This is a genomic window from Tistrella sp. (assembly GCF_002684955.1).
GTDB classification, from domain to species: domain Bacteria; phylum Pseudomonadota; class Alphaproteobacteria; order Tistrellales; family Tistrellaceae; genus Tistrella; species Tistrella mobilis.
Genome location: NZ_NYWI01000061.1, coordinates 1 through 56,892 on the forward strand (window position 1 = coordinate 1; position 56,892 = coordinate 56,892).

Consider the following 56,892-nt stretch of genomic DNA (forward strand, 5'->3'; position numbering starts at 1 on the left):
AAACAGACTCCCTCTCCCGCACGCCCCCGTGCGGGAGCAAGCCGCCATTGCGGCGGCGGCCAAGGGCGCGGCAGCGCCCGCCCGGCGAGGGCCAAACAGACTCCCTCTCCCGCACGCCCCCGTGCGGGAGCAAGCCGCCATTGCGGCGGCGGCCAAGGGCGCGGCAGCGCCCGCCCGGCGAGGGGCAAAAACCGACTCCCTCTCCCTCCTCCCCCTACGTATACAGCAACCGCCCCGGCCGCATGCTGTCGGCCAGCGCCCGGGCGACGGTGTCTTCTTCACCCGGATGGAGGCCGGCGATGCCGACGCGCACGCCGGGGCCGCTGCGCAGGCGGAAGATTTCTCCGGCCTGGATGGACCAGCCGCGGGCGAGCATGCCCTGGACGACCTCGGCCTCGCGCTGGACCGGCACCCAGACATGCAGGCCCGAGCGGCCGAGGGCGATGACGCCGTGATCGGCCAGCCGTGCGGCCAGGGCCTCGCGCCGGGCGCCGTAGGAACGGGCGGCCCGTTCGATCACCTGGTCGGTACCGGGGGCCGTCCACAGCCTGAGCACCAGGCGCTGGATGATATGGCTGACCCAGCGCGGGCCCAGCGCCTGCTGGTCCTGCATGCGGGCGATGGTCATCGGGTCGCCGGCGACGATGGCAAGGCGCAGATCCGGGCCCAGGAATTTCGACACCGAGCGGATCACCGTCCAGGGGCGGGCGGCCATGCGGGCGGGGGCGAGGGTCTGGGCCGGCACGCCCGAGACGGCGCTCGCGTGATCATCCTCGATCACCAGCACCTCGGGATGGCGGTCGAGCAGGGCGCGCAGCCGGGCGGCCCGTTCGGCGCCGAGACAGGCGCCGGTCGGGTTCTGGGCGCGGGGGGTGGTTACCACCGCGCGCACCCCGGCGGCGAGGGCGGCATCCAGCGCTTCGGGCAGCACGCCGTCTTCGTCCAGGGCCATCGGCACGGGCCTGAGGCCCAGGGAACGCACCAGCAGCAGGGCCGAGACATAGCCCGGATCCTCGATCGCGATCGGGTCTCCCGGCCGCAGATGGGCGCGCAATGCCCGTTCCAGCCCGTCCATGGCGCCCGATACGATGGCGATGCGGCCGGCCTGCAGACCATCGGCGCGGAACACCCGCAGGGCATGGGCGACCAGTTCGGGATCGTCCTCCACCATCTCGTAGCCACCGGGCGGCAGGTCGAGCCGGGCGAGGAAAGGGGCGAGATCGGGCAGCAGCGACGCATCGACATTGCCCGAGGCGAGGTCGCGGACATCGGCCGGTATCTCGCTGCGGTAAATCTCGACCGAGGGCGGCGCGGCCACGCGGGACCCCTGGCGGCCGTTTCCGGTGACGAGACCGGCTTCACGCAGACGGGCGTAGGCGGCGGTCACGGTGTTGCGATTGACGCCCAGCCGTTCGGCCACGTCGCGCACCGAGGGCAGCTGCTCGCCGGGGGAGACCTGGCCGCTGCGGATCGCCCGCTCGACGCTGGCGGCGATCTCTGCCGCCGATCTGCCGGTGACGAAATGCATCGGGTGAGGGACTCCGGTGAGTGGGGCATGGGTCCGGATCGGACCGAGTGTCTCGGACATTTATGGCGTCATCCGCTTTCGGGGGCAATCGGCGAGCCGGTCCGGCCCCCGCGACAGAGAGCACGGGAGAGGGCCGGCAGGTGTGGCGTGTCGCGGCAGGCGGAACCAGGCTGCCCGGGTCGTGCATTTCGGGCGAACGTCGTGGTTGCAGTGCGGCGAGGAAGAGGCTAGATATATCGGCACATGCCAAATGAGATATTGGCATGTGTCATTAATCGGAGGCAACGATGCTGAAGACCGCCGTCGCCATTCGCCACCTCGCCTTCGAGGATCTGGGCTGCTTCGGGCCGGTCCTGGAACGCGCCGGCTACAAGGTCCACTACTACGATGCCGGTGTGGACGAGCTCTGGACCCTGGATCCCCTGACCACCGGGCTGATCGTGGTGCTCGGCGGGCCGATCGGTGCCTATGAGGAGGAGAAATATCCGTTCCTCACCGAAGAGCTGCAGCTGATCGAGCGGCGCCTGGCCAGCGGCAAGCCGATCTTCGGCGTTTGCCTGGGGGCGCAGCTGATGGCGCGGGTGCTGGGGGCGAAGGTCTATCCGGGCCCGGCCAAGGAAATCGGCTTTTCGGAGCTGACGCTGACCGAAGCCGGCCGCCGGTCCTGCCTGAACGTGTTCGAAGGCGGGCCGGTGCTGCACTGGCACGGGGATCGCTTCGACCTGCCCGAGGGGGCGGAGGCGCTCGCCTCCACGGAAATCTGCCCGGTGCAGGCCTTCTCTTACGGCGCCAACGCCTTCGGCGCCCAGTTCCACCCGGAAGCGGGCGGCGAGGGCTTCGAGCGCTGGCTGATCGGCCACACCATCGAGCTTGGCGCTGCCGGCGTCGACGTGCCGCGGCTGCGCGCCGATAACGAGCACTGGGGCCCGATCCTGAAGCCGCGCGCCGAAGCCTGCCTCGAGACCTGGCTGCGCAATCTCGACGGGTAGTCTGTTAGCCCCTCGCCGGGCGGGCGAGTCGGTTAGCCCCTCGCCGGGCGGCCACTACCGTGGCCTTGGCCGCCGCCTCAATGGCGGCTTGCTCCCGCACGGGGCCGTGCGGGAGCGGGAGTCTGTTAGTCCCTCGCCGGGCGGGCGCTGCCACGCCCTTGGCCGCCGCCGCAATGGCGGCTTGCACCAGCCACTCCGGGTGGCTGGTGCGGGGCGCGTTGACTGACTGTGCCTTCTTCATGTTTCCGTCCCTTCCCCCCACCGCTGCCTTCGGAAATCGCCACCATGCTGAAGACTGCGCCTGTTTCCGTCCCCGATCGCGATGCGCCGCTTGCCGCGATCGATCCCGATCTCGCCCGCGCCATCCGTGCCGAGGAACGCCGTCAGCAGAGCCAGATCGAGCTGATCGCCTCGGAAAACCTGGTCAGCCGCGCGGTTCGCGAGGCCCAGGGGTCGGTGCTGACCAACAAATATGCCGAGGGCTATCCCGGCCGGCGCTATTACGGCGGCTGCGATCCGGTCGACCGTGCCGAGACGCTGGCGATCGATCGGGTTCGCCGGCTGTTCGGCGCCGCCTATGCCAATGTCCAGCCGCATTCCGGCGCCAATGCCAATCTGGCGGTGCTGTTTGCCCTGCTGGAGCCGGGCGATACGGTGATGGGGCTGGATCTCGCCTGCGGCGGGCATCTGACCCATGGCTCGCCGGTCAGCCTGTCCGGGCGCTGGTTCAAGGCGGTCACCTACAAGGTGCGCGCCGATGACGAGACCATCGACTGGGACCAGATGGCGGCGGAAGCCCGGCGGACCCGGCCGCGGCTGATCTTCGTGGGCGGCTCGGCCTATCCCCGGACGATCGATTTCGCCCGTGCCCGCGCGATCGCCGACGAGGTCGGCGCCTGGCTGATGGCCGATATCGCCCATTATGCCGGGCTGATCGCCTGCGGCCTCTATCCCGATCCGGTGCCGCATGCCCATGTGGTGACCTCCACCACCCACAAGACCCTGCGTGGCCCGCGCGGCGGTATCATCCTGACCAACGACCCGGATATCGCGCGGCGCATCGACAAGGCGGTGTTCCCCGGCGTCCAGGGCGGGCCGCTGATGCATGTCATCGCCGCCAAGGCCGTCGCCTTCCACGAGGCCCTGCAGCCGGATTATCGCGCCTATATCCACGACGTCGTCGGCAATGCCGCAGCGCTTGCCCGCACGCTGGATGCAGGCGGCCTGCGGCTGGTGACCGGCGGCACCGATTGCCATCTGGTGCTGGTCGATCTCAGGCCCTTCGCGCTGACCGGTAAAGCCGCGGTCGAGGCGATGGAAGAAGTGGGGCTGACCGCCAACAAGAACGCCGTGCCCTTCGACACCGCCACGCCCATGGTGACCTCGGGCATTCGTCTGGGCAGCCCGGCCTGCACCACCCGCGGCTTCGGGCCGGCCGAGTTCGAAACCGTCGGCCGGCTGATCCTGCAGGTTCTGGGGGCGCTGCGCGACAATGGCGGGCTGGATGCCGCGACCGCAGCCGCGGTCCGCGCCGAAGTCGACGCCCTCTGCGCCCGTTTCCCGCTGCCGGCGGCCTGATACCGTCTGTTCAGGACCCGTCTGTCGTCCACTCCCACGTTGCGGGGGATCGAGCCTCACCCGTGACGCCACTGGAGCCGCCCGGCGACAACCGGGCGGCTTTTTTCATGACAGTTATGTGAAATCGCAACCATGACGTGTTGCACTAAGCCAGATCACCTGACCTATGCAGCTGAGTTGAAAAGAAAACGATCCCAATCAGACATGAAAATTTCTCAGGATTCTTTCACTAATGGTTGTGTTTGGGCTGGACAGAGTAAAGGCAGATCGCTAGTTTATGGCACAGGCCGTTACAAATAATGACATAGGCCAAAAAAAGAGACGCGGGCCGCCATGGACCTGCGCCAGCACCAAGGAGAGCGGCCCGCCGCGCGACCCCGCCGGACGAGACGCCGTCGTTCGAAGATCGACCGAGAGAGATGGATGCCGCCACCCGCTTTGAGCCACGGGTGCGCGGACCAGTGACCCTGTCCCTTCGCACATGTTTTCGGAGAGCCCTGTCATGACGACGATGAGCGCCCCCGCCATCGCCACCGGCGGCACTGACGCCGCGCATCAGCACGAACAGTCGGAAGTCAAGGCGCTGCTGCAGCGCATCGGCGACGGCTGGATCAAGCGCGCCAAGGTGCGCCGCGATGCGGTCGATCTTGCCTTCGATCCGGCCCGGCCGGATTTCCTGGAAGAGCTGCTGCCCTTCCACGCCCACCCGCTCTACCAGCGGCTGGCGCCCGAGCTGAAGTCGAAGATCCTGTCTGCCGGCTGGATCATCTATAACGAGAAGACCGTCGCCATCGAAAGCGCGATCGTCTCGCCCTCGTGCTACGACGCGCTGGACGGCCGCATCCCCGGTCTGACCGACGAAACCAGCCGCCAGATCGTCTGCGAAACCCTGGTCGACGAGGCCTATCACCTGCTGCTGGTGGCCAATGCCAACCGGCTGACCCGCACCCGGCGCGGGCTCGAGGATCTGAAGATCCCGAGCTTCAACCTGGTCACGATGATGAACCGCGAGAAGTCTCTGCAGTCGGAAGACTGGCAGAAGATCCTGGTGCATCTTGCGACCTCGGTCGTGTCCGAGATCTTCGTCAGCGACTATCTGCATCAGCTGTCGGATTGCGCCGAGATTCAGCCGATGAACATGGCGACCGTGGCCGCCCATCGGCATGACGAGCTGGCGCATTCGAAGATCTTCACCCTGATGACCAAGACCTTCTACCCGGCACTGAGCCCGCGGGAGCAGGCCTTCTTCGCCAGCGTGCTGCCCAAGCCGATCGAATGGTTCGCCGATCTCGAACTCGACATCTGGTCGTCGGTGCTGGAGCAGCTGCGCGTGCCGGGTGCCGCCACCATCATCGCCGACTGCCGGCCGCTGAATGCCGCGGCTCGCGAGCGGCTGGACTATACCGGCATCGTCGGCCTGTCGCACGAGGTGGGCATTCTCTCGACCGATGCCGGCCGCAACAGCTTTGCGGCCCAGGGCATCGCGATTTGACGTCGGGTGCTGCCCATCCCCTCCGACACAATTCGGGAATTTCTTCCGTGCCCATGACCGCCAAGATCGAGGCCGAAGCCGGCGCCACCGCCGGCAAGGCCTGGAAGTGCCTGCTCTGCACCTATGTCTACGACGAGGCGACCGGCTCGCCGGCCCATGGCATTCCGCCCGGCACCCGCCTCGAAGACCTGGATGAGGACTGGTCCTGCCCCGATTGCGGGGCGGGTCGCGAGGATTTCGAGCCGCTCGACGCCTGAGGCGCACCGGTTCGCGATCCCGCTGCCGCCGGCCGGGGGGCTGCGTACCCCCGCACGCAGCCCCCGGCCGGCCTTTCCGTTTCCCCCCCGGGAGCAGGACGATGACCTGGACATTCGACATCGCCATCGCAGGCGCCGGCCATGCCGGGGCCCAGCTCGCCATCAGCCTCCGCCAGGGCGGTTTCGCCGGCACGATCGGTCTGATCAGCGCTGAGCACGAAGCCCCTTACGACCGGCCGTCGCTGACCAAGGATTACCTGACCGGTGCCGCCCTTGCCGCCGACATCCGGCTACGGCCCGACGGCTTCTGGGCGGAGCGCAACATCACCCGCGTGCCCGGCACCCGGATCACCGATCTGGACCCGGCCGGCCATCGGCTGTTCACCGCCGATGGCCGGCGGATCGGCTATGGCCGGCTTGCCTGGGCGACGGGCGGGGCCGCCCGCCGGCTGACCTGCCCGGGGGCGGATCTCTCGGGCATCCACACCATCCGCAGCCTGGCCGATGCCGACCGGCTGCGTGCCGATCTGTCGGGCCGCCCGCGGGTGGTGGTGGTCGGCGCCGGCTATGTCGGCCTGGAAGCCGCCGCGGCGCTGGTCGGCCAGGGCCATCGGGTGACGGTGGTCGAAGCCGCCGACCGCGTTCTGGCCCGGGTGTCGGGTCGCAGCATCGCCGCCGCCATCGAGGCGCGCCACCGGGATGCCGGTGTCGAGATCCGCACCGGTGTGGGCGTCGAGGCGCTGACCGGTGATGCCGCCGGCCGGGTCGCCGGCGTGGTCCTGTCGGATGGCGACTGTCTGCCGGCGGATCTGGTGATCGTGGGTATCGGCCTGGTGCCCGAGGTCTCGGCGCTCGCCGCCGCCGGCGCCACCACCGGGGCCGAAGCAGCGGGCGGCGTGGCGGTCGACGGCCTCTGCCGGACCGGCCTGCCCGATGTCTGGGCGCTGGGTGACTGTGCGGCCCATGTCAATCGTTTCGCCGGTGGCCGCCGGGTGCGGCTCGAATGCGTGCAGAACGCGGTCGATCAGGCGCGCGTGGTGGCCGGCGCCATGCTCGGCGGCGACCAGCCCTACGATGCCGTGCCGCGCTTCTGGTCGTCGCAATACGACATCAAGCTGCAGACCATCGGCATCGTGCCGGGCCATGACACCGAAATCCTGCGCGGCCGGCCCGAGAGCGGCAGTTTCTCGGCCGTCTATCTCCGCGACGGCCGGGTGGTGGCGATCGACTGCGTCAACGCCCCGCTCGATTTCGCCCAGGGCCGCGGCCTGATCCAGGCCCAGGCGGACGCCCTGGCCCCGATCCTCGATCCGGCCGCGCTCGCCGACCCGGCGCGGCCGCTCAAGACGCTTCAGACCGGGACGGTGGCGGTTCCGGCCTGAAGCATCGGACGGCGCCCCCATTGGCTGCCCCCGTGGGGGCGCCGTTCGAGAGTTGGTTTTTAGCCCCTCGCCGGGCGGGCGCTGCCGCGCCCTTGGCCGCCGCCGCAATGGCGGCTGGGGGCGCTCATCGGCACGTACCGATCACGTTTCGAGAGTCTTGCGGTACTCGGCGACGGGGAGGCCGCCCACGCCCCAATCCTCCATCTCGACCTCGTCGATGACGACGAAGGTTACCGCAGGGTTCTTGTCCAGCACATCCGAGAGGAGCTTGGTCACGCCTTTGATGAGTTCGGCCTTCTGCGCAGCCGTCGCGCCCTCGCGCGTGATCTTTATGTTTACATACGGCATGTCTGCCACTCCTTATGACTGACGCTCGATGATCTGAAAGACTTTGGCGATGATCCGCCACTCACCCTCGGTGCGCACCAGGGTCAGGAAATCGACGAAATCGCGCGGACCGATCGAGCAGCGGACCCGGACGACGGCGGTGTTTTCGCCGGCGAGATCGATAGCGTCGATATGGTCGCGCCGCGGCTCGTTGCGTGAGGCGGGCGACTGGCGGGCAGCCACCACCGGTATGTACTCGTCCATGGTGCGGTAGAGCAGCGGCGTCTCGTCAGCGGTTGCATAGATCGCCTTCGGGTGAAAGACGCGCTGAAGCTTGTCGACGTCGCAGAAATAGAGCGCGTCGAAATAGTCCTGGATGACGTCGGCGATGTCGTTCAGGGCGCGGGTCATTCTGCCGCCTCGCCGGTGATCAGTCCTTCCTGGCGCATGGCCTCGCGAACGGAGGACCGCGCGGCGATGCGTGCCCTGTAGGCTGCGACGGCCGGCCAGCGGGCGAGATCGAGCCCGATGAAACCCGACCAGTTCAGGACGACGAACAGATAGGCATCGGCCACGGTGAAACGATCGCCGAGCATGTAGGTCCGGCCATCGCCGAGGCCGCGTTCCACGTCTGCGATGCGTCGTGCCAGACGCTGTTCAACCTGTTCCTTTTCCGCCGCCGTCAGGGGATATCCTCTGAAATAGGGGCTGAACGCCTTGTGCAGCTCCGAGGCGGTAAAGTTGAGCCATTCCTGCAGACGCGCACGTTCCAGAGTGCCCGCGGCAGGTGTGAGGGCCGTTTCGGGATATGTGTCGGCAAGAAACTGAAGGATCGCCGGGTTTTCGGTGAGAACGGCGCCGTTCTCCAGTTCAAGAGCCGGCACATAGCCCTTGGGATTGATGGCCCGATAGTCGTTCCCGGTCTCGGTCTGGCCGGTTTCGGTATCGACGCGAATGGTCTCAAAGGCCAGACCGATCTCGGTAAGCACGATCCGCGACGACAGCGAACACGCGCCGGGTTTGTAGTAGAGCCGCATGGAAACCTCCCTGGTTGCAGGCCCGATTGCAGGACCGACCCGACCCTATGGGGGCAGGTTACCCTTGCCAAGCAGGTTTCCATTGGTTACTTAATATCCCGGTTTCCCCGCAGTAACCTGGTCATGCAGATGAGCCTGAAACTCCGCAAGAACCGAAGTGCGCGCCCGCCAGTGACCTGCGCCCTGACTGAATGCATGGCGGTCATTGCCGGGGCCTGGGCACCGAACGTGATCTGGCACCTGCGTGCAGGCCCGCGGCGTTTCAATGAATTGCGCCTCGATATTCCGCCGATTTCGGCGAAAGTGTTGTCGCAGCGGCTTCGGGAACTGGAAGGCCGCGGCGTGATCACGCGCACCATTCAGCCAACGACACCGCCTTCGGTGGAATACAGCCTCACACCGCTCGGCACCGAACTGCTGCCGGCCCTGGATGCCATCGTCGAGGTCGGTCACAAGCTGAAGGCCAGGGACCGGATGGATGACCACCCGCAGGGATGAGGCCGGTCAGGCGAAACGCCGTGCGGCGGCGACGCAGCCGATCACCAGGATCATGACGGCCAGAAGAGACCAGCCGATCGGCTCGCCGAGGATTGCCGCGGCCAGGGCCAGCCCGAGAAAGGGCTGAAGGAATTGCAGCTGCCCGACGCTGGCGATGCCGCCCTGGGCGAGGCCGCGATACCAGAAGATGAACCCGATCAGCATGCTGAACAGGCCGACATAAAACAGCGCCAGAACCGCCGGAGGGGCGACCGTCGTCGGATCTTCCGGCCAGGCGTAGAGTGCGAGAGGCAGCATCACCGGCAGCGTCATCAGAAGGGCCCAGCTGATGACCTGCCAGCCGCCGAGCCGCCGCGAGAGGCGGCCGCCTTCCGCATAGCCGAGCCCGCAGAGGACGATGGCCGCGAGCATCATGAGATCCCCCGGCAGCGTGCCGGCGACGCGCCCGGTCGATGCGGCGAAGGCCATGACCAGCAGGCTGGCGGCAAGCGAGAACAGCCAGAAGGGCGGGCGTGGCCTCTCGCCCGCGCGCAGCACCGCGAAAAGCGCCGTCATCACCGGCAAGAGGGCGATATAGAGCAGGCCGCGTGCCGCGGTGATGTGTTCGAGCGCCAGGGCGGTCAGCAGCGGAAAACCGATGACGACGCCGGCCGCGACCAGGACCAGACCAGGGATTTCCCCCCTCTGCGGCCGCGTCTGTTTCAGCAGGACAAGTGCGACGGCGCCCGCCATGGCGGCGATCGTGGCGCGTGCATAGGTCAGGAACAGCGGATCGAACCCCTGAAGCGCGAGCCGTGTGGCGGGGAGCGAGCCGCTGAAGATGACCACGCCGACCAGACCGTTGAGCCAGGCGGTTGGACGTGCCGGCATCATCCGACGGCCGTGGCGGAACGCTGCGCCTCGTAGGCCTGCATATTCGCAAGGCTGAGGCGGAGCAGCGGCGCCGGCACGCCGGCTGTCCTGGCGCGTGCGAGCATGTCGCCGATCACGTGCTCGTGCTCCGTCCGGCCGTTGCGCGCCATGTCGCGGAACATCGACGCCGTGCCCTGCGAACCGCGCTCGGTCAGGGACGAGATCATCTGCGTCATGGCCTCTTCGCGCGGGCGGTAACCGCCGGCGGCTGCCGTCGCCAGGCACTCGTCCAGCATCTCGCGCATGATCGCCTCGCCCTCCTGCGCGGCCATGATGGCGCCGATCGGCGCGCGCATCAGGGTCGTCATGCCGGCATAGGTGGCGAGGAAGGTGAACTTCTCCCACATTTCCTGCGTGATGGCGGGGCTCAGCACCGGCTCGAAGCCGCCGGGCCTTACCGCCGTGAACAGCCGCTCCGCCGCATCCGCCTGATCGGGCGTCCTGGCGCCGAAGACGAAGCGCTGTAGCGTGTTGAGATGCAGGATCTCGCCGGCCGGGTTCACCGTCGCACCAATGTGGCACAGCCCGCCCAGCACGTGTTTCCGGCCGAAGCGGGCATCGAGCACATCAAGTTGACGGACACCGTTCAGAAGCGGCAGGATCAGGGTCGAGGGGCCGATGGCCGGCGCCACCGCCTCCATCGCCTCGGTCAGATCATAGGCCTTGCAGGCCAGCAGCACCGCATCGACCGGCTCCGTCGCCGCCGTCATCGTTTTGACGGGCATGCGCAGGTCGCCCAGCGGGCTTTTGATCACCAGCCCGTTCCGCGCCAGAACCTCCGCGCGCGACGGCCTGACCAGGAACTGAACGTCGACCCCGGACGAGGCCAGCCGGCCGCCGAAATAGCCGCCGATTCCGCCGGCTCCAAGGATGAGGATACGCATGCCGGAGTCTCCTGTGCCACCAACAACGATGCCTGTAGATCCCACCTGAGCGGGGCCTGCTCTAGCCTGAAATACTCTTCAGGTAATCGACGATGTCCGCCCTGTCGGCCTCGGATGGTATTCCGGAGAACGGCATCCTGTTGCCCGGGATAAAGCCTTGAGGGGACTGGATGAATTTGCGGATCGTCTCGTCGGTCCAGACGATTCCGCTCTGGCTCATCGCCCGGCTGTACCGGAAATCGGTCAGGCTTCCGGCAGGTCGCCCGATGATGCCCTTCAGGCTCGGGGCCCGCCGGCTGCTGGCGGGGCCCGTCTCATGACAGGCGGCGCATGCGGCGAAGAGCGTCTGCCCCCGTTCCGGATCGGCCCTGGCGGGGGCAGTGGCGGCCAGAACCGACACCAGACCCAGGACGACCTGGCCGATCCTCTTCATCCGAGCCGCCTCGGATCAGACAGATATGACAGAAGATCCCCGGCCAGTCTCAGGCCGAGCGCGCCCACGGGCCCGGTCGGGTTGTAGCCCGAATTCTGCGGGAACACGCTCGCCCCCGAGATGAACAGGTTCTCCACATCCCAGCTCTGGAGATGAGGCGAGACGACGGAAGAGTTGGGATCGGCACCCATGATCGTACCGCCGGTGTTGTGCGTCGACTGATACTGGCGGGTATCGTAGGGGCTCTTGCGGACATTCGGCTTGCTGATGATCTTCGCACCGGCTGCGGCGGCAATCTCTTCCATCCTGCCATTGGCGAACCGGCACATAAGGGCATCGTTTTCGTCGAAATCGAAGGTGATCCGCAGAAGCGGCCGGCCCCATTGATCTTTGTAATCCGGGTCCAGATCCATGTAATTCCGGGCATTGGCGTAGTTGGAGCCGTGCAGCGAAATGCTCATGGACCGCAGATACCAGTCGGCATTCGCCTTCTTCCACGCCGATCCCCAGCGGGGCGTGCCGGGCGGCAGGCGTCTCGTATCGATCGGGCGGCCGTTCGTCTGGGTTGCGGAGATGTAGCCGCCGCCATGGAACCCCAGGCCGGTGTGATCGAAATTGTCGTTGTTGAAGTCGTCGATGACGAAACCCAGCGCCCCGGCCCCCATGAAGGGGTTTATGTATCTGTCCGGGAAGAACATGTTCAGGCCGGACGTCACCTGATAACAATAATTCTTCCCGACCGTACCGGTGCGGGTGGCCGGATCATAGGGCGTGCCGATCTTCGACAGAAGAAGCAGGCGGACATTGCTCAGCGTGTAGCTGCACAGAACGAAGAGCGAGCCGGGCTGGATGAATTCCTGTCCCGTCGCCACGTCGACATAGCTCACGCTCTCAAGGCGCGTCCCATCGGCGGTCGTGTTGAGACGGATGACCTCCGCACCGGCGCGCAGCTCGAAATTCGGGCGGGACCGGACGAGCGGAAAGAGCAGAGAGGCCGGCGTGGCCTTCGCGTTCGCTTCGCAGGTGAAGCGTTCGCAATGGCCGCAATACTGGCATTGCCCCAGCTGCATCCCGTCCGGATTCCGGTATGGGCGGCTGGCATTGGCAGCCGGCAGCGGAAACGCCTCATAGCCCAGCTGCCCGGTCGCATCCTTGAAGATCTGCGAGGCCTCCGACATCTCCAGCGGGGGAAGCGGATAGTCCGTGGCGCGCCAGGGCTCGAAGGGATTGCCGCCCGCCTGCCTGACGCCCTTCAGATTGCCCGCCTTGCCGGCAATGCCGAAAAGCGCTTCGAATTCCTCGTAATAGGGCTGGAGATCGCGGTAGGTCAGCCCCCAATCCTGGATCGTCATCCCATCCGGAATGGATTTTGCGCCATAGCGCTCCGTCAGATGCTGTCTCAGGACATAATCGGATTCGGAAAAGCGCCAGGTCTGGCCGTTCCAGTGCTGCGCGGCCCCGCCCACGCCGAAGCCGGGCAGGAAGGACAGCAACTGCCGCATCGGCAGCGCCTCCTCGTCCGGGCTGTGTCGCAGGGTATAGGTCTCGACGTTTTCGCGGCGGGTCATGCCGCGATAGGTCGACCAGCGCAACTCGTCCCGCTGATGGGGCAGCTCTCCGACCGCCGACCCCGACCAGTCCGGGCCGCGCTCCAGGACGAGCACCTCTCGACCGGCCGGCACCAGCCTGCGGGCGACCAGACCCGCCGTCAGGCCGCCGCCGATCACCACGATCTCTTTTTCAGGCAGTCGCGTCGCCATTGCTGCCTCGCTGAAGCCATTTCGGGGGGCTCGGGCGCCTGAACGGCGCTCCTGGTCTCAGGAGAAATCCTGAATCGACATGGGCGTGTCCGATGCCGGATGACGGCGGCCGCGCCATGTCACCATGTCGGTGGTGTAGGTGGCCGGCAGGCCGGGATAGCCGATCATCCGCCAGGCCTGTTTGTCGCGGTTTCCGCCATAGATCGGGTCGGCGAAGGCGCCGCGAACGAAGAGCGGGTAGAACAGCTCGTTGAACCACGCCTTCAGATCGAAAGCGCCGGGCTCGGGCGGCGTCTCGGATATGTCGTGGAGAAGCGCCTCCAGTTGATCCGGCGTCAGGCGATCCGGGGGGGCTGCGTGGCGCCGGGCGGATGTCTCCGCAAGATGACGCAGCCCGGTCTTGAAGTAGGCTTCCGGCGTGCAGGCGAGCTGATAGCCGTGTTCCGGCTTCCCTTGCCTGAACGGGCCGCTCAGATACAGGCGATCGCCCTGGCCATAGGCGCCGGCCAGCTGGCGATCGATGAAGACCGCGATGCCCAGGGCGACACCATCCGGCGACAGATCATCGGCCGGCCACATATGGGCGACCAGCGCTTCCACGATCGCCGCCTCTTCGATGCCGAGGCTCTGATATCCGGCGACGGCGTCGGGCTGTGCAGCCTGTCCGGGCGCCGTTGCCGGGGGGCTGGCTTCTTTGGCACCGGCCTGCCGGACAAGGGCGGCGCCCGGCGCTGCTGTCACCACACCCACGCCCACACCAAGCGCGCCGGCGCCGGTCAGCAGTGATCTTCGGCTGAGGCCTTGCGGTTCATCTGGCAACATCGCCCACCTCCAATCCCTCAATGGTTGAACCGTATTAGAATAGTAGACATATGTCTACTAATTCGTCGGGCCGGGAGGGCCGGCGGATTTTTGGTAGAGTTGCGAGACGGTTCCGGCATGCAGAGGCGCAGGCAGCGCAGCGGAGAGGCGATGGCACAGCAATCGGCTGAAGATATTGGTAAGAATCTGAGAGCAATCCGTCAGCTGCGCGGGCTGTCGATGTCGGCGCTCGCCGCGGCATCCTCGGTCAGCAAGGCGATGATTTCGAAGATCGAGCGCGGTGACGGCGGTGTTTCGGCCACGACGCTCGGCAAGCTTGCCGAAGCCCTGGAGGTGGGAATTTCAGACCTGCTGAGCAAAGACGACATAAACAGCATCATATATCTGCCCGCCGATGCGCAGCCTGTCCTTCACGACAGCGCACGTGGCTTCGTCCGCCGTGCTCTTTCGCCCATTTTTCCAGGGCGTGGGGTCGACGTCGTCCATAATGAACTCGGGCCCGGCGGGCGCACGGGCCCCTTCTCCCCGCACAAGAAGGGGATTCACGAATACATCTTCGTTCTGGCGGGCCAATTGAGCGTCCACCTGAACGACCGGAAGATCACTATGAAAACAGGCGATAGTCTTTTCTTCGATGCCGATTGCACCCATGAAATGGCCAACGACACGACGGAAGCGGTTTCCTGGCTTCTCGTGATCGATGGCACGAAATACGTTAAGTCGATCACCTGACCGGCCAAAGATGCTGCGCCGGCACCGGAGGCGGGAACAGGTCCCGATCAGCTGAAATCGCCTGATCGGGACCTGAGCCGCTGCGCTGCGTTCAGGCGGCGCGACTGACCTCCGGCCGCTGATACCGGGTTGCGGCAGAGGCGAGCAGTGCTGCGATGATGGTCTCCGGGCTGGTCGACAGATAGGTCAGGCCGGCCGGGGCGAGGAACCGCGCCAGCCACTGGACGGAATGCCAGTCGGTGGTCAACTCGCCCGCAAGCCCCCAGATGAACTGCTGGTCCACCTCCAGGGCAAGGCGGGTGGAGCGCTGCAGCGCTTCATGCATCGCCCGCCCCACCACCGACACCTGGACATGGGTGAACGGGCTGGATGCAAAAAAGCCCTGTTCGACATAGCCGGGGATCAGGTGGCGCGGCGCATCACTGCGATTCATGTTGAGGCAGGCGGTCGTGAAGTCGTTCGACCCGATCAGGCCGCCGACCATGCCCAGCTCGTGGCCGCGTTGCCGGAGGATGCTTTCCAGGCAGATGAAGGCGCCACCGGTCTCCAGCATGGTCGCCGCACCTTCGATCGGGGCGGCCTTCACGCTTCCGAAGATCGAAGATGCGACCTCTTCGAGCGTCATGATGAAGCGGGATGCCTCGTCGGGAAGCGTGAGCGTGGCGAGGAGGAACCGGACCTTCACCCCCGCACCGTCGGCATTAGCGCGGGCCAGCGCACCCAGCACGGTCCGCAGCCACAGACGCGCCAGATCCGGACGGATCGAGAACAGGCGGATGCCGCGGCATCCGTGATAGACCTCCCGCTCTCCACTCAGCCGGCGAAAGGCGCTTTGCGTCTTGGCAGGATCGAGGCCGTGCCGCGCCGCAAAATCCGCAATGTCGAAATTGTCGGGCAGGAACTTGCTGAACGGCATGCAAAGGGTTCTGACGACGCAGATCCCGCCCGGTCGGGCGGAGAAGATCGAGTAGTAGCGGTCCCCGTGCCGGCGCTCGTACTGGCGGACGATGCGATCGTAATGCTCTTTCGTCGTGCAGTCGTCGCCCAGGAACAGAATACGCAGGATGTCGATATCCGACGGATCGATCCACATCCTTTCGTCACGCAGCAGGCCGACCCCCAGGGCTGCCTCATTGCAATCGATCGACAGGCCCGTCCCGTCGAAGGTCAGCGTCGAGGCGAGCAGCCGGGCCCGGACCACGCAGGCGGTTTTGTGGACGTTCACATAGACCCGCAAGGGCGACTGGGCATGACAGAAGCCGATGAGCGACTGGAAGCCTGCGAATTCATCCGAGGCGACGATCTCCCGGATCTCCTCGCGATGGGCGGCAAAGAACGCCGTGTCGGAGATGCGTTCCCAGGCAGAAGCCGGTCCGAATTCGGTCTCGGCCGCCAGGTAGGCGTCGGTCAGCAGGGTGTAGAGGGTATCGATCCGGGACGGTGCGACCACACGTGCGCCCGCGAAGACCAGGCCCCGTGATCCCGACATCGCCACCATGTCGCCTTCATAGATCCGGGCTTCGTGGCCGTCGATATCGACCGTCGAGATCCAGCGCTTTCTGGTTCTGACGATGCGGGAACCGCCACTCTTCGTCTGGAAATGAAGGTCAACGGGCTCATCGCTTTCGTGATAGTCGATATTCGCGGCGATGATCGTCGACTTTCCCTCCGATACGGATTGCACCGGAGAGAATGTGGTCTTGCCCGGATGGCTGGTGAAAAAGCCCGCGGCGCCCTTGATCGCCGCGAAATCGTCGATGTCCCCTTCGGCGACCGAGTAGATGTAATCGGGCGCGTCGGCGCTGTCGCCGGGACCTTCGGACATCTGCTGTGCGGTGCTCCGGTGGAGCACCAGATACCCCGAATGATCGCCATCATGGATGGCCTCACCCGAGGCGAAGGGCGTGTACTCCTCGTCGGCAAAGCGCGGGAAGATGACGCCTTCAAGATCGGCGGCGCGGATACCGGACAGGATGTCTTCCGGTCTCCGGGCACGGGTACTTATTCCGGTCAGTAATTCCTTGAAATCAAATTTGCTCAGCGTCGCCATGACGACCTCGATCAGCCTGTTGACAGATTTTGTACAGAGCAAGGTGCATGCCCGAGGTTCGCGCCATGTCTCCACGCACGGTTCTTAAACCCCTGCATAAAGCCCTTTCAGGTAGATAAACACACGCCTTATGATTGTACATAATAGTAGACGATAGTCTACGGAGAGATTTGGCGGGAGGGCAGCCGCACAGCCGATCCCGACGGCGGCGCCCGGTCGGCTGCCGCCGGTCATCGGCCGGGATTCCAAGGAATTGCCGCCTCGTCTATCAGGACGGGCGGTGGCGATGATGGTGGCGGCGGGTGCGGCTTTCGCGGGCCAGGCGGCTGGCGGCGCGGGCCTCGATGCGGCGGATCAGGGTTTCCAGATCCTCGCGGCTGATGTCGACCGCCGTGCCCATGTCGTCGACCGCACCGGCAATGTCTTCCGGGGTGAAGCGGCGCGCGCCGACCGGCTGGGTCGCCGATTGCGTGGAGCGAAGCGGCCAGTGCTGGCCCGACAGGCGATGGAACAGGAAGCCGGTCGCCACCAGGATCAGTGCATTCAGCCCCAGCGGCACGAAGGCATAGGCGAAGCCGGTTTCGGTGATCGTGGGGCCGCCCAGCACGGCCGAGAGGGCAACCGCGCCGCCCGGCGGGTGCAGGCAGCGCAGCACCGACATCATGCCGATGGCAGCGGCGACCGCCAGCCCCGCGGCAAGCGTCGCATCCGGCACCAGCCGGGCGGTGGCGATGCCGACCAGGGCCGAGATGACCGTGCCGCCGACGATCGGCCAGGGCTGTGCCATCGGGCTGGACGGCAGCACGAAGAGCAGCACCGCCGAGGCGCCGGTCGGGGCGACCAGCACCGGCAGATGCCAGCCCGGCCCCAGGATCCAATGGGCGACCAGGCTGGTGACGGCAACCGCCGTCAGCGCGCCCATGGCGCCGATCGCCCGCGCGCGGACGGTGGCGCCGGGCAGGATGGGGGTGAAGATCCGCGCGGCCAGGCGCCGGCGCGCCTTCAGGCGGCGCTTCAGGCCACGGCTGCGGCGGGATGATGACGACATGCGTGGAGATGCGGTCATCAGGCCACCCCGGCCAGCAGGGCGGCCAGCGTTTCGAAGCCGGCGCTGCGATAGTCGCGCCGCGCGACCAGCACCGTTTCCACCGGCCCCAGGCTCTGGATCCGCACGCCCTCTGGCGCCTTCAGCAGATCGAAGACCGACCGCGGCATCACGCCCGACGCGGTGCCGGCCGCCACGCAGGCCATGACCGCGTGATAGGAATTCAGCTGCTGCACCCGCACCACCCGGCCCCGGGCGGCCGCCGGCCGGACCAGCAGGCTTTCGGCGATCCGGCGATAGGTGCAGCCGGGCTCCAGCACCGCGAGCGCGGCGGGCGGCCGGTCGTCGTCTGCGCCGCCAGGTCCCACCACCAGCAGCTCTTCGGTGACCACCGCGCGTTCGGCCAGCTCCGGATGGGGCAGGGGGTCGTCGGTCGCCAGCTGCAGCGGCGGCCGGGCGACCAGCGCACAATCCAGCCGGTGGCCCAGCACATCTTCGACCAGCGCATCGGTGGCCCCGGTCACCAGTTCGATCATTGCATCGGGGCGGGCGGCGCGAAACCGTGCCAGCGGCCCGGGCAGCCGGCTCGCCGCCGTGCTCTCCATGGTGCCGAGCCGTAGCCGCTCGGTCCCCGGCACCAGCGCCGCGCGGGCCTCTGCCACCAGCGATTGCAGGCGATGGGCATAGTCCAGCAGCACCCGGCCTTCATGGGTGAGCGTCATGCGCCGACCGTCGCGGCTGAACAGCGCCACCCCCAGATCGGCTTCCAGCTGGCGCAGCCGCGTGGTGACGTTGGACTGCACCCGATCCAGCCGCCGGGCGGCGCCGGTAACGCTGCCCTCTTCGGCAACGGTGCGGAAGATGTCGAGGGAGACGAGATCCATAGCGGACGGGATCATCTTGTTTTGAGAACGTACCGGGGCATTACGTCTCAGAACGAGATGGGCCTGTCAAGACGGGTGGGCGCAGGGCTGGTATTACAGGGGGCCGGTGCGGATCGCCTGCCGGCCCATGTCCTGAGATTCTGAAGTCAATGCTTGAATATCATTGAATAATAAGGCGTCATGTGCGGCGGAAAAGCAGGAAATAAACGGATCACTAGAGTTTCTGGATGGGTCACTTCTTGGAGGCGTCAGAGACGCGGATGCGCAAGGATCTGCACGAGGCCAACCGTCTTTCCTGGAACGCTGCGACTGTCGCGCACAACAGTCACAAGGGTGACCAGGCCGGGTTCTTCCGCCGCGGCGGTTCCACGTTGTTTCCCGAGGAAATCGACTTCCTCGGTGACATTGCCGGCCTCAGTCTGCTCCACCTGCAGTGCAATGCCGGCCAGGACAGCCTGAGTCTTGCACGGCTTGGTGCTGATGTAACCGGTGTCGACATATCGGACGAGGCCATAGCATTCGCCCGCCGGCTGTCGGAGGAGAGCGGTATTCCCGCGCGTTTCGAGCGCGAGGACCTGTTTACGTGGTTCGGGAAGGCCGCAGGCGATCACCGCCTGTTCGACCGCGTCTTCTCTTCTTACGGGACGATCTGCTGGTTGTCGGATCTCGACCTCTGGGCGCAGGGTATTGCCGGTGTTCTTAAGCCGGGGGGCCGGTTCGTGTTCATGGAGTTCCACCCCTTCGCCCTGGTGTTCAACGAGCAGTGGCAGCTGCATTACGACTACTTCAATGATGCCCCGGTCGAGGAAAGTGGTGTTGGTGATTATGTGGCCGGGTCCGATGGCGGGCTGATGGCGGGAGACCACGACACCGGGGTTGTCGACTTTCGCAATCCGCATCGTTCGTACGAGTTCTACTGGGGGATCGGCGAAGTCGTCTCCGCCCTCGTGCGTGCAGGGCTGGCGATTGAAAGGATGGCCGAGTTTCCCTACGCCAACGGATGGCGAGGGTTCGAGGGCATGCGCGATATCGGTGGACGACGGATGGCCCAGCCGAAGGAGATGCCGCGCATCCCGCTGATGTACGGCCTTTCTGCAGCCAGGCATCGCGAAGCGGTTTGACCCGCTTCGCGGCCCTTCATCGAAGCGATGCGAAAGTCTGTGGCCGCTGCGGATCGCCGACGCCTCTGTTCTGGCTCTCTTGAGATCTTTGTTAAAACGTCGCCGGATGAAGCGGTGCAGGATGAATGATATGCAAAATCGGTACGGGCAACTTGCGTCCTGGGTCTACAATCTGGACAAGCCCGTCGGCCGGTCCTTCGGCGACCTGGAATACTATCGGCAGCGTCTTGAACGGTGCGATGGCCCGATCCTGGAGCCCGGCGTCGGCAATGGCCGCATTTTCGTGCCGCTGCTGGACAGCGGAGTCCCGATCGAAGGCTTCGATGCGTCCGAAGAGATGCTTGGCTATTGCCGGGACGCGTGCCGGAGGCGCAATCTTTCCCCGCAGCTGACCCGACAGACATTTGAAGAATTTTCCTACGACGAGCGCTTTGCCGCCATCATCATCCCGGTAGGATCGTTTCAGCTGGTCACCGATGTGGCATCCGCGACTGCCGTGTTGAAGCGGTTCTACGATCACCTGCGTTCCGGCGGCGCACTCATGCTGGACCTGGATCCGATCGGCAGTTTTCTTGGGCCGTCCGGTTCCCTTCGCAGCTGGGCGACGGAGGAGGGGGATCTGCTGACACTCACCGAGCAGCAGGTCGATGTCGATTACGTCGCGCAGACCACCCTCGCGCACCTTCGCTACGAACAGTGGCGGGCCGGAAGCCTGATCAGGACCGAGCTCGATCTGTTCAAGCTGCGATGGTGGGGTGTCGAAGAGATGTCCCTGGCGTTGCGCAGCCTGGGTTTTGAGGATGTGGTGATGTCAGGCGACTATCAGTACGGACGTCATCCCCGTCAGGGCGACGAGATCATCAGTGTCGAAGCCAGGCGCCCGTCGTGACGATGACGGGCTGAATGCCTCGTCATACGGCAGATGGGGACCACCAGCCGATACCGCCGGTGGTCCCGCCCGGTCAGAGCGACGTCGCCGCCCGGGCCGCCTGATCGTAGAGGCCCGACAGGGCGCGCAGGCGCTGGGCCAGATCCCCGATCTCCTGGTTGGAGAGGCCGAGGGAGTGGAGCGAGTCGATCAGGCAGCGCTCCCGCACCTCGCGATAGGTCAGGCAGGCCTGCTCGCCCGCGGGGGTGGTGGCATAGAGCGCTTCCTTGCCCTTGCGGGCAGCCGAGACCAGCCCCGCCTTCTGCAGCTTCTTCAGGCTGTAGGCGACGGTGTGGCTGTCTTCGATGTTCAGCACGAAGCAGATATCGGCCAGCTTCTTCAGCCGGGCGCGGTGGTTGACGGTGTGCAGCACCAGCACGTCGAGCTGGCCCAGATCGCGCAGACCGGCTGCCCCCATACACCGGGTCATCCAGCGTTGGAAGCCGTGGGCGGCGATGATCAGGCCGAACTCGAACTCCGACAGTTCGGGGCTCTTGTCGGAGACCAGATGGGCGGAGTTCACGATCCCGCGCCCGCCCCCCGGCCGCGCTGCGGCGGGAAGGGCGGGGTCGGGGAGGGCGGCGGCCCGGGGGGCCGCCTTGCTGGAGCCGGATGTCGTCATGGGGAGGGTCTCATCTGTCCTGGGGCGGCTCACCATAGCCGCCGCCGCCGGGCGTTTCGATCACGAACACGTCGCCGGGCGTCATCTCGACCGTGGCGCAGGCCCCGAAGTCTTCGCGGCTGCCGTCGGTGCGTTCCACCCAGTTGCGGCCCGGCGCGCCATCGGCGCCACCCGCAAGGCCGAAAGGCGCCACCCGGCGGCGGTTCGAGAGCAGGGAGACGGTCATCTCTTCCTCGAAGCGCAGCCGGCGGCGGGCGCCGTTGCCGCCGTGATGCCGGCCGGCCCCGCCCGAACCCGCGCGGATCTCGAAGGCTTCCAGCACCACCGGGAAGCGCCATTCCAGCACCTCGGGATCGGTCAGGCGCGAATTGGTCATATGGGTGTGGACGGCGTCAGTGCCGTCGTAATCCGGCCCGGCGCCCGAGCCGCCGCAGATGGTCTCGTAATACTGGTGGCGGGCATTGCCGAAGGTGAGGTTGTTCATCGTGCCCTGGGCGGCCGCCTGCACGCCGAGCGCACCATAGATCGCATCGGTCACGACCTGCGAGGTCTCGACATTGCCGGCCACCACCGCCGCCGGGTAGAGCGGGTTCAGCATCGAGCCTTCGGGGATGCGCAGGCGGATCGGCTCAAGACAGCCGTCATTCATCGGGATCTTGTCGTCGACCAGGGTGCGGAAACTGTAGAGCACAGCGGCCCGGCAGACGGCAGAGGGGGCGTTGAAGTTGTTGTCGCGCTGGGCGGAGGTGCCCTCGAAATCGACCACCGCCTCGCGGGCCTCGCGGTCGATGGTGATGGTCACCTTCACCACCGCGCCGTCATCCATCTCATAGGCGAAGCTGCCGCCGTCGAGCTTCGCGATCGCGCGCCGCACCGCCTCTTCGGCATTCTTGCGGACATGGATGGTATAGGCCTTCACGACATCCAGACCGAACTGGCGGACCATGCGGCGGATCTCGGTCACGCCCTTTTCGCAGGCCGCGATCTGGGCCTTGAGATCGGCCATGTTCTGATCCGGATTGCGCGAGGGATAGCTGCCCGACGACAGCAGGTCGCGCATCTCCGCTTCCAGCAGCCGGCCCTGATCGACCAGGCGGATGCCGTCGATCAGCACGCCTTCCTCGTCGATATGGCGGCTGTCGGCGGGCATCGAGCCCGGGGTCTTGCCGCCGATATCGGCGTGGTGGCCGCGCGAGGCCACGAAGAACAGCGGCTCGTCGCCCGCCGCCGCATCCTCGGCGAAGACCGGGGGGATGACGGTGATGTCGGGCAGATGGGTGCCGCCGTTATAGGGCGCGTTCAGCACGAACACGTCGCCCGGCTTCATGGCGCTGCCATGCTTGCGGATCACCGCCCGCACGCTTTCGCCCATCGAGCCGAGATGCACCGGCATATGCGGGGCATTGGCGACCAGCGCGCCGTCGCTTTCGAAGATCGCGCAGGAGAAGTCCAGCCGCTCCTTGATGTTCACCGAATGCGCCGTGTTTTCGAGCGTGGCGCCCATCTGCTCGGCGATCGACATGAACAGATTGTTGAAGATCTCCAGCATCACCGGATCGGCATCGGTGCCGATCGCGACCCGCTTGGGCCGGGGGATGACGCGGGTCAGGATCAGATGGCCGCGCTCGTTCAGCTCGGCCGCCCAGCCGTGTTCGACCACGGTGGTGGCGGTCGCCTCGATCACGATCGCCGGGCCCTGCACCCGGTCGCCCGGCTGCATGACCTCGCGGTCATAGACCGGCGCCTCGTGCCACTCGCCGTCGGAATAGAAGCGGGTGGCGGCCATGGCGGTCAGCTTGTGGCCGGTCGGGGCGGCGGGCAGCACCGGATCCTCGGGCTGGTCGGTGGCGCCGATCGCCTCCACCTCGACCGCCTCGACCACCAGCGGCTTGCCCGACATCACGAAGCCGAAGCGCTGGCGATGGGCATCCTCGAACCGCGCGACGATCTCGTCGGCGCTGCCATGATCAACCGAGATGGTGCTGTCGCTGCCGCGATATTTCACATGCAGCCGGCGGGCGACGGTGATCCGCTCTTCCGGCATCGACTGGCCGGTCAACTCGGCCGTGGTCTCGGCGGCGAGATCGGCCAGCAGGGCGTCGAGCCCGGCGATCGTCCTGGCCGAGATTTCCTGCTCCACCGCGCGCTCGCGCATCGCCCGGATGTCGGCCAGGCCCATGCCATAGGCCGAAAGCACGCCGGCCAGCGGATGGACGAAGACCCGGGTCATGCCCAGCGCATCGGCCACCAGGCAGGCATGCTGGCCGCCGGCGCCGCCGAAGCAGGCGAGCACATAGGACGAGACGTCATAGCCGCGCTGGACCGAAATCTGCTTGATCGCATTGGCCATGTTGTCGACCGCGATCTTCAGGAAGCCGTCGGCGATCGCCTCGGGCGCGCGGCGCTCGCCGGTCGCGGTCTCGATCCGGTCGGCCAGTGCCTCGAAAGCAGCGCGCACCGCCCCGGCATCCAGCGGCTGGTCGCCCTCGGGGCCGAAGATCTTCGGGAAGTATTCCGGACGGACCTTGCCGACCATCACATTGCAGTCGGTCACCGCCAGCGGGCCGCCGCGGCGATAGCAGGCGGGGCCGGGATTGGCGCCGGCGCTGTCGGGGCCGACCCGGAAGCGGGCGCCGTCGAAGCCCAGGATCGAGCCGCCGCCCGCCGCCACCGTGTGGATGCGCATCATCGGCGCGCGCATGCGCACCCCGGCGACCACGGTGTCGAAGGCGCGTTCATACTCGCCCGCGAAATGCATCACGTCGGTCGAGGTGCCGCCCATGTCGAAGCCGATCAGCTTGTCGAAGCCGGCCATGGCGGCGGTGCGCACCGCACCGACCACGCCACCCGCCGGGCCCGACAGGATGCTGTCCTTGCCCTGGAACAGATCGGCATCGGTGAGGCCGCCATTGGAGCGCATGAACATCAGCGGTGCGCCGCCCAGCGCGCCTGCCACCTTGTCGACATAGCGGCGCAGGATCGGGGTCAGATAGGCATCGACCACCGTGGTGTCGCCGCGGCCGACCAGCTTCATCAGCGGGCTCGCCTCGTGGCTGACCGAAATCTGGGTGAAGCCGACCTTCGCCGCCAGCGCCTTCAGCGCCAGCTCGTGATCATGCCAGCGATAGCCGTGCATCAGCACGATCGCGACCGCGCGGATGCCGGTCTCGTAAACCTCGCGCAGGGCGGCCTCGGCCGCGGCCTCGTCCAGCGCCTCCAGCACCCGGCCGTCGGCGGCGACACGTTCGTTCACCTCGACCACGCGCTCGTACAGCAGTTCGGGGCGGGTGATCTCGCGGGCGAAGATGTCGGGGCGGTTCTGATAGCCGATGCGCAACGCATCGCGGAAGCCGCGGGTGATGACCAGCGCCGTGCGCTCGCCCTTGCGTTCCAGCAGCGCATTGGTGGCGACGGTGGTGCCCATCTTGACCGCGGCGATCCGCTCGGCCGGGATCGCGGCACCGGCCTCGACCTCCAGGAAGGCGCGGATCGCGGCCAGCGCCGCATCGTCATAGCGCTCGGGGTTTTCGGACAGCAGTTTCATCGTGTGCACCGTGCCCCCGGGGGCGCGGGCCACCACGTCGGTGAAGGTGCCGCCGCGATCGATCCAGAACTGCCAGGCGTCGCGGGTGAGGGGAGCGGAAGCGGTCATCGTTGAAACTCGATCCGATGCGCGGGGGTGGGTTGAGGACGGAAGGTCGTGCCGGGGCAGGGGTAAGGGGCGGGCGTCAGCCCGCGCCCCGCACCATGCCGCCGGGCAGAAGGGTGACGATTTCAGGCACCAGCGTGATCAGGATCAGCATCACCACCATCACCGCGAACATGGGTGCGGCGACCCGGGCGACATAGGTGATGCTGCGTCCGGTCATACCCTGGAGCACGAAGAGGTTGAAGCCGACCGGGGGCGTGATCTGGGCGGTTTCCACCACGATCACGATGAAGACGCCGAACCAGATCAGGTCGATGCCGGCCTGGGTGATCATCGGCATGACCACGGCCATGGTCAGCACCACCGCCGAGATGCCGTCGAGGAAGCAGCCGAGCACGATATAGAACAGCGCCAGCGCCACGATCAGCTGAAGCGGCGAGAGGTTGAGGCTCGCGATCAGATCGGCCAGCGCCCGCGGGATGCCGGTGAAGCCCATGGCGAGCGTCAGGAAGGCGGAGCCGGCCAGGATCAGCGAAATCATGCACGAGGTGCGCACGGCACCCATCAGGCTGGCCGAGAAATTGGCCCAGGTGAGATCCCGGCCGATCGCGGCGACGGCGAAGGAGCCGATCACGCCGAAGGCCGCGGCCTCGGTGGCGGTTGCGATGCCGGTATAGATCGAGCCCAGCACGAAGGCGATCAGCCCCACCACCGGCAGCAGTTCGCCGAGCGCCCGGAACTTCTGGCTCCAGCCCGGCGCCTCGTCATCGGCGGGGATCTGGTCGGGGTGGAGCAGCGACCAGACCACGATATAGCCCATGAACAGGCTGGCGAGCACGATGCCGGGCAGGATACCGGCCATGAACAGCTTGGCGATCGACACTTCGGCCGCGACGCCATAGACGATCAGGATGATCGAGGGCGGGATCAGCAGGCCCAGCGTGCCGCCGCCGGCCAGCGTGCCGATCATCATCTTTTCAGGATAGCCGCGGCGCCTCATCTCGGGCAGCGCCATCCGGCCGACGGTGGCGGTGGTGGCGGCGGACGAGCCGGAAATCGCCGCGAACAGCGCGCAGCCCAGGATGTTGACATGCAGCAGCCGGCCGGGCAGCGGGCGCATCCAGGGGCTCAGGCCCTTGAACAGGTTCTCGGACAGCTTGGTGCGGAACAGGATCTCGCCCATCCACACGAAAAGCGGCAGGGCGGTCAGGGTCCAGCCGGACGAGGCCGTCCAGACATTGATCGCCATCGCCTCGCCGATCGGCCGCGGGCTGAACAGCGCCATGGCGATATAGGCGACGCCCATGAGCGAGAGTCCCACCCAGATGCCGCCGCCGAGCAGGGCGAGCAGGGCCACGAGCAGCACGATCAGCTGATAGGTCTGGTCCATCATCGGTCGAGGTCCCGTCTCAGCGATCCGCGGCCGCGTCCAGCCCGGTCTCGCCTTCGGGAACGAAGGGCCGGCCGGTGACGAGCGTCTCGATCAGTGTGTGCAGCAGGGAAAGGGCGAAGAGCGCGCCGCCCACGACCATGACGATCTGCGGGATCCACATCGCCACCGCGACGTCGCCCTGCGAGATCTCGTCGATTTCCCACGAGATATAGGCGAGGTCGTAAGACCACCAGGCGAACCAGAAACCGATCACGGTCGCGACCGTCAGCCCCATCACGTCGAGGACGAGGCGGGCGCGATCCGGCAGGGCCTGCAGCAGAATGGTGATGCGGATATGGGCGTGGCGCCGGAAGGCATGGGGCAGGGCCAGGAAAGTGGCGGCGGCCATGGCGTAACCTGCGAACTGCGCACCGCCGCGCAAGGGGTAGGCGGCGAGGCGGGCACCCACCTGCGCCAGGATGATAAGGACGATCGCGATCATCGCAACGCCGGCGAGCACGCCTGCGGCATCGTAGATCCGGTCGAGCAGTCGCGAGAGGGCCAGCCCGGAATGGGCCGGTCGTGAGAGGGCCATTGGGGCCTCCACCGTCGTCGGGCGTCGGGCGTCGGGCGTCGGGTCGGGGACGGGCCGGCGGGGGGAGGCGGCCGTCTTCCGCAGCGGGCGGGGCGGAGGCGGGGGCGGGATCACCCCGCACCTCCATCCGGTCACGCAGGCGGCAGGATCACTTCGCGCGATACTCGGCGATGATCTTCTTGCCGGCATCGCCGGCACCCGCTTCCCATTCGCCGGTCATCTTCTCGCCGATGGCGGCCATGTCCGAGGCCAGTGCGGCAGAGGGCTTGGACACGGTCATGCCGTGCTCGGCCAGGGTCTTGAGGTAGCCCTGGGCCAGCTCTTCGCTCATCTTCCAGCCCTTGGCCTCGATCTCGGCGGCGGCCTTGGTGATCGCCTCCTGCGCCTTCGGGTCCAGCTTGTCCCAGGCGCGCTTGTTCACGAACACCATGTTCTTGGGCAGCCAGGCCTGCACGTCGTAGAAGTACTTCACCTGCTCCCACACCTGGCTGTCCACGCCGGTGGCGCCCGAGGTGATCATCGCCTCGACCGTGCCGGTGGCCAGCGCCTGCGACAGCTCCGCCGCCTCGATCTGGGTCGGCACCATCTGCAGCAGCTCGGCCAGGCGGGCCATGGTGGCGTTGTAGGTGCGGAACTTCAGGCCCTTCATGTCGGCCGCGCTCTCGATCGCCTTGTTGGCGTAGATGCCCTGCGGCGGCCAGGCGATGGCATAGAGGAAGTGCAGGTTCTCTTTCGCCAGACGCTCGGTCAGCGCCGGCTTGGACACCTGATAAAGCTTCCAGGCCTGATCGTAATCGGTGGCGAGGAAGGGCACGGCATCCAGCGCGAAGAGCGGGTCTTCATTCGACAGGGCCGAGATCAGCCGCTCGCCGATCGGCGCGGTGCCGCGCTGGACCGCGCGCTTGATTTCGTCGCCCTTGAACAGCGAGCCGCCGCCATGGACGGTGATCACCACGTCGCCATTGGTGTCGGCCTTCACCTTCTCGGCGAATTCGCGGCCGAGTTTGGTGTGGAAGTTGCCGTCGGGATAGGCCATCGGCATGTCCCAGGCTTCCGCCGCCTGTGCCGCGGCACCACCGAAACCGACCATGCCGGCGACCAGCGCCGCACCGATCCACGTCCTGAACATCTCTGCTCGTCTCCCCTCACGCGGCCGGCGGCCGCCGGCGCGTCATGTGTTGCCGTAAAACCCCGATCCGTTCGGCTCTGGTGATGCGCGGGGGCACCCGGCCGGTTCGGACCCGACGGCGCCGCCTCCCCGGCAGCGCCCGTCCCGGAAACGATCGCGTCTCAGCGATAAAATGTCAATAAATCGTCGGCAAAATGTCTCATCTTTTTCGGGCGAAACCCTTTGGCGAAACGATCGGCCCCCGCCCTGCCGGGTGATCGTCGGGCGGGGCCCAGGGTGTCCTTGCGCGCGCGGGCCGATTGGTGTTTGCTCCACCCCATGGTGCAACGCGGCAGCAGGGCCGCGCTGTGGCCGCAGCAGAGGGCGCGGGGGTCCGGCGCAGATGAGTTTCTGGGGCAAGGTCGTCGGTGGGGCGGCGGGTTTCGCCATGGGTGGCCCGATCGGCGCGCTGGTCGGTGCCGTCATGGGGCACGCGGTGGATCGCTATAACGAGGCCGGCGAAGCCACGGCCCTGCCGCTGGACCGCGCCCATCGCGAACAGGCCTTCGCGATCGCGGTGATCGTGCTGGGCGCCAAGATGGCCAAGGCCGACGGCCAGGTCACCCGCGACGAGATCGCCGCCTTCCGCCGGGTCTTCACGGTGCCGGAGCACGAGGTCGGCCGGGTCGCGCAGATCTTCGACGAGGCGAAAAAGGATGCCGAGGGCTTCGAGCCCTATGCCCGTCAGATCGCGGCCCTGTTCCACGACCGCCCGGCGGTGCTGGAAGAACTGCTCGACGCCCTGCTGGAAATCGCCCGCGCCGACGGCCAGGTGGGCGAGGCGGAACGCCGCTTCCTGGCCGAGGTCGCCCGGCTGTTCGGCCTGGACCGCGCCGTGCTCGACCGGCTGCTGGCCATGCGCGGCATCGAACCCGGAGGCGATGCCGACCCCTATGCCATTCTGGGCATTTCGCGTGACGCCCCGATGGACGAGGTGAAGGCCGCCTATCGCCGCCTCGCCCGCGAACACCACCCCGATCGCCTGGTGGCCGAAGGCCTGCCCGAAGAGATGATCCAGATCGCCACCCGCAAGATCGCGGCGATCAACGAGGCCTATGACAGAATCCTGAGGCTGCGCGGGGCGCGGTAACGCCACGCGAACAATTCAATAGAATGATACTATCTCGCACTCTCACGTGACGTGCCGTAAACTTCCGGAAATCTGTGGCGGAGGCCGCGGGATTCTCTATGTATTTTCCGGAGAAGGAGGTGTCATGGCGCATGCGATCCACATCACCAACACGCTGGACGAGCCGATATACGTGATCGTGTCGCCCAACAAGGATTACGTCTTCGGCGAAATCCTGAGCGGCGTTGCGATGGGGGTGCTGATCACCGTGGCGACAGCCGGGCTCGGCGCCGGTGCCGGTGCGGCGACGGCCGCCACTGCCGTCAACAATCTGAGCCGGCTGCAAAGGCTGGTCTCGTTGCTGCAGACCATCTGGCGGGTCTCGGCCCCGCTGCGCGAGGTGGCCTCCGCCGGCAGCCAGGCCTATAAATGGGTCAAGGGCACCAATCTGACGATCCAGGAGCGAGAACGTCGCACCAAGGCGGCGGCGGAGATCGCGACGGTGAAGACCTTCTTCGACGAAAACGCCCTCAGGATCGCCCCCAAACAGTCGGTCAGGGTCCTGGACACCGGGCTTTGGAACCCGCTCTCCTATCTGGGACCGACGGGCTGGGCGAACGTCACCGGCGGATCCACCATCAGCCTGTTCATCACCGATGCCTCGTTCAGCCGACGGGCCATGTTCCATACCAATACGGACTACTCCTGGATCGTGGGGCGGAATCTGATCACACGGCAGCAATATGGTGCAGATCTGTTCAAGGCCGATCCGGGTGCCGGCTGGTACCGTTTCGGGCGATCCGATCGTCTGGTCGCCGGTCAGGCGCTGCTGCCGGGTGAGAGCCTGTGTTCTCCCGATGGCGACTACGATTTCGTCTTCCAGGAGGATTGCCATGCGGTGGTGTACCGGCGGGACAAGCCCATCCGGCAGGAGGTCGAATGGGCCTCGGGGAGCTGGTCCAATACCCGCAGGCCGGGCGCACTGGCTGTCCAGGATGACGGCAATCTGGTGATCTATGACGATCAGGCGGCCCCGATCATGGCGCTTCACGACCCCGCCATCGACCTGAACCGACCGGGACGCACGCTGGTCATGCAGGATGACGGCAATCTCTGTCTGTACGAGCCCGATGGCAGGGCCGTCTGGTCCAGCCGACATGGCGGCCCGCTCCATCGCTTCTGAGCCGGCGTCCTTCCAGCAGATCTTTCGGGTGATGGTACGGTGTTGCAGGCGCGCCATGCGCAGGCGGGCCTTGAACCGGCGGGGCGTCCGTCGCATCCTGCGGCCGCCTCGCCACGCATCTCCAGCGGCCATGCCGCGATCACCGTCTTTTGCCCGGAAGCCCGTCATCCCATGTCCGCACCGCTCATCTCCCTCACCGGCATCCGCGTCACCCTGGGTGGTGGCGGCGACCTGATCGAGGAGGCGACCATCGCCGTCTCGGCCGGCGACCGGATCGCGCTGGTCGGGCGCAACGGTGCCGGCAAGTCGACCATGCTCCGGATCATGGGCGGGCTGATCGAGCCCGATGGCGGCGAGATCGCCCGGCGGCCGGGCCTGCGCGCCGCCTATATGGCCCAGGATCCGCAGACCCCCGCCGGCACCACCGTGCGGGCCTATATAGAAGAGGGGCTGGTCGAGGCGGGGCAGGGCGACCGGCATTACCGGGTCGATCAGGTGGCGGTGCCGTTGTCGCTGGATCCCGAACGGCAGATGAGCGAGCTGTCGGGCGGCACCCGGCGCCGGGCGGCGCTGGCGCGGGCGCTGGCGATCGAGCCCGAGCTGCTGATGCTGGACGAGCCGACCAACCATATGGACCTGCCGACCATCGAATGGCTGGAAGGCGAGCTGCAGCGCTTCCGCGGCGGGCTGGTGGTGATCAGCCATGACCGCGCCTTCCTGGAGCGGGTGGCCGGATCGGTCGCCTGGCTCTACCGGCGCCGGCTGACCCGCTACGACATGGGCTATCAGGCCTTCGAGACCCAGATCGAGGATCTGCGCGCCGAAGAGGATCAGCGTCTGGCAAAGATGGCCGACAAACTGGCCCGCGAGACCCTGTGGCTGAACGAAGGGTTGACCGCCCGGCGCAAGCGCAACGAGCGCCGCGCCCGCGCCGTGCACGAACTGCGTGCAACGCTTGCGACCGAACGCCAGGATATCGAGCGCACCCGCGCCCGTGCCGGCATCGCGGTCGCCACCGCCGATACCAGCGGCCGGCTGGTGATCGAGGCCGAGAACCTGGTCAAGCATTTCGATACGCCCTCGGGGCCGATCACGGTGGCCGACGGGTTTTCGACCCGGATCATGCGCGGCGCCCGGGTGGGCATCATCGGCCGCAACGGCGCCGGCAAGACCACGCTGGTCAAGATGCTGATCGGTGAGCTTCAGCCCGATCAGGGCGAGGTGCGGCTCGGCACCAATCTGGAGATCGCCTATTTCGACCAGCACCGCGCCGCACTCGATCCCGAGGCGACGCTCTGGGACACGCTGGCCGATGGCGGCGGCGACCAGGTGGTGGTGCGCGGCCAGCCGCGCCATGTGGTGGCCTATCTGCGCGACTTCCTGTTCGACGAGGGCCAGGCCCGGCAGAAGGTCAAGGCGCTGTCGGGCGGTGAGCGCAACCGCCTGCTGCTGGCCAAGCTGTTCCTGAAGCCCTGCAACCTGCTGGTCATGGACGAGCCGACCAACGATCTCGACCTCGACACGCTGGAGCTGCTGGAAGACGTGCTCGACCAGTATGACGGCACGGTGCTGCTGATCAGCCATGACCGTGCCTTCCTCGACCGGCTGGCGACCTCGGTGATTGCGGTCGATGGCGATGGCGTGATCACCGAATATGCCGGCGGCTGGAGTGATGCCGACACCCAGCGCCACAAGGCCGCCGAGGCGGCGCGCGAGGCCGGACGGGTGGAGGCGGCGGCCCGCAGGGCCGAGGCGAAACCCCAGGAGAAGCCCCGCGTCCAGGCGCCGCAGAAGCTGACCTTCAAGGAAGCGCGAGAGCTGGACCTGCTGCCGAAGACCATGGAGAAACTGGAAGCCGAGATCGCGAAACTGGCCGAGACGATGGCCGATCCCGGCCTCTATGCCCGCGATCCCGCCGCCGCCCAGGCGGCTGCCGAACGCACCGCCGCCGCGCGCGCCGAGCTGGACGCGGCCGAGGAACGCTGGCTGGAACTGGAAGAGAAGCGCGAGGCCATCGCCGCCGCGAAGGCCCGGCCGTGAGCCGCACGATGTCTGTTCCGGCACCGGCCATCACGCCGATGACGCCCGGCCATGTGTTGCTGGCGCTGCTGGTGGTGGCGATCTGGGGCGGCAATTTCGTCGCGGTCAAGATCGCGACCGCGACCGTGCCGCCGCTGTTTCTGGTGGCGCTGCGCTTCGGCGTGCTGTTCCTGATTCTGGCGCCCTTCCTGCCCTGGCCGCGGCGCAGCCAGCTGCCTTTGCTGGCGGGCATCGGTCTGACGCTCGGCGTCGGGCATTTCGGGCTGATGTTCGTGGCGCTGTCGCTGGGTGTCGATGCCTCGACCATGTCGGTCGCGATCCAGATCGAGGTGCCCTTCGCCGCCGTCTGCGCCTGGGCGGTGTTGGGAGAGAGGCTGACGAAGCGCCACATCGCGGGTCTGGCGCTGGGCATGATCGGCGTGGCGCTGGTGGCGGGCGATCCCAAGGTGCTGACCCGGCTCGACGGGCTGGCGGTGGGGCTGATGGCCGGCGGGCTCTGGGCCTATGCCAATGTCCAGATCAAGCAGCTGGGCCGGCATGGCGCGCTGTCGCCGCAGATGCTGAATGCCTGGCTCGGCCCGTTCTGTGTCGGGCCGCTGCTGATCCTGTCCTTCCTGTTCGAAGACGGGCAGCGGGATGCGCTGGCCAATCTGGACTGGGCGACGGTGGTGGCGCTGGCCTATATCCTAGGCGGCGCCTCGCTGATCGCCTATGGCGCCTGGTATTTCCTGCTCGGCCGCTATTCCGTGGGCCAGGTCACGATCTACATGCTGCTGGGGCCGGTCTGCGGCGTGCTGGCCGGCGTGCTGCTGATGGGCGAGACCATGGGGCTTATGGAGATGCTGGGCGGGGTGTTCATCGTCTCAGGGGTTGCCGTGGTCCAGCTTCGTCGTCTGCCAGGGCCGCTCAGGCGGCTGCGCTGATCCCGATCGGGGGTTCCGTCCCATGTCTGCCCAAATCGCCGACCATTTTCCCGAACTCGCCCGCTTCCCGCTGGCCGACCGGCCTTCGCCCAATCACGATGCGCGGCCCGACGGGGCGCGGCCCGACATGGTGGTGCTGCACTATACCGGCATGCCCACGGCCGAGGTCGCCATCGACTGGCTGGCCGACCCGGCCTCGCGGGTCAGCGCCCATTGGGTGGTGGAAGAAGACGGCCGCATCACCCGCATGGTGCCGGAAGACCGCCGCGCCTGGCATGCCGGCGTATCGTGGTGGCGCGGGCGCGAGCGGCTGAACGACGTCTCGATCGGCATCGAAATCGTCAATCCCGGCCATGAATGGGGCTATCGCGACTTTCCGGAGCCGCAGATGCAGGCGGTGGAGGCGCTGCTGGGCGGCATTCTGGCCCGCCACGACATCGCGCCGGCCCGGGTGGTGGGGCATTCCGACATCGCACCCTCCCGCAAATACGATCCGGGCGAGCGGTTCGACTGGTACCGGCTGGCGGCGAAAGGGCTGGCGCTGATGCCGGCCAACCGGCCGGTGCCGGGGGAGATGGGCCTGACGCTTGGCGAAGGCGATACCGGCCAGGCCGTCACCGACATCCAGCGGGCGCTGGCGGCGATCGGCTACCGGATCCAGGTCGACGGCATCTATGATCTCGTCACCCGATCGGTGGTCCACGCCTTCCAGTCGCGCTTCCTGGGGCTGGCCGGCGGCATCTGCGGGCCCGATACCGCCCAGATGATCTTCGCGGTGGAGCAGCTGTTCGCCCGGGATCCGCGCGCAGACTGAGCAGCCTGTTCTTGACCGGCCGGGGGCGCTGCTGCATGGTGGCGCCGGGTTCAGACGGCCGGATGGCCGCCCTGCCGGCGCCTTCGGGCGGATGGCGGGGAGGAAAGTCCGGGCTCCACGGAAACACGGTGCCGGGTAACGCCCGGCGGGGGCGACCCCAGGGAAAGTGCCACAGAGAGCAGACCGCCCGGCCGGCGGACATGAAACCTTCGGGTTGCCTGTGCGTGCCGGGCAAGGGTGAAAGGGTGCGGTAAGAGCGCACCGCGCCCCCGGCAACGGGGGCGGCATGGTAAACCCCACCGGGAGCAAGACCGAATAGGAACCGCGTGCCGGATCGAAACCTTCGGTTGCGGCAGGGCCTGTTTCCGGCCTGGCGGTTCGGGTTGGTCGCGAGAGGCGTCCGGCGACGGGCGTCCCAGAGGAATGGTCATCCAGCGCCCCTTCGGGGTGTGGACAGAACCCGGCTTACAGGCCGTCTGACCCCCTTATCCCATCCTCTCCCATATGTGCGCACGCAGGCGCGCACATGCGGCTGCCGGTCCCGGCCTTGGGCAGGGATGGGACGGCTGAATCATTTTTGGGAAAATCTGGGAGAGGGTGCTCTCCCGCTCTATGCTGGGCGACGCTGCCACTGTTGCATCCTGCAAGGATTCATAAGTTCACGTTTTGTTCACGGTTGATCGAACACTGTCCCGTGATTTCAAGGCCCTGGGCCCTGTTCCTGATATATGTGCGCAGCATTTGCCAAGCATCTGTTTCATCGAAGAATTTTCAAGGACTTCCAGCGGAATGTCCGCTTGACCCCCTAAGGGCCATTCGATACCTTCGGCTCAAGGATCCAAAAATTCCCAGGTTTGCCCACCTCCTCCCAATCCGCTCCAGAGCGGCGGGCGGAAACGGGCGCCAGGGCAGAGGGGTCCGCTTCGGAAAGTCCTGGTCCAGATTTCGGGGCCTGGCCTGAAAGATCGCCCCAGGCGATCGGACCGGCCAGCCATGGAGGGCAACGCCAGCAGGGCTCCGGTCCCTCCGGAGCAGAGTGGTCTCGAGGAGTTCGCCGGGTGGCGCTGTTCCTGTCGACATTCGAAAAGCCGATCGACAAGAAGGCTCGCGTGTCGGTGCCCCCTCAGTTCCGTGCTGCTCTTGGCAACCAGGAGTTCAAGGGTATCGTCGCCTATCCGTCGTTCATCAATCCGGCGGTCGAAGCCTCTGGCTACGATCGTATCCTTCAATTGTCGGAAAGTATCGAGACGTTCGATCCGTTCTCGGAAGAGCGTGACGCCTTCGCGACCGCCATCCTCGCCGAATGCCAGCAGCTGCCCTTCGATACCGAAGGCCGTGTGGTGCTGTCGAAGCGGCCGATGGAGATCGCGGGGCTGGAAGACAAGGTGATCTTCGTGGGCAAGGGCCGTACCTTCGAGCTGTGGCAGCCGGAGCGTTTCGCCGAGCATCAGGCGGCGGCGCGCGAGCTGGCGCTGGCCAATCGCGGCCGGCTGCGGCTCGATCCCACGCGCGCGCCTGCGATCACCCGGCCTGCCCCCGCTCCCGCATCGGCCGCGGCCGACTCCTCCGATGGCGGGGAGGGCGCATGATCATGTCCATGTCCGCGACCACCGCTCCCCATGTTTCCGTGCTGCTGCCCGAGGTGCTGGCCGCCTCCGCCCCCGTCGAGGGCGCGGTGGTGGTCGATGCGACCTTCGGGGCCGGCGGCTATTCCCGCGGCTATCTGGCGGCCGGCGCCGCCCGGGTCTACGGCATCGACCGCGACCCGACCGCGGCGGAGGCCGGCCGGGCGCTGGAGGCCGAAAGCGGCGGCCGCTTCCGCTTTCTGCAGGGCCGGTTCGGCGACATGGAGGCGCTGCTCGATGCCGCAGGCGAGCCGATGGTCGACGTGGTCGCCTTCGATTTCGGCGTGTCGTCCATGCAGCTGGATCAGGCGGAGCGCGGCTTTTCCTTCCGCCATGACGGGCCGCTCGACATGCGCATGGAGCGGGCGGGCATGAGCGCCGCCGATTTCGTGAACACCGCCGAAGAGCGCGAGATCGCCGACGTGATCTGGATCTATGGCGAGGAGCGGGCTTCGCGCCGGGTGGCGCGGGCGATCACCCGCGGCCGGCCGTTCGAGACCACGGCGGCGCTGTCCGAGGCGGTGCGTTCCGCCCTGCCGCCGCGCGGCCGCGACCAGATCGACCCCGCGACCCGCAGCTTCCAGGCCATCCGCATCCATGTGAACGACGAGCTGGGCGAGATCCTGCGCGGGCTGGTGGCGGCCGAGCGCCGGCTGAAGCCCGGCGGCCGTCTGGCGGCGGTCACCTTCCACAGCCTGGAAGACCGGCTGGTGAAGCGGTTCCTGACCGCGCGGGCCGGCCGCGGCGCCAACCCGTCGCGCCATGTCGCGATCGTGGCCGATCGTGACCGCACGGCCCCCAGCTTCGCCATTGCCGGCACCCGGCCGATCGTGGCGGGCGAGGCCGAGACCGCCGCCAATCCGCGGGCCCGCTCCGCCAAGCTGCGTGCCGCCCGGCGCACCGATGCCGCCGCCTGGGATGCCCCCGCCGATGCCCAGGGCCTGTTCAGGGAGCCTGCCCGATGATCCGTCCCGGCACCGTCCTGCTTCTGGGCTGCACCGCCGCGATCGCGGCCGGTCTGTTCTGGGTGAAGTACCGGGTCGCGAGCCTGGAGGATGCCTATGTCGCGCGCAATGCCGAGCTGCTGCGCGAGCAGGAGGCGATCCATGTGCTCAAGGCCGAATGGGCCTATCTGAACAATCCCGAGCGGCTGGAGCGGCTGGCGGGTGAATATCTGGAGATCAAGCCGCTCGAGGGGCGCCAGCTGGTGAGCCTGGCCTCTCTGCCGCTGCCGCGCTCCGAGACCGAGCCCCGGCCGAAATCCAAGCCCGGCACGCCGCCGGCCTCGTGGCCGCTGGTCGACCATGTGCCGGCGCCGCGCGATACGACCGTGGCCGCGGCACAGCCGGCGCCGCGATCCTCCATCGATGCGGCCGTGGACAGTGTTCTCGATCAGGGCGGCGTGGTGCTGACAGGGGGGGCGCGATGACCCGCGACGACCGCTTCGGTCCCCGCCGCGACGATCGCGGCCACCCCGAGAACACGGCGCCCGAGGCGCCGCGCAAGCCGCGCGTGCCGCTGCCGCGCGCCCGCCGGGTGCGGCTTGGCGTCGCCCGGGCGGTCAAGCTCGACGGCAATGTGAAGCAGGCGCTTGAGACCGGCCGCAACCGGGTGCTGTTCACCGCGGCCTTCTTCGCGCTCGCCTTCATCGCGCTCTCGATCAAGCTGATCGCGGTGGGCGTGCTGCATGAAGGCGGCGAGCCCCGGGTCGCCCGTGGCGCGCCGCCGCCGCAGCTGGTGCTGGACCGCGCCGACATCACCGACCGCAACGGGGTGCTGCTGGCCTCCAACCTCATCACCGCCTCGCTTTATGCCGATCCCAAGCTGGTGCTGGATCCGGTGGAGGCGGCGGTCAAGCTGCGCACGGTGCTGCCGCATCTGAACCAGACCGATCTGATCGCCCAGCTGTCGGGCGACCGGCGTTTCGTCTGGATCCAGCGCGGTCTGAAGCCCGAACAGCAATACGAGATCAACGCCCTCGGCATCCCCGGGCTCTATTTCCAGCGCGAGCAGCGCCGGATCTATCCCCAGGGGCGGCTGACCTCTCATGTCATCGGCTTCACCAATATCGACAACACCGGCCGCGGCGGGCTGGAACAGGGGCTGGACCGCACGCTGCGGGAACGCGCCGAAACCGGCCGCGGGCCGCTGGTCACCTCGCTCGATATCCGCGTTCAGCAGGTGCTGCGCGACGTGCTGCGCGATGCGATGCAGGAATTCCAGACGATCGGTGCGACCGGCATCGTGATGGATGCACACAACGGCGAGATCCTGGCCATGGTCTCGCTGCCCGATTTCGACCCGAATGCGCCGGTCAATCCCGAAGACCCGGCGATGTTCAACCGGGCGACGCTTGGCGTCTATGAAATGGGCTCGATCTTCAAGGCCTTCACCGCGGCGGAGGCGCTGGATGCGGGCGTGGTCAAGATCGATGGCGGCTTCGATGCCACCGACCCGATCAAGATCGGCCGCTTCACCATCCGCGACTCCCATCCCCAGCGGCGCTGGCTGAGCGTGCCCGAGATCATGCTCTATTCGTCCAATATCGGCGCCGCCAAGATGGCGCTGGCGGTGGGCGCCACCCGGCAGCAGGACTATATGCGCCGCTTCGGCTTCCTGACCCCGGCCCGGATCGAGCTGCCGGAGGTGGGCCTGCCCCAGGCGCCCCATCCGTGGCGCGAGGTCAACGTCATGACCATCGGCTTCGGCCATGGTGCCGCGGTCAGCCCGCTTCAGGCCGTGGGCGGGATGGCCGCGCTGATGAATGGCGGCTACAAGGTGCCGGCGACGCTGATCAAACATCAGCCGGGCGAGCGTGTGGTGCGCGAGCAGATCATCAACGAGCAGGTCACCGCCCTGGTGCGCAAGATGATGGTCGGCGTCGTCCAGGAGGGTACCGCAAGGAAGGCGCAGGTGCCGGGCTACCTGGTGGGCGGCAAGACGGGCACGGCCGAGAAGGCCGGCGCCGGCGGCTATCGGCGCAAGGCGCTGCTGACCTCGTTCCTGGGCGGTTTCCCCATGCAGGATCCACGCTATGTGGTGCTGGTCACGCTCGACGAGCCCAAGCCCACGCCCAAGACCTATGGCTATGCGACCTCGGGCTGGAACGCCGCCCCGACCGCAGGAGAGCTGATCCGCCGGATCGCGCCGATCCTGGGCGTGCGGCCGATGTCGATCGATGGCAGCCCCAATCCCATGCCGGTGCTGCCGCAGGACCGCAAAGACGATCTGCGCTATGCCCTGGTCGGTGACGAAGACGAAGCCTCCGTCGCCGCCGATCTCCCCCAGTCGGATACCGAGGTGACGAATGCGGCTTATTGAGCTGATCGACCGCGATGCGACCGCGATCGGCGGTGATACCCGGATCACGGGCATCACCTCCGACAGCCGCGCCGTGCGGCCGGGCATGCTCTTCGCCGCCATCCCGGGCACGGTGCGCGACGGGCGTGACTTCATTCCCGAAGCCGTGGCGGCGGGGGCCGTGGCGGTGCTCGCCCCCACGGGTACGGTGGTGCCGGCCGGTGTGGCGCTGGTCGAGACCGGAGAGGTGCGTGGCGCGCTCGCCCGCATGGCCAGCCGCTTCTATCCCAAGCGTCCGGGCGTGATCGCGGCGGCGACCGGCACCAACGGCAAAAGCTCCGTGGTGGCCTTCACCCGTCAGATCTGGGTGCGGCTGGGACTGGCCGCCGCCAGTCTCGGCACGCTGGGATATGACGGGCCGGGCGATCTGGCGGCGCCGGGGCTGACCACGGTCGACCCGGTGGCCCTGCATCGCCTGCTGGATCAGGCGGCGCGGGCCGGGGTGGGGCATCTGGCGATGGAAGCCTCCAGCCACGGACTGGATCAGCATCGGCTGGACGGGATCGCGCCGGTCGCGGTCGCCTTCACCAACCTGACCCACGACCATCTGGACTATCACGGCACGATCGAGGCCTATCGCGACGCCAAGCTGAAGCTGTTCGCCGAGATCGCGGCGCCGGCCGGCTATGCGGTGATCAATGCCGACAGCAGCCATTACGACCATTTTGTCCGCGCGGCGCTGAAGCGGCCGCTGGCGGTGATCGATTACGGCCGCAAGGCCCGTGTTCTGCGCCTGGTTTCGGTGGAGCCGATGGCCGGCGGCGGGCTGCATGTGGCGATCGAATATCGCGGCCAGCGCCATGAATTCGGCCTGGGCCTGACCGGCAGCTTCCAGGCGCACAACGTGCTGGCCGCCATGGGGCTCGCCATCGGCTGCGGCGCATCCCCCGAAGCGGTGGTGGCGGCGCTGCCCTATCTGAAGGCGGTGCCGGGCCGGATGGAGCAGGTCGGCACCAGTGCCGCCGGCGCGCCGGTTCTGGTCGATTACGCCCACACCCCCGATGCGCTGGAGACGGTGCTGAAGGCGGTGCGCCCCCATGCCCATGACCGGGTGGTGACGGTGTTCGGCTGCGGCGGCGATCGCGACCGCACCAAGCGCCCGGCGATGGGCCGGATCGCGCTCCGCGAGGCAGACCATGCCATCGTCACCGACGACAATCCGCGCAGCGAGGACCCGGCCGCGATCCGCGCCGAGATCCTGGCGGCCGGTCCCGGCCTGGTCGAGATCGGCGACCGGGCGGCGGCGATCGATGCCGCGATTGCCGGCCTGGGGGCCGGCGACGTGCTGGTGATCGCCGGCAAGGGCCACGAGACCGGCCAGAAGATCGGCGACCGGGTGCTGCCCTTCGACGACCGCGAGGTTGCGCGCGCGGCGCTTCGGTCCCATGGCGGTATGGTGATCGGGGGAGGGGCGGCATGACCGGCAACCGGCCTCTCTGGACGATCGCGGCGGTCGCCACAGCAACCGGCGGTTCCGTTTCGGGTGCCGATGCCGCCATCTCGGGTGTCGCGATCGACAGCCGCGAGGTGCGGCCCGGCGATCTGTTCGTGGCGCTTCTGGGCGACACCAATGACGGCCACGACTATCTGTCGGCGGCGCTGGTCAATGGCGCGGCCGCAGCCCTGGTCCACCGGGTGCCCGAAGGTCTGCCCGCCGATGCGGCCGCAAAACTGATCCGGGTGGGCGACACCATGGCCGCCCTGCAGGCGCTGGGTGCGGCTGCCCGCGCGCGGTTCGGCGGCCGGGTGGTCGCGGTGACCGGCAGTGTCGGCAAGACCGGCACCCGCGGCGCCATTGCCCGCGCGCTCGGCGCCTATGGGGTGGTCCATCAAAGCCTGCGCAGCTTCAACAATCATTGGGGCGTGCCGCTGTCGCTGGCGCGGATGCCGGCCGATGCCGATTATGCGGTGCTGGAGCTGGGCATGAACCATGCGGGCGAGATCGACGCGCTCTCGCGCCTTGCCCGGCCGCATGTGGCGCTGGTCACCAAGGTGGCGCCGGCGCATCTCGGCAATTTCCGCAACGAGGAAGAGATCGCCGACGCCAAGGCCGAGATCTTCAACGGGCTGGAAGCCGACGGCGTGGCGGTGCTGAACCGCGACAACCGGCATTTCGACCGGCTGGCCGCGGCGGTGCTGCTGGGCCATCCCGCGACCCGCATCGTCGATTTCGCCGCCAGCCGCCATGGTGCCCAACGCGCCATGATCCGCCTGATCAAGGCGACGCCGGCGGGTGGCGGCACGGCGGTCGCGGCCGAGGTGGCCGGCCGGCCGGTGGATTTCGTGATCGGCGTGCCCGGCGCCCATTGGGTGGAAAACGCGCTGGCGGTGCTGGGCGTGCTGCACGGGCTGGGGCTGGAGCCGGGCCCGGGGGCGGCGGCGCTGGCGGCGCTGGAAGCGCCCGAAGGCCGCGGCACCCAGATCCGCATCCCGACAGCCGGCGGCGGGCTGCTGGTCATCGACGAAACTTACAACGCCAACCCGGAATCGATGCGGGCGGCGATCGCGCTCGGGGCCGATCTGGCCCGGGCCGAAGGCGGCCGGCTGGTGGCGGTTCTGGGCGACATGCTGGAGCTGGGCGATCACGCCGAGCGTCTTCATCGAGAACTCACAGCTCCCCTCGTTGACGCGGGGGTGGCGGTCGTCTACACCGCCGGGCCGGCCATGATGCATCTCCACGACGGGCTCGATCCCGATCGTCGGGGCGGCCATGCCGGCACGTCGGAAGATCTGGCACCTGCCGTCGTCCGGGGCGTCGCTCCGGGGGATGTGGTGCTGGTCAAAGGGTCGCGCGGCATGCGCATGGAACGGGTGATCGCGGCCCTGAAGGCTGCGGGCGCCCGGCCTGCGGACACGGATACGGACAAGGGTTAACGGGCCGCGGCACCGGCAGGGCTGCCGGTGGCCGACACGGTTTTGGAGCACGCATGCTTTTCAATCTGCTCTATCCGCTTTCGAGCGATCTGAGCTTCCTGAACGTCTTCCGGTACCTGACGTTCCGGACGGGCGGCGCTTTGATCACGGCGCTGCTCATCAGCTTCGTGCTCGGCCCCAGTCTGATCCGCTGGCTGCGTCGCAAGCAGCGCGAGGGTCAGCCGATCCGCAGCGACGGCCCCGAGCGGCATCTGATCGAAAAGCGCGGCACCCCCACCATGGGCGGCGTGCTGATCCTGACCGGTGCCGGCCTCTCCACCCTGCTCTGGGCGGACCTGACCAGCGCCTATGTCTGGATCGTGCTGATGGTGACGCTGGGCTTCGGCCTGATCGGCTTCGCCGACGACTATCTGAAGGTCGTCCGGCGCAACCCCAAGGGCCTGCCCGGAAAGATGAAGCTGCTGCTTCAGACCCTGATCGGCGTCGCCGCCGCGGTCTGGGTGCAGTACATCGCTCTCGACGACCAGGCCTCGGGTCTTGCCATCCCGTTCGTGAAGAACGTGCTGCTGGATCTGGGCCTGCTGTACGTGCCTTTCGCGGTGTTCGTGATGATCGGGTCGAGCAATGCGGTGAACCTCACCGACGGGCTCGACGGCCTGGCCATCGTGCCGGTGATGATCGCGGCGTCGAGCTTCGCCTTCATCGCCTATCTGGTGGGCAACGCGATCTATGCCGAATACCTGCAGGTCCACTACGTGCCCGGCACGGGTGAGCTGACGGTGCTCTGCGGTGCCCTGGTGGGCGCCGGTCTGGGCTTCCTGTGGTTCAACGCCCCGCCGGCCATGGTGTTCATGGGCGATACCGGCTCGCTGTCGCTGGGTGGTGCGCTGGGGGCGATCAGCGTGGTGACCAAGCATGAACTGGTGCTGGCGGTGATCGGCGGGCTGTTCGTGTTGGAGACCGTCTCGGTGATGGTCCAGGTCGCCTCGTTCAAGCTGACCGGCAAGCGCGTCTTCCGCATGGCGCCGTTGCACCATCACTTCGAGAAGAAGGGCTGGGCCGAGAGCACCATCGTGATCCGCTTCTGGATCATCGCCTTCGTCCTGGCCCTGATCGGCCTGTCCACCCTCAAGCTGCGCTGAAGAGGCGAGCCCGTCCCATGAGCCCGAACCAGATCTCTGCTCTCATCCCCGATGCCACGCTGCCGACCCCGGTCGTGCCCGGCGTTGCGGGGCGGTGCGTGGTCGTGGCGGGGCTTGCGCGGTCGGGGCTCGCCACCATCCGCGCGCTGAAGGCCGGCGGTGCCCGGGTCATCGCCTGGGACGACAACCAGCCGGCCCGCATGGCCGGCGCCGAGGCCGGGGCCGAGGTGCTGGCGCCGGATGCCATCGACTGGAAGACGGTCGACCTGCTGGTGGCCGCCCCCGGCCTGCCGCTGCATTTCCCCCGCCCGCACGAGACCGTGCGCCGGGCGCGGGCCGCCCATGTCGCCATCACCGGCGATGTCGACCTGCTGTTCGCCGCCTGCGGCGAGGCGCGCTATGCCGCCATCACCGGCACCAACGGCAAGTCGACCACGACCGCGCTTCTGGGCCATATCATCGGCCGGATCGCCGGCAGCACCGCCGAGGGCGCACCGGCGCGTGCGGCGGTCGGCGGCAATCTGGGCATCGCGCCGCTGGCCCTGCCGGCGCTGGGCGCGGGTGAGCTTTACGTGCTGGAGCTGTCGTCCTACCAGCTGGACCTGACCAGCCGGTTTGCGGCCGATGTCGGCGTGCTGCTGAACCTCAGCCCCGATCATATCGACCGTCACGGCGATTTCGCCGGCTATGTCGCGGCCAAGCGCCGGCTGTTCGACCAGCAGCGGGCCGGCGCCACCGCGGTGATCGGCTGCGACGACGGCCCGTCGATCGAGGTCTTCGATGCGCTGGCCGCCGAAGGCCGGCTGCGGGTGATCCCGATCGCCGCCACCCGTCCGGTGGCCGGCGGTGTCTGGGTCGACGAGGATTTCCGGCTGATCGACGACCTGAACGGCGGCGCCCGGCCGGTGATGAGCCTGGCTGGTATCGACACGCTGCGCGGCCGCCATAACGGCCAGAATGCCGCCGCCGCCTATGCCGCCGCCCGGGCGCTCGGCCTTGCCCCCGACGACATCGCCGCCGGCATCCGCAGCTATCCGGGCCTGGCCCATCGGCTGGAGACGGTGGGCCATGTCGGCCCGGTTGCGATCGTCAACGACAGCAAGGCGACCAATGCCGAGGCCACCCGCCCGGCGCTGGATGCCTTCCGGCGGATCTACTGGATTGCGGGCGGGGTCGCCAAGGCGGGCGGCATCGCATCGCTCCGGCCGTGGTTCGACCGCGTCGCCCATGCCTATCTGATCGGCGAGGCCGCCGAGGGCTTCTCGCGCACGCTCGGTGACGAGGTGCGGTGGACGGTCAGCGGCACGCTGGAGGCGGCGCTGGATCAGGCGCTGGCCGATATCGCCGCAGACCCGCAAGCGGGGGAGGGCACGGCGCTGCTGCTGTCGCCGGCCTGTGCCTCCTTCGACCAGTTCAAGAGTTTCGAGCATCGCGGCGACGTGTTCCGTGCCGCGGTCGCCGCCCGGCTGGAGGGACGGTCATGATCGCTTTCGCCCGTACCGATACCAGCCTCGTCGCCCGCTGGTGGTGGACCGTCGACCGGGTCGCCCTGCTGCTGATCCTGCTGCTGGTGCTGGCCGGCATCGTGCTGACCATGGCGGCCTCGCCCGCCGTCGCCAACCGCATCGGCGCGCCGACCTATCATTTCGTCATCCGCCAGGCGCTGTTCGTGATCCCGGCGGTGCTGGTGATGATCGGCCTGTCGCTGCTCAACCCCGATCAGGTGAAGTCGGCGGGGGCGATCGGCTTCGGCCTGTTCCTGCTGCTGCTGGCCCTGGTGCCGGTGGTCGGCACCGAGATCAAGGGCGCGCGCCAGTGGATCGGTGCCGGCCCGATCGCCCTGCAGCCTTCGGAATTCGTGCGGCCCTTCTTCTGCATCGTCACCGCCTGGGCCCTGGCCGATGCGCGGGTGCGGCGCAATCTGACCGGCTATCTGGTCACGGTCGCCATGCTGGTGGCGGTGGTCGGCTTCATCGTCGCCCAGCCCGATTTCGGCATGACCATGCTGGTGCTCGGCACCTGGTCGATCCAGGTTTTCGTCGCCGGCCTGCCCTGGATCCTGGTGGCGCTGGTGGTCGGCGGCGGCCTGGCCGGCCTGGTCGGCGGCTATCTGATGCTCGACCACGTGGCGAGCCGCATCGACCGCTTCCTCGATCCGTCGAGCGGCGACAACTACCAGATCATGACCTCGCTTTCGGCGATCCAGAATGGCGGGCTGATCGGCCGTGGCCCGGGCGAGGGCCTGGTCAAGGCGGTGCTGCCCGACGCCCATACCGACTTCATCTTCGCGGTCACCGCCGAGGAATTCGGTGCGCTGGCCTGCCTGCTGATGATCGCGGCCTTCGGCGGCATCATCCTGCGCGGCTATATGCGGATGATGCAGGAACGCGACCTGTTCGTGGTGCTGGCGGTCTCGGGCCTGCTCGGCAGCTTCGGTCTGCAGGCCTTCATCAATATGGGCGTCGCGGTGCATCTGATGCCGACCACCGGCATGACCCTGCCGCTGATCTCTTATGGCGGCTCGTCGCTGGTCGCGACCGCGGCCGGGCTCGGCATGATGCTGGCGCTGACCCGCCGCCGCTATCTGGAGGGCACGCGATGACCGCTCTCCGCACCCTCCCGACCCGCGGCCGCATCGTCGTCACCACCGGCGGCACCGGCGGCCATGTCTTCCCGGCCCGGGCGCTTGCGGCCGAGCTGATCCGGCGCGGCTGGACGGTCGATTTCGCGACCGACGCCCGCGGCGTCGCCCATGTCCGCATGCCCGAGGGCGTGGATGTGCATGCGTTGCCCGCGGGCGGTGTTTCGGGCATGGGGATGGGGCGCCGGATCAAGGGCGCCGTCGAACTGCTGCGCGGTGTGGCCAGGGCCCGCGGCCTGATGCGCCGTCTGGCGCCGGCCGCCGTGATCGGTTTCGGATCTTACGCCGCCCTGCCGGCGACGCTGGCGGCGCTGCTCGCCGGGCTGCCGGTGGGCCTGCATGAACAGAATGCGGTGCTGGGCCAGGCCAACCGTCTGCTCGGCCGTAAGGCGCGGCTGCTGGCGCTGTCGGTGGCGGACACCAGGGCGGTGCCGGATGCGGCGCGCCCGCGGGTGCGGGTGACCGGCAACCCCGTCCGGGCCGAGGTGGCGGCGGTCGCCGACATGCCCTATGCCGCCCCGGCGGCGGGGGCGGACTTCGTACTGTTCTCGACCGGCGGCAGCCAGGGCGCGCGTTTCCTGGGCACCACCCTGCCCAGGGCAGCCGCCCTGCTGCCGGCGGCGCTGAAGGCCCGCACCCGGCTGGTGATCCAGGTCCGGCCCGAGGACATGGCCGGCGCCGAGGCGGCGCTGGCCGGCCAGGGCTTCGCCGGGGTCGAACTGGCGCCCTTCTTCGCCGACATGCCGGCGCGGCTGGCCGCGGCCCATCTGGTGGTGGCGCGGTCCGGTGCCTCCACCGTCGCCGAACTGGCGGCCGCCGGCCGGCCGTCGCTGCTGGTGCCGCTGCCGGGGGCGATCGACGACCACCAGACCGCCAATGCCCGCGCGCTGGTCGATGCCGGTGCCGCGATCGCCATGGCCCAGCCTGCGGCGACGCCCGAGGCGCTGGCCCGGGCGATCGCCGATCTGGCGGAAGACCCCGCCCGGCTGGCGCGCATGGCAGAGGCGGCGCTGGGCGTCGGCCGGGCCGATGCCGCATCCAGGCTTGCCGATCTGGTCGAGGCCCTGGCCGAAGGCCGGGCGCTGCCGGCCGATACCGAGGGTGGCCTTCGGGCCGCCGCGACCAACCAGACCCCGACGGGCGGCGCGCTGCCGTTCGGCGGGCGCGAGGAGACCGCATGAGGCGCATTCCGCTCACCATCGGCACGCTGCATTTCGTCGGCATCGGCGGCATCGGCATGTCGGGCATCGCCGAGATCCTCCAGGGCCTCGGCTACGACGTGCAGGGCAGCGACATCGCAGAGAACGCGAATGTCCGCCGACTGCGCGCGAAGGGCGTGCGCGTCGCCATCGGCCATGCGGCCGAGAACATCGCCAATGCCGCGGTGGTCGTCGTCTCCTCGGCGATCCGCCAGGACAATCCGGAACTGGTCGAGGCGCGCCGGCGCTTCCTGCCGGTGGTGCGTCGCGCCGAGATGCTGGCAGAGCTGATGCGGCTCAAATCCGCGGTGGCGGTGGGCGGCACCCATGGCAAGACCACCACCACCTCTCTGGTGGCGGCGGTGCTGGATGCCGGCGATATCGACCCCACCGTGATCAATGGCGGCATCATCAACGCCTATGGCACCAATGCCCGCCCGGGCGAGGGCGAGTGGATGGTGGTGGAGGCGGATGAAAGCGACGGCAGCTTCCTGAAGCTGCCGGCGACGATCGCCATCGTCACCAATATCGACCCCGAGCATCTGGACCACTACCGCAGCTTCGCCGCGGTGCGCGAGGCCTTCCGGACCTTCGTCGAGAACATCCCGTTCTACGGTCTGGCGGTGCTGTGCAGCGACCATGCCGAGGTTCAGGCCCTGATCGGCCAGATCCAGGACCGCCGGATCGTGACCTACGGCTTCAACCCGCAGGCCGATATCCGGGCGGTGGACGTGCGCCACGACGTCGACGGTGCCCGCTTCACCGCGGTGATCCGCGACCGGCGGGCGGGGTCGGAACGGCGGATCCCCGATCTGCATCTGGCCATGCATGGCCCGCACAATGTCCAGAACGCGCTGTCGGCGATCGCCGTCGCCGACGAGCTGGGCATTCCCGACGAGGCGGTGCGCAAGGCGCTGGCCGGTTTCGCCGGGGTGAAGCGCCGCTTCACCGTCACCGGCGAGGCGAACGGCGTGCGGGTGATCGACGATTACGGCCACCACCCGGTGGAGATCGCGGCGGTGCTGCGCGCCGCCCGCGGCGTCGCCCAGGACCACAAGGTGGTGGCGGTGGTCCAGCCGCACCGCTACAGCCGGCTGATGAGCCTGTTCGAGGAATTCTGCACCTGCTTCAACGACGCCGACACCGTGGTGGTGGCCGATGTCTATGCGGCGGGCGAGACCCCGATCGAGGGCATCGACCGCGACGCCCTGATCGAGGGGCTGCGCGCCCGCGGCCATCGCCATGTGGTGGCGCTGGACGGGCCGGAGACGCTGGCCGCCGTGGTGAAGCCGCTGGTGTCGGGCGGCGACATGGTCGTGTGCCTGGGCGCCGGCAACATCACCGCCTGGGCCGAAAAACTGCCGCGCGAGCTGGCCGCGGCCGACGGGGAGGCCGGCGCGTGATGACCGATGCCGCCCTGACGCAGACCATCCGGCATGCCGCCGCCGACGGGGAGGGCGGTGCCGCCGCCCTGCCGCTGGCCGGTCGCCTGCCGGCGGTGCGCGGGCGGATCAGCCATGGCGCGATGCTGGACCGGGTGACCTGGTTCCGGGTCGGCGGGCCGGCCGAGGCGCTGTTCAAGCCGGCCGGCGTGCAGGATCTGGCCGATTTCCTGGCGGCATTGCCAGGCGATGTGCCGGTCACCGTGATCGGTGTCGGCTCCAACCTGCTGGTGCGCGATGGCGGTGTGGCCGGGGTCGTGGTCCGGCTGGGCCGCGGCTTCGTCGACATGGAGGTCGACGGCACCGAGGTGATCGCCGGTGCCGGGGCGCTGGACGTGAACGTGGCCGAGATCGCCCAGCGGGCGGGGCTTGCCGGGCTTGAATTCCTGTCGGGCATTCCGGGCACCATCGGCGGCGCGCTGCGGATGAATGCCGGGGCCTATGGTGCCGAGATCGCCGATGTCCTGGTCTCTGCCACCGCGGTCGACCGGGCCGGGCGCATCCACGAGGTGCCGGCCGGGGCGCTGGGCCTCGGCTATCGCCACGCGGCGGCACCGGCGGACTGGATCTTCACCGGCGCCCGTCTGCGTGGCCGGCCGGGCGATCCGGCGGCGATCCGCGCGCGGATGGACGAGATCCGGGCGCAGCGCGAGGAAAGCCAGCCGGTCCGGTCCCGGACCGGCGGCAGCACCTTCCGCAACCCGGAAGGGGCCAGGGCCTGGGAGCTGATCGACCGGGCCGGCTGCCGGGGCCTGAAGATCGGCGCGGCCCAGGTGTCGGACCGGCACTGCAACTTCCTGATCAACACCGGCGGTGCCACGGCCGCCGAGATCGAGGCCCTGGGCGAAGAGGTGCGTGCGCGGGTGCGGGCCGCTTCGGGCATTGAACTGACCTGGGAAATCCGCCGCATCGGCCGTCCGGCCGGTGCGGTGCCGGGGGCAACCACGGACGAGAGCGGGAGCAAGGCATGACCACGCAGCATGTGGCGGTACTGATGGGCGGCATGTCGGCGGAACGCGAGGTTTCGCTGACCAGCGGCCGTGCCTGTGCCGAGGCGCTGCGCGGCGAGGGCTATCGGGTGACCGAGATCGATGCCGGTGCCGATCTTGGCGCGAAGCTGGCCGAGATCCGTCCGGATGTGGTGTTCAACGCCCTGCATGGCCGCTTCGGCGAGGATGGCTGCGTGCAGGGCGTGATGAACCTGATGCGGCTGCCCTATACCCATTCCGGCCTGCTGGCATCCGCCATCGCCATGGACAAGCCGGTCGCCAAGCGGCTCTACGCCGCCGCCGGCCTGCCGGTGGCCGAGGATCGGGTGATGCATATCGACGAGATCGGCCGCGAGCATCCGATGGCGGTGCCCTATGTGCTGAAGCCCGCCCAGGAGGGGTCGAGCGTCGGCGTGCGGATCGTGCGCGACGAAAGCGAGACCCCGCTCGGCAACCGCAGCTGGACCCACGGGCCGGTGGTGCTGGTGGAACGCTACATCCCCGGCCGCGAGCTGACGGTCGGCGTGATGGGCGGCAGGGCGCTGGGGCTGACCGAGATCCGGCCGGTGCAGAACTTCTACGACTACGAGGCCAAGTACACCGACGGCCGCGCCGTGCATCTGGTGCCGGCGCCCGTGCCCGAGGAACTGGCCGTGCGGGCGAAAGAGATCGCCGAGGCGGCCCATCGGGCGCTCGGCTGCCGCGGTGTCAGCCGCGCGGATCTGCGCTGGGACGATACCAGACCCGGCACCGAGGGGCTGATCCTGCTGGAGGTGAACCCCCAGCCGGGCATGACCCCGCTGTCGCTGGTGCCCGAGCAGGCCGCCGCCGCGGGGATCGCGTTCGGGCCTTTGGTCAGATGGATGGTGGAGCACGCCGCATGCGACGCCTGAGCACCGAAGACATCCGCGTCAAGCGGGTCACGACCCATGGCTTCGAAGGGGCGGAGGAAGCCGCCGCCCTGGCGGAAGCCTTGCGCCGTCGCCGGCGCCGGCCGAAATGGCTGCGGCCCGCGGCCATCTGGGGGCGCAGGCTAGGGGTGCTGGCGCTGGTCGGCGGCGCCGGCTGGTGGCTGTGGTCGTCCGGCACCGCCGGGGCGGCTGCCGACGGCGTCCATGACTTTGCGGTGGTTCAGGCCGGCCATCTGGGGCTGGCCGTGAAGGAAATCTATCTGGAAGGGCGGTACGAAACGAAGCCCGGACAGGTACTTGGGGCAATGGCTGTTGACCAGGGCACGCCGATGCTGGCGCTGGACCTGGACCAGATGCGCCTCAGGCTGGAACAGCTGCCCTGGGTGGAGCGCGCCTCGATAGAACGGCGCTGGCCGGACACGCTTTACGTCCGCATCCGCGAGCGTCAGGCCGCCGCCCTCTGGCAGGTCGGCGACGGCCACATCCTGGTCGACCGCAAGGGCGCGCTGATCGAAGGCGTGGATGTCGGCCGCTTCGCCTATCTGCCGGTGGTGGTGGGCGACGATGCCCCGCAGCTGGTGGCGCAGCTGCTGGACCTGGTCGAGACCGCCCCCGATCTGGCCGACCGCTTCGTGGCGGGGGTCCGGGTCGGCGGCCGGCGCTGGGACGTGCATCTGAAGGACGGCGTGGTGGTGCGCCTGCCGGCCCGTGGGGCCGTCGAGGCCTGGAAGCGGCTGGCCGAGGGGGAGCGCGATCACGGCATCCTCGAAAAGGCGATCACCTCGGTCGATCTCAGGATCGCCGGCCAGTTCGCCGTCCGTCTGACCGATGCGGCGGCGCTGACCGAACGGATGAAGCCCGAGGTCAAGCGGCCGCCGGGCGCGGCCGCGACCGGCCCCGGGCTCGATGCCTGACCCCGGGGCGGATGCCCGACGGCGAAGACGACGACGGCAACGATAACGACGACTGCGAACGGCCCCAGGGGCCACTCAGTGTGCATCGCGCAAGCGGGAAGGTGGGAAAACATGGCGAAGGGGCGCGGCGGCCTGATTGCGGCACTCGACATCGGCACCACCAAAGTGGTGTGCTTCATCGCCGAGGGTGACGGCCATGGCCGCTGGCGCGTCCGCGGCATCGGCCATCAGGCGGCGCGCGGCCTGCGCGCCGGGATGATCGTTGACATGGTCCAGGCCGAGGCCTCGATCCTGGCGGCGGTCCATGCGGCCGAACAGATGGCGGGTGAAACCATCGAGCGGGTGGTGGTGGCGCTGCCCTCGACCGTGATGTCCAGCCATCTGATCGATCTGGAGGTCGAAATCGCCGGCCATGCGGTGGCCGATGCCGATATCCGCCGGATCTATGCCGAAGGCCGGCGCATGTTCCTGGGCGACGACCGGGCCGTGATGCATGCCCTGCCGGTCGATCATTCGATCGACGATGCCGGAGGGATCCGCGATCCGCGCGGCATGTATGGCGAGCGGCTGGGGGTGAGCATGCATGTCGTGACCGCCCAGTCGAGCCCGTGGCGCAATCTGGAGCTGTGCATCGCCCGCTGCCATCTGGAGATCGAGGCGGTGGTCGCCTCGCCCTTCGCCGCCGGCCTCGCCTGCCTGGTGGAGGACGAGCGCAATATGGGCACCACCGTGGTCGACATGGGCGGCGGCACCACCACCATGGCGGTGTTCTTCAACGGCAGCCTGATCCATGTCGACGGTTTCGGCGTCGGCGGGCTGCACGTCACCCGCGACATCGCCCAGGTGCTGGAGACGCCGCTGGTCCATGCCGAGCGGATGAAGACGCTGTACGGATCGGCGATCGCGACCCCGTCGGATGCCCGCGAACTGATCGAGCTGCCGCGGGTGGGTGAACCCGACGGCGTGCAGAACGTCCCGCGCTCGCTGCTGGTGAACATCGTCCGCCCCCGGGTGGAGGAGACGCTGGAGCTGATCCGCGAGCGCCTTGAGAAGAGCGGCCTTGCCGAGGTGGGTGCCAAGCGCGTGGTGCTGACCGGTGGGGCGTCGCAGCTTCAGGGGCTGCGCGAACTGGCGGGCCGGGTGCTGGGCCGTCAGGTCCGGCTGGGCCGGCCGATCGCGGCCTCGGGAGAGCTGGAACAGTCCGGCGGCGCCGGCTTCTCGGTCGTCACCGGCCTCATCGCCCATGCCGTGGCGGATTGGGGCGAGGTGGGCGAGCGCGATGCCGGGCCCGATGCTGGCCGCGGCACCTTCGGCCGGCTGGGCCGCTGGCTGAAGTCGAATTTCTGAAGACCCGAAGTTTCCCGCTCCCGTGTCGGCGATCGCGGCGGGGGCGGATCCAAGTCCGAGCGACCAGGAGGCAACACGTCATGTCCCTTAATCTCAGCATCCCCGACAGCATGCAGCTGACCCCGCGGATCACCGTGGTCGGTGTGGGCGGCGCCGGCGGCAACGCCGTCAACAACATGATCAACGCACAGCTGGAAGGCGTGGAGTTCATCGTCTGCAACACCGATGCGCAGGCGCTGAACCAGAGCCAGGCCGAACGCCGCATCCAGCTTGGCCAGATGATCACCCACGGCCTGGGCGCGGGTGCGCGTCCCGAGGTCGGCCGCGCCGCCGCCCAGGAGACGATGGAGGAAATCTCCGAATATCTGGACGGCAGCCACATGGTGTTCGTCACCGCCGGCATGGGCGGCGGCACCGGCACCGGTGCGGCACCGGTCATCGCCCAGATCGCGCGTGAGAAGGGCATCCTGACCGTCGGCGTGGTCACCAAGCCCTTCCACTTCGAGGGCACCCGCCGCATGCGGCTGGCCGATTCGGGCATCGACGAGCTGCAGAAGTATGTCGACACCCTGATCGTGATCCCGAACCAGAACCTGTTCCGGGTCGCCAACGAGCGCACGACCTTCGCCGACGCCTTCAAGATGGCCGACGACGTGCTTTATGCCGGCGTGCGCGGCGTGACCGACCTGATGGTCATGCCCGGCCTGATCAACCTGGACTTCGCCGACATCCGGACCGTGATGAGCGAGATGGGCAAGGCGATGATGGGCACCGGCGAGGCCGGTGGCGACAACCGCGCGATCGAGGCCGCCGAGGCCGCGATCTCGAACCCGCTGCTCGACGACGTGTCGATGAAGGGTGCGCGCGGCGTGCTGATCAACATCACCGGCGGCGGCGACATGACCCTGTACGAGGTCGACGAGGCCGCCAACCGCATCCGCGAGGAAGTCGATCCCGAGGCGCACATCATCTTCGGTTCGACCTTCGATCCCAGCCTGGAAGGCACGGTGCGCGTGTCGGTGGTCGCCACCGGCATCGACGCCGAAGAGGTCGCCCGCCAGCGCGCCCGTCGCGAGCAGGAGGCGGAAGCCGCCGCCCGCGGCCAGTCGCAGGCCCGCAACGAGAACCAGCAGGCGGCCGCCATGCAGCAGGCGCCGCAGATGGCGGCGTCGGGCGGTACCCGCCGGACCGTGGTCGAGAGCCCGGCGCCGGTGGTCACCACCGCCCGCAGCGAGGGTGGCCGCAGCGCCCAGCCGCAGATGCCCCGCGGCGAGGTCGAGGACGGCAGCTTCATCGCGCCCGAGCCGGTGCGTGCGCCCGAGCGTCAGCCCACCCGCATCGAAGCGGCCGAAGAGCCGCTGGCGCTGGAGCCGGCACCGCGCGCGGTGGAGCAGCAGCCCGCGCGGGCGGTGGTCGATGACCGCCCGGCGACCGAGGCGGCGCCGCGCAAGTTCTCGTTCCTGCAGCGCATGACCGGCGCCCATCGCCGCGAGAGCGAGGCGACCGCCCGTCCGGCGGCGGAAGAGCCGCGGCGTGCGCCGCGCCTCGACCATGTCGATGGCGGTGCCACCTCGCGTCAGCAGCCGGCCGACGAGGAGAACGACCTGCTGGAAATTCCGGCCTTCCTGCGCCGTCAGGCGAACTGACGGCTGCGGCGACGCCGCGGAACACCCAGGGGACCCCGGGGCTGCACGCGCTCAATCATGCGTGCAGCCGGTCCCTCCGACATGAACGCACCACCCCCGGCCCCGCCCCCGGCAGCCTCCGCCGGCGGGGCGGGTGGTTGCGAACGCTCTTGCGCGTCCGGTCGCTCGGCATCGCGCAGGCGGGCGCCGGCTCGTGCCCTTGCGGCACGGGCCGGCGTTTTCATGCAGGGGCCGCTTTCATGCAGGGCCGGCGCTTTCATGCAGGGGTGTTGTTACAATCGGTAACAAAGAGTGATTTGAGCCTGTACGCCGGGCTTGCTACCTGTTCACTGACGGATCGCACCCGATCCGGACGTGACCGCAACGGAGCAAAACCCGTGTACCTGAACGACATCCGCGACAGCGCCGATTTCCTCCGCACCACCGCGCCGCAGGGCGTGGTGCGCCAGCGGACGCTGGCCGTGCCGATGCGGTGCAGCGGCGTGGGCCTTCACAGTGGTGCGCCGGTGGAAATGGTGCTGCGCCCGGCCGCCGCAGATACCGGCATCATCTTTCGCCGCACCGATATGGGCGGCGTGGTGGTGCCTGCCCGCCACGACACGATCGTGAACACCCGGCTGTGCAGCATGCTGGGCGTGCCCGCCACCGGCGATCAGCCGGCGGCGACGGTGTCGACGGTGGAGCATCTGATGGCGGCGCTGGCCGCCATGGGCATCGACAATCTGATCATCGACATCGACGGCCCGGAAGTGCCGGTGATGGACGGCAGCTCGCGTCCCTTCATTCAGGTGATCGAGCGGGCCGGCATGATCGAGCAGCCGGCTGCCCGGCGCTTCATCGAGGTGCTGAAGCCGGTGGAGCTGGTGCAGGGCAATTCGGTGGTGCGCCTGCTGCCGGCCGATCGCTGGACCCTGGACGTCATCATCGATTTCGCCAACCCGGTGATCGGGCGCGAGCGGATCGTGATCGACCTCACCGCCCGGGGCTTCTCGTCGGAGCTGGCGGCGGCCCGCACCTTCGGCTTCGCCCACGAGGTGGAGCAGATGCGCGCAGCCGGTCTCGGCCGCGGCGGCTCGCTCGACAATGCGGTGGTGGTCGAAGGCGATCGGGTGCTGAACCCTGAAGGCCTGCGCTACGCCGACGAATTCGTGCGCCACAAGGCGCTGGACGCCGTGGGCGACCTCTACCTTGCCGGTGCGCCCCTGCTGGCGCGGTTCGAAGGCATGGCTCCGGGCCATGGCGTGAACAACGCCCTGCTGCATGCGCTTTTTGCCGACCCGACCGCCTGGCGCTACACCAGCTGCCACGAGGTCGACACCGCCCGCGCGGTGGAGGCCGCCTGAGGCAGGGCAGCCCCAAGGCCGCAGCAGCAGCCGGAACGACCAAAGGCCCGCATCGTATTTCACGATGCGGGCCTTTGGCGTCAGATCGGGTGTATGCAGCCGGCGGACCGGCGCTCAATGCTTCCGGTCGTCGTCCAGCAGATCGGCCACGTCCAGATCGTCGGAGGCTTCGCCCCGATGACCATTCCCCTCGGCCAGGGCCTTTATCAGACGGATGATGGCCGTCCGCAGGGTCTGATCGGTGATGTCGGTGAAATACCGGACGAGTTCAATGGTCGAGCGGTTCTTGCCGCCATGTTCCTTGGGCGCGTCCGGATCGATGCTGTCGGCTATCTCCTCCAGACCGTCGAAGAAGAAGGCGACCGGTACTCCGAGTTTGGTCGAGATTTCGTAAAGGCGGCCCGCACTCACACGATTGAGTCCGGTTTCGTATTTCTGCACCTGCTGGTACGAAATATCGAGAGCCGCCGCCAGGTGTTCCTGGGTCATGCCAAGCAGCGTCCGCCGCAGGCGGATCCGCTCCCCGACGAAATTATCGACACGTCTAGCCAGTTCCCCCATAGCGCAGGCGTCTCTATGCATGTTTTTGTTGCTCATATTTGCGGTCTCATGAACAACTTTGTCAAACAGAACTTCGAGTAATCATTCTCCGCAGGCTAAGAGACATAGCGGGCACCAAAACAATCGTTTATGGCTTTTTCGCTAGAAACTGCCTTAATCTGATAACACCGTCGGTTGCCCTGGAAATGCGAAGGGCCCTGCCTGTCCTCATCCTTTGTGGTGATTTGCAAAACGCAGCAGTGTAATGGGGAGGTGGAGGCCCGGCGTAAGGGAATATATCGAAACGTCCAGAGGTTATCATCGAGTGTTCTCGGATATCCTTGGTGTGGTGAAGGAAGGGTAAACTCTTCAGCCGGCGCCTTTTCTGGGCATGTGAACATGGCGTTTCTTCTGAGTTCTGCTGCCCGACTGGAAATGACGGTTTCATGTCGCCGCTTGCGCGAAAGAGGGGCGGTCCGGGACTTGAAACCACCCGCCGCCGCCCGCGGCAGCGCGGTGCCGCCTGGGGGTGTACATTGCCGGAAGGCATTGACGTCGCGCCTGTTGCACCATCGTCATGCGACGACCGTTCACACCATCGTTCCCGTCCACGGATCGCGCGCGGGCTCAACAGGGGGGCCGGACGCGGTGCGGGACCCCGTGCATGAGGCCGATCCCTCACATGTCATCCGTCTGCGACCGCCGGCCACAAGGATATGCAGCAGGGGCGCCACGGCTCTGTTCGTGCGGATCAGGAGTGATATAGTAGCGGCCGCCCGGCCACGGCCGGCAAAGACGTGACATGACACCGAGCAGCATGACGGG

49 protein-coding genes and 1 other RNA gene are annotated in these 56,892 nt (G+C 68.0%); 32 read left to right on the top strand and 18 right to left on the bottom strand.

Features of this window, described 5'->3' with window-relative positions; all coding sequences use genetic code 11:
* Positions 1-214: 214 nt before the first annotated feature.
* Positions 215-1,528, bottom strand: coding sequence for an aminotransferase class I/II-fold pyridoxal phosphate-dependent enzyme (locus tag CMO28_RS19180; RefSeq protein WP_296715879.1), 1,314 nt, complete (start codon positions 1,526-1,528; stop codon positions 215-217).
* A gap of 287 nt (positions 1,529-1,815) precedes the next feature.
* Here CMO28_RS19180 and CMO28_RS19185 point away from each other — a divergent pair, with 287 nt between their 5' ends.
* The 5 genes from CMO28_RS19185 to CMO28_RS19205 all read left to right on the top strand — a co-directional run bounded on the left by CMO28_RS19185 (position 1,816) and on the right by CMO28_RS19205 (position 7,226).
* Complete coding sequence (locus CMO28_RS19185) at positions 1,816-2,517, top strand: glutamine amidotransferase (RefSeq protein ID WP_296715880.1); 702 nt, start codon at positions 1,816-1,818, stop codon at positions 2,515-2,517.
* Positions 2,518-2,802: 285 nt separating this feature from the next.
* Positions 2,803-4,095, top strand: coding sequence for a serine hydroxymethyltransferase (gene glyA, locus CMO28_RS19190; RefSeq protein ID WP_296715881.1), 1,293 nt, complete (start codon positions 2,803-2,805; stop codon positions 4,093-4,095).
* A gap of 502 nt (positions 4,096-4,597) precedes the next feature.
* Entirely contained in the window at positions 4,598-5,587 is a 990-nt protein-coding gene (locus CMO28_RS19195) for an AurF N-oxygenase family protein (RefSeq protein WP_296715882.1), read from the top strand.
* A gap of 53 nt (positions 5,588-5,640) precedes the next feature.
* On the top strand, positions 5,641-5,844 hold the full coding sequence (locus tag CMO28_RS19200; RefSeq protein WP_062763623.1) for a rubredoxin: 204 nt from the start codon (positions 5,641-5,643) through the stop codon (positions 5,842-5,844).
* Between the two features lie 101 nt (positions 5,845-5,945).
* The gene (locus CMO28_RS19205) at positions 5,946-7,226 is read left to right on the top strand and encodes an NAD(P)/FAD-dependent oxidoreductase (protein ID WP_296715883.1); all 1,281 of its coding nucleotides are present in this window, start codon (positions 5,946-5,948) and stop codon (positions 7,224-7,226) included.
* Between the two features lie 141 nt (positions 7,227-7,367).
* Here the strand turns inward: CMO28_RS19205 and CMO28_RS19210 are convergent, their stop codons facing one another.
* Genes CMO28_RS19210 through gstA form a run of 3 tightly spaced genes read right to left on the bottom strand, consistent with a single transcriptional unit; the run spans position 7,368 to position 8,590 of the window.
* Positions 7,368-7,574: a tautomerase family protein gene (locus tag CMO28_RS19210; RefSeq protein WP_296715884.1), complete on the bottom strand. Its 207-nt coding sequence runs from the start codon at positions 7,572-7,574 to the stop codon at positions 7,368-7,370.
* A gap of 12 nt (positions 7,575-7,586) precedes the next feature.
* Positions 7,587-7,964: a nuclear transport factor 2 family protein gene (locus CMO28_RS19215; RefSeq protein WP_296715885.1), complete on the bottom strand. Its 378-nt coding sequence runs from the start codon at positions 7,962-7,964 to the stop codon at positions 7,587-7,589.
* Entirely contained in the window at positions 7,961-8,590 is a 630-nt protein-coding gene (gene gstA / locus CMO28_RS19220; RefSeq protein WP_296715886.1) for a glutathione transferase GstA, read from the bottom strand. The genes CMO28_RS19215 and gstA overlap by 4 nt, the downstream gene beginning before the upstream one ends.
* Before the next feature lie 123 nt (positions 8,591-8,713).
* Between gstA and CMO28_RS19225 the strand changes: the two genes are divergently transcribed.
* On the top strand, positions 8,714-9,088 hold the full coding sequence (locus tag CMO28_RS19225) for a winged helix-turn-helix transcriptional regulator (protein ID WP_296715887.1): 375 nt from the start codon (positions 8,714-8,716) through the stop codon (positions 9,086-9,088).
* 6 nt (positions 9,089-9,094) lie between these two features.
* On the opposite strand, the gene CMO28_RS19230 is transcribed toward CMO28_RS19225, so the two are convergent.
* The 5 genes from CMO28_RS19230 to CMO28_RS19250 all read right to left on the bottom strand — a co-directional run bounded on the left by CMO28_RS19230 (position 9,095) and on the right by CMO28_RS19250 (position 13,899).
* Positions 9,095-9,958, bottom strand: coding sequence for a DMT family transporter (locus CMO28_RS19230; protein WP_322111384.1), 864 nt, complete (start codon positions 9,956-9,958; stop codon positions 9,095-9,097).
* Complete coding sequence (panE, locus tag CMO28_RS19235; RefSeq protein ID WP_296715889.1) at positions 9,958-10,884, bottom strand: 2-dehydropantoate 2-reductase; 927 nt, start codon at positions 10,882-10,884, stop codon at positions 9,958-9,960. Before panE ends, CMO28_RS19230 begins: the two co-directional genes overlap by 1 nt.
* Before the next feature lie 61 nt (positions 10,885-10,945).
* Positions 10,946-11,317 (bottom strand): c-type cytochrome, encoded by a 372-nt coding sequence (locus CMO28_RS19240; RefSeq protein ID WP_296715890.1) that lies wholly within the window; start codon positions 11,315-11,317, stop codon positions 10,946-10,948.
* Positions 11,314-13,077, bottom strand: a complete 1,764-nt coding sequence (locus CMO28_RS19245) for a GMC family oxidoreductase (protein ID WP_296715891.1) — start codon at positions 13,075-13,077, stop codon at positions 11,314-11,316. The genes CMO28_RS19240 and CMO28_RS19245 overlap by 4 nt, the downstream gene beginning before the upstream one ends.
* Positions 13,078-13,134: 57 nt before the next feature.
* Positions 13,135-13,899, bottom strand: coding sequence for a gluconate 2-dehydrogenase subunit 3 family protein (locus CMO28_RS19250; protein WP_296715892.1), 765 nt, complete (start codon positions 13,897-13,899; stop codon positions 13,135-13,137).
* A 150-nt stretch (positions 13,900-14,049) separates the two neighbouring features.
* Between CMO28_RS19250 and CMO28_RS19255 the strand changes: the two genes are divergently transcribed.
* Entirely contained in the window at positions 14,050-14,631 is a 582-nt protein-coding gene (locus CMO28_RS19255) for a helix-turn-helix domain-containing protein (RefSeq protein ID WP_296715902.1), read from the top strand.
* A gap of 91 nt (positions 14,632-14,722) precedes the next feature.
* Here CMO28_RS19255 and CMO28_RS19260 read toward each other — a convergent pair whose 3' ends face one another.
* The 3 genes from CMO28_RS19260 to CMO28_RS19270 all read right to left on the bottom strand — a co-directional run bounded on the left by CMO28_RS19260 (position 14,723) and on the right by CMO28_RS19270 (position 18,610).
* On the bottom strand, positions 14,723-16,681 hold the full coding sequence (locus CMO28_RS19260) for a putative PEP-binding protein (protein ID WP_296715904.1): 1,959 nt from the start codon (positions 16,679-16,681) through the stop codon (positions 14,723-14,725).
* Between the two features lie 268 nt (positions 16,682-16,949).
* The gene (locus tag CMO28_RS19265; protein ID WP_296715906.1) at positions 16,950-17,729 is read right to left on the bottom strand and encodes an HPP family protein; all 780 of its coding nucleotides are present in this window, start codon (positions 17,727-17,729) and stop codon (positions 16,950-16,952) included.
* A 17-nt stretch (positions 17,730-17,746) separates the two neighbouring features.
* On the bottom strand, positions 17,747-18,610 hold the full coding sequence (locus CMO28_RS19270; protein ID WP_296715908.1) for a LysR family transcriptional regulator: 864 nt from the start codon (positions 18,608-18,610) through the stop codon (positions 17,747-17,749).
* 260 nt (positions 18,611-18,870) lie between these two features.
* Between CMO28_RS19270 and CMO28_RS19275 the strand changes: the two genes are divergently transcribed.
* Together CMO28_RS19275 and CMO28_RS19280 are read left to right on the top strand one after the other, a co-directional pair.
* The gene (locus CMO28_RS19275; protein ID WP_296715910.1) at positions 18,871-19,731 is read left to right on the top strand and encodes a class I SAM-dependent methyltransferase; all 861 of its coding nucleotides are present in this window, start codon (positions 18,871-18,873) and stop codon (positions 19,729-19,731) included.
* Positions 19,732-19,852: 121 nt separating this feature from the next.
* Positions 19,853-20,620: a class I SAM-dependent methyltransferase gene (locus CMO28_RS19280; RefSeq protein WP_296715912.1), complete on the top strand. Its 768-nt coding sequence runs from the start codon at positions 19,853-19,855 to the stop codon at positions 20,618-20,620.
* Positions 20,621-20,693: 73 nt separating this feature from the next.
* Here the strand turns inward: CMO28_RS19280 and CMO28_RS19285 are convergent, their stop codons facing one another.
* The 5 genes from CMO28_RS19285 to CMO28_RS19305 all read right to left on the bottom strand — a co-directional run bounded on the left by CMO28_RS19285 (position 20,694) and on the right by CMO28_RS19305 (position 28,026).
* A complete protein-coding gene (locus tag CMO28_RS19285; RefSeq protein ID WP_062763604.1) occupies positions 20,694-21,281 on the bottom strand; it encodes a winged helix DNA-binding protein in 588 nt (195 codons plus the stop codon).
* A 10-nt stretch (positions 21,282-21,291) separates the two neighbouring features.
* Positions 21,292-24,933: a hydantoinase B/oxoprolinase family protein gene (locus CMO28_RS19290; RefSeq protein WP_296715915.1), complete on the bottom strand. Its 3,642-nt coding sequence runs from the start codon at positions 24,931-24,933 to the stop codon at positions 21,292-21,294.
* A gap of 76 nt (positions 24,934-25,009) precedes the next feature.
* Positions 25,010-26,320 carry a TRAP transporter large permease subunit gene (locus CMO28_RS19295; RefSeq protein ID WP_296715946.1) on the bottom strand — a complete coding sequence of 437 codons (1,311 nt, stop codon included), beginning with the start codon at positions 26,318-26,320 and terminating at the stop codon, positions 25,010-25,012.
* A 19-nt stretch (positions 26,321-26,339) separates the two neighbouring features.
* On the bottom strand, positions 26,340-26,897 hold the full coding sequence (locus CMO28_RS19300) for a TRAP transporter small permease (protein ID WP_062763602.1): 558 nt from the start codon (positions 26,895-26,897) through the stop codon (positions 26,340-26,342).
* A 148-nt stretch (positions 26,898-27,045) separates the two neighbouring features.
* Positions 27,046-28,026 (bottom strand): TRAP transporter substrate-binding protein, encoded by a 981-nt coding sequence (locus tag CMO28_RS19305; protein WP_296715917.1) that lies wholly within the window; start codon positions 28,024-28,026, stop codon positions 27,046-27,048.
* 382 nt (positions 28,027-28,408) lie between these two features.
* Between CMO28_RS19305 and CMO28_RS19310 the strand changes: the two genes are divergently transcribed.
* From CMO28_RS19310 to lpxC, 23 genes are all read left to right on the top strand, one after another.
* A complete protein-coding gene (locus tag CMO28_RS19310; RefSeq protein ID WP_062763600.1) occupies positions 28,409-29,155 on the top strand; it encodes a TerB family tellurite resistance protein in 747 nt (248 codons plus the stop codon).
* A 124-nt stretch (positions 29,156-29,279) separates the two neighbouring features.
* Positions 29,280-30,317, top strand: coding sequence for a curculin domain-containing protein (locus CMO28_RS19315; protein WP_296715919.1), 1,038 nt, complete (start codon positions 29,280-29,282; stop codon positions 30,315-30,317).
* Positions 30,318-30,488: 171 nt separating this feature from the next.
* Positions 30,489-32,357 carry an ABC-F family ATP-binding cassette domain-containing protein gene (locus CMO28_RS19320; protein WP_296715921.1) on the top strand — a complete coding sequence of 623 codons (1,869 nt, stop codon included), beginning with the start codon at positions 30,489-30,491 and terminating at the stop codon, positions 32,355-32,357.
* Complete coding sequence (locus CMO28_RS19325; protein ID WP_296715923.1) at positions 32,354-33,280, top strand: DMT family transporter; 927 nt, start codon at positions 32,354-32,356, stop codon at positions 33,278-33,280. The genes CMO28_RS19320 and CMO28_RS19325 overlap by 4 nt, the downstream gene beginning before the upstream one ends.
* Before the next feature lie 22 nt (positions 33,281-33,302).
* Positions 33,303-34,094: an N-acetylmuramoyl-L-alanine amidase gene (locus CMO28_RS19330; RefSeq protein WP_062763597.1), complete on the top strand. Its 792-nt coding sequence runs from the start codon at positions 33,303-33,305 to the stop codon at positions 34,092-34,094.
* 50 nt (positions 34,095-34,144) lie between these two features.
* Positions 34,145-34,578, top strand: an RNA gene (gene rnpB / locus CMO28_RS19335) — RNase P RNA component class A.
* 574 nt (positions 34,579-35,152) lie between these two features.
* A complete protein-coding gene (locus tag CMO28_RS19340) occupies positions 35,153-35,683 on the top strand; it encodes a division/cell wall cluster transcriptional repressor MraZ (RefSeq protein WP_296715927.1) in 531 nt (176 codons plus the stop codon).
* Positions 35,680-36,684, top strand: coding sequence for a 16S rRNA (cytosine(1402)-N(4))-methyltransferase RsmH (rsmH, locus tag CMO28_RS19345; RefSeq protein WP_296715929.1), 1,005 nt, complete (start codon positions 35,680-35,682; stop codon positions 36,682-36,684). The genes CMO28_RS19340 and rsmH overlap by 4 nt, the downstream gene beginning before the upstream one ends.
* On the top strand, positions 36,681-37,148 hold the full coding sequence (gene ftsL / locus CMO28_RS19350) for a cell division protein FtsL (RefSeq protein WP_296715930.1): 468 nt from the start codon (positions 36,681-36,683) through the stop codon (positions 37,146-37,148). The genes rsmH and ftsL overlap by 4 nt, the downstream gene beginning before the upstream one ends.
* The gene (locus CMO28_RS19355; protein WP_296715932.1) at positions 37,145-39,040 is read left to right on the top strand and encodes a peptidoglycan D,D-transpeptidase FtsI family protein; all 1,896 of its coding nucleotides are present in this window, start codon (positions 37,145-37,147) and stop codon (positions 39,038-39,040) included. The genes ftsL and CMO28_RS19355 overlap by 4 nt, the downstream gene beginning before the upstream one ends.
* Entirely contained in the window at positions 39,027-40,499 is a 1,473-nt protein-coding gene (locus CMO28_RS19360; RefSeq protein WP_296715934.1) for a UDP-N-acetylmuramoyl-L-alanyl-D-glutamate--2,6-diaminopimelate ligase, read from the top strand. The genes CMO28_RS19355 and CMO28_RS19360 overlap by 14 nt, the downstream gene beginning before the upstream one ends.
* Positions 40,496-41,953, top strand: coding sequence for a UDP-N-acetylmuramoyl-tripeptide--D-alanyl-D-alanine ligase (locus CMO28_RS19365; protein WP_296715936.1), 1,458 nt, complete (start codon positions 40,496-40,498; stop codon positions 41,951-41,953). Before CMO28_RS19360 ends, CMO28_RS19365 begins: the two co-directional genes overlap by 4 nt.
* Positions 41,954-42,006: 53 nt before the next feature.
* Complete coding sequence (mraY, locus tag CMO28_RS19370) at positions 42,007-43,095, top strand: phospho-N-acetylmuramoyl-pentapeptide-transferase (RefSeq protein WP_062762414.1); 1,089 nt, start codon at positions 42,007-42,009, stop codon at positions 43,093-43,095.
* Positions 43,096-43,112: 17 nt separating this feature from the next.
* Positions 43,113-44,579, top strand: a complete 1,467-nt coding sequence (gene murD / locus CMO28_RS19375) for a UDP-N-acetylmuramoyl-L-alanine--D-glutamate ligase (RefSeq protein WP_296715937.1) — start codon at positions 43,113-43,115, stop codon at positions 44,577-44,579.
* On the top strand, positions 44,576-45,697 hold the full coding sequence (locus tag CMO28_RS19380) for an FtsW/RodA/SpoVE family cell cycle protein (RefSeq protein ID WP_062762412.1): 1,122 nt from the start codon (positions 44,576-44,578) through the stop codon (positions 45,695-45,697). Before murD ends, CMO28_RS19380 begins: the two co-directional genes overlap by 4 nt.
* Entirely contained in the window at positions 45,694-46,917 is a 1,224-nt protein-coding gene (gene murG / locus CMO28_RS19385; RefSeq protein WP_296715938.1) for an undecaprenyldiphospho-muramoylpentapeptide beta-N-acetylglucosaminyltransferase, read from the top strand. The genes CMO28_RS19380 and murG overlap by 4 nt, the downstream gene beginning before the upstream one ends.
* The gene (gene murC / locus CMO28_RS19390; protein WP_062762410.1) at positions 46,914-48,338 is read left to right on the top strand and encodes a UDP-N-acetylmuramate--L-alanine ligase; all 1,425 of its coding nucleotides are present in this window, start codon (positions 46,914-46,916) and stop codon (positions 48,336-48,338) included. The genes murG and murC overlap by 4 nt, the downstream gene beginning before the upstream one ends.
* Positions 48,338-49,348: a UDP-N-acetylmuramate dehydrogenase gene (murB, locus tag CMO28_RS19395; RefSeq protein ID WP_082828336.1), complete on the top strand. Its 1,011-nt coding sequence runs from the start codon at positions 48,338-48,340 to the stop codon at positions 49,346-49,348. The genes murC and murB overlap by 1 nt, the downstream gene beginning before the upstream one ends.
* Positions 49,345-50,259, top strand: a complete 915-nt coding sequence (locus CMO28_RS19400) for a D-alanine--D-alanine ligase (protein WP_296715939.1) — start codon at positions 49,345-49,347, stop codon at positions 50,257-50,259. The genes murB and CMO28_RS19400 overlap by 4 nt, the downstream gene beginning before the upstream one ends.
* A complete protein-coding gene (locus tag CMO28_RS19405) occupies positions 50,247-51,191 on the top strand; it encodes a cell division protein FtsQ/DivIB (protein WP_296715940.1) in 945 nt (314 codons plus the stop codon). The genes CMO28_RS19400 and CMO28_RS19405 overlap by 13 nt, the downstream gene beginning before the upstream one ends.
* A 111-nt stretch (positions 51,192-51,302) precedes the next feature.
* Positions 51,303-52,538 (top strand): cell division protein FtsA, encoded by a 1,236-nt coding sequence (gene ftsA, locus CMO28_RS19410; RefSeq protein WP_014747835.1) that lies wholly within the window; start codon positions 51,303-51,305, stop codon positions 52,536-52,538.
* Between the two features lie 80 nt (positions 52,539-52,618).
* Complete coding sequence (gene ftsZ, locus CMO28_RS19415) at positions 52,619-54,184, top strand: cell division protein FtsZ (RefSeq protein WP_062762405.1); 1,566 nt, start codon at positions 52,619-52,621, stop codon at positions 54,182-54,184.
* Between the two features lie 377 nt (positions 54,185-54,561).
* Entirely contained in the window at positions 54,562-55,527 is a 966-nt protein-coding gene (gene lpxC / locus CMO28_RS19420; RefSeq protein WP_296715941.1) for a UDP-3-O-acyl-N-acetylglucosamine deacetylase, read from the top strand.
* Positions 55,528-55,641: 114 nt separating this feature from the next.
* On the opposite strand, the gene CMO28_RS19425 is transcribed toward lpxC, so the two are convergent.
* Positions 55,642-56,124, bottom strand: a complete 483-nt coding sequence (locus CMO28_RS19425) for a helix-turn-helix domain-containing protein (RefSeq protein WP_231889329.1) — start codon at positions 56,122-56,124, stop codon at positions 55,642-55,644.
* Positions 56,125-56,892: the final 768 nt, after the last annotated feature.

Excerpts from the sequence above, each read along its gene's own strand:
- CMO28_RS19195 (WP_296715882.1), top strand. The coding sequence starts at position 4,598 with ATGACGACGATGAGCGCCCCCGCCATCGCCACCGGCGGCACTGACGCC.
- murB (WP_082828336.1), top strand. The coding sequence starts at position 48,338 with ATGACCGATGCCGCCCTGACGCAGACCATCCGGCATGCCGCCGCCGAC.
- glyA (WP_296715881.1), top strand. The coding sequence starts at position 2,803 with ATGCTGAAGACTGCGCCTGTTTCCGTCCCCGATCGCGATGCGCCGCTT.
- CMO28_RS19330 (WP_062763597.1), top strand. The coding sequence starts at position 33,303 with ATGTCTGCCCAAATCGCCGACCATTTTCCCGAACTCGCCCGCTTCCCG.
- CMO28_RS19400 (WP_296715939.1), top strand. The coding sequence starts at position 49,345 with ATGACCACGCAGCATGTGGCGGTACTGATGGGCGGCATGTCGGCGGAA.
- CMO28_RS19300 (WP_062763602.1), bottom strand. The coding sequence starts at position 26,897 with ATGGCCCTCTCACGACCGGCCCATTCCGGGCTGGCCCTCTCGCGACTG.
- CMO28_RS19225 (WP_296715887.1), top strand. The coding sequence starts at position 8,714 with ATGCAGATGAGCCTGAAACTCCGCAAGAACCGAAGTGCGCGCCCGCCA.
- CMO28_RS19230 (WP_322111384.1), bottom strand. The coding sequence starts at position 9,958 with ATGCCGGCACGTCCAACCGCCTGGCTCAACGGTCTGGTCGGCGTGGTC.
- murD (WP_296715937.1), top strand. The coding sequence starts at position 43,113 with ATGAGCCCGAACCAGATCTCTGCTCTCATCCCCGATGCCACGCTGCCG.
- CMO28_RS19185 (WP_296715880.1), top strand. The coding sequence starts at position 1,816 with ATGCTGAAGACCGCCGTCGCCATTCGCCACCTCGCCTTCGAGGATCTG.
- CMO28_RS19255 (WP_296715902.1), top strand. The coding sequence starts at position 14,050 with ATGGCACAGCAATCGGCTGAAGATATTGGTAAGAATCTGAGAGCAATC.
- CMO28_RS19250 (WP_296715892.1), bottom strand. The coding sequence starts at position 13,899 with ATGTTGCCAGATGAACCGCAAGGCCTCAGCCGAAGATCACTGCTGACC.
- CMO28_RS19290 (WP_296715915.1), bottom strand. The coding sequence starts at position 24,933 with ATGACCGCTTCCGCTCCCCTCACCCGCGACGCCTGGCAGTTCTGGATC.
- CMO28_RS19310 (WP_062763600.1), top strand. The coding sequence starts at position 28,409 with ATGAGTTTCTGGGGCAAGGTCGTCGGTGGGGCGGCGGGTTTCGCCATG.
- mraY (WP_062762414.1), top strand. The coding sequence starts at position 42,007 with ATGCTTTTCAATCTGCTCTATCCGCTTTCGAGCGATCTGAGCTTCCTG.
- CMO28_RS19280 (WP_296715912.1), top strand. The coding sequence starts at position 19,853 with ATGAATGATATGCAAAATCGGTACGGGCAACTTGCGTCCTGGGTCTAC.
- ftsZ (WP_062762405.1), top strand. The coding sequence starts at position 52,619 with ATGTCCCTTAATCTCAGCATCCCCGACAGCATGCAGCTGACCCCGCGG.
- ftsL (WP_296715930.1), top strand. The coding sequence starts at position 36,681 with ATGATCCGTCCCGGCACCGTCCTGCTTCTGGGCTGCACCGCCGCGATC.
- CMO28_RS19405 (WP_296715940.1), top strand. The coding sequence starts at position 50,247 with ATGCGACGCCTGAGCACCGAAGACATCCGCGTCAAGCGGGTCACGACC.
- CMO28_RS19180 (WP_296715879.1), bottom strand. The coding sequence starts at position 1,528 with ATGCATTTCGTCACCGGCAGATCGGCGGCAGAGATCGCCGCCAGCGTC.
- CMO28_RS19260 (WP_296715904.1), bottom strand. The coding sequence starts at position 16,681 with ATGGCGACGCTGAGCAAATTTGATTTCAAGGAATTACTGACCGGAATA.
- CMO28_RS19200 (WP_062763623.1), top strand. The coding sequence starts at position 5,641 with ATGACCGCCAAGATCGAGGCCGAAGCCGGCGCCACCGCCGGCAAGGCC.
- murG (WP_296715938.1), top strand. The coding sequence starts at position 45,694 with ATGACCGCTCTCCGCACCCTCCCGACCCGCGGCCGCATCGTCGTCACC.
- CMO28_RS19275 (WP_296715910.1), top strand. The coding sequence starts at position 18,871 with ATGCGCAAGGATCTGCACGAGGCCAACCGTCTTTCCTGGAACGCTGCG.
- CMO28_RS19215 (WP_296715885.1), bottom strand. The coding sequence starts at position 7,964 with ATGACCCGCGCCCTGAACGACATCGCCGACGTCATCCAGGACTATTTC.
- ftsA (WP_014747835.1), top strand. The coding sequence starts at position 51,303 with ATGGCGAAGGGGCGCGGCGGCCTGATTGCGGCACTCGACATCGGCACC.
- CMO28_RS19315 (WP_296715919.1), top strand. The coding sequence starts at position 29,280 with ATGGCGCATGCGATCCACATCACCAACACGCTGGACGAGCCGATATAC.
- CMO28_RS19295 (WP_296715946.1), bottom strand. The coding sequence starts at position 26,320 with ATGGACCAGACCTATCAGCTGATCGTGCTGCTCGTGGCCCTGCTCGCC.
- CMO28_RS19380 (WP_062762412.1), top strand. The coding sequence starts at position 44,576 with ATGATCGCTTTCGCCCGTACCGATACCAGCCTCGTCGCCCGCTGGTGG.
- CMO28_RS19360 (WP_296715934.1), top strand. The coding sequence starts at position 39,027 with ATGCGGCTTATTGAGCTGATCGACCGCGATGCGACCGCGATCGGCGGT.
- rsmH (WP_296715929.1), top strand. The coding sequence starts at position 35,680 with ATGATCATGTCCATGTCCGCGACCACCGCTCCCCATGTTTCCGTGCTG.
- murC (WP_062762410.1), top strand. The coding sequence starts at position 46,914 with ATGAGGCGCATTCCGCTCACCATCGGCACGCTGCATTTCGTCGGCATC.
- CMO28_RS19320 (WP_296715921.1), top strand. The coding sequence starts at position 30,489 with ATGTCCGCACCGCTCATCTCCCTCACCGGCATCCGCGTCACCCTGGGT.
- CMO28_RS19210 (WP_296715884.1), bottom strand. The coding sequence starts at position 7,574 with ATGCCGTATGTAAACATAAAGATCACGCGCGAGGGCGCGACGGCTGCG.
- CMO28_RS19270 (WP_296715908.1), bottom strand. The coding sequence starts at position 18,610 with ATGGATCTCGTCTCCCTCGACATCTTCCGCACCGTTGCCGAAGAGGGC.
- CMO28_RS19205 (WP_296715883.1), top strand. The coding sequence starts at position 5,946 with ATGACCTGGACATTCGACATCGCCATCGCAGGCGCCGGCCATGCCGGG.
- panE (WP_296715889.1), bottom strand. The coding sequence starts at position 10,884 with ATGCGTATCCTCATCCTTGGAGCCGGCGGAATCGGCGGCTATTTCGGC.
- CMO28_RS19355 (WP_296715932.1), top strand. The coding sequence starts at position 37,145 with ATGACCCGCGACGACCGCTTCGGTCCCCGCCGCGACGATCGCGGCCAC.
- gstA (WP_296715886.1), bottom strand. The coding sequence starts at position 8,590 with ATGCGGCTCTACTACAAACCCGGCGCGTGTTCGCTGTCGTCGCGGATC.
- CMO28_RS19245 (WP_296715891.1), bottom strand. The coding sequence starts at position 13,077 with ATGGCGACGCGACTGCCTGAAAAAGAGATCGTGGTGATCGGCGGCGGC.
- CMO28_RS19240 (WP_296715890.1), bottom strand. The coding sequence starts at position 11,317 with ATGAAGAGGATCGGCCAGGTCGTCCTGGGTCTGGTGTCGGTTCTGGCC.
- CMO28_RS19365 (WP_296715936.1), top strand. The coding sequence starts at position 40,496 with ATGACCGGCAACCGGCCTCTCTGGACGATCGCGGCGGTCGCCACAGCA.
- CMO28_RS19425 (WP_231889329.1), bottom strand. The coding sequence starts at position 56,124 with ATGAGCAACAAAAACATGCATAGAGACGCCTGCGCTATGGGGGAACTG.
- CMO28_RS19285 (WP_062763604.1), bottom strand. The coding sequence starts at position 21,281 with ATGACGACATCCGGCTCCAGCAAGGCGGCCCCCCGGGCCGCCGCCCTC.
- CMO28_RS19265 (WP_296715906.1), bottom strand. The coding sequence starts at position 17,729 with ATGTCGTCATCATCCCGCCGCAGCCGTGGCCTGAAGCGCCGCCTGAAG.
- CMO28_RS19305 (WP_296715917.1), bottom strand. The coding sequence starts at position 28,026 with ATGTTCAGGACGTGGATCGGTGCGGCGCTGGTCGCCGGCATGGTCGGT.